Annotated in this window: 52 protein-coding genes, 1 other RNA gene and 6 pseudogenes (2 of these 59 only partly in view); 54 read left to right on the plus strand and 5 right to left on the minus strand. The window is 35.0% G+C overall.

The features are described 5' to 3' along the window. The 14 genes and pseudogenes from eno to ssrA all read left to right on the plus strand — a co-directional run. On the plus strand, window positions 1–1186 hold the 3' portion of the coding sequence (gene eno, locus LZ578_RS05560) for a phosphopyruvate hydratase (protein WP_235146303.1). It extends 110 nt beyond the left edge of the window; only the last 1186 of its 1296 coding nucleotides appear in the window; the start codon falls outside the window, past its left edge; the stop codon is at window positions 1184–1186. A 189-nt stretch (window positions 1187–1375) separates the two neighbouring features. Then, window positions 1376–2468 (plus strand): annotated as a pseudogene (gene serC / locus LZ578_RS05565) (3-phosphoserine/phosphohydroxythreonine transaminase). Then, a complete protein-coding gene (locus LZ578_RS05570; RefSeq protein ID WP_235146304.1) occupies window positions 2465–3658 on the plus strand; it encodes a 3-phosphoglycerate dehydrogenase family protein in 1194 nt (397 codons plus the stop codon). Before serC ends, LZ578_RS05570 begins: the two are co-directional and overlap by 4 nt. After that, complete coding sequence (locus LZ578_RS05575; protein ID WP_235146305.1) at window positions 3645–4916, plus strand: DUF1015 domain-containing protein; 1272 nt, start codon at window positions 3645–3647, stop codon at window positions 4914–4916. The genes LZ578_RS05570 and LZ578_RS05575 overlap by 14 nt, the downstream gene beginning before the upstream one ends. A gap of 75 nt (window positions 4917–4991) precedes the next feature. Next, window positions 4992–5225 carry a preprotein translocase subunit SecG gene (gene secG / locus LZ578_RS05580; protein ID WP_235146306.1) on the plus strand — a complete coding sequence of 78 codons (234 nt, stop codon included), beginning with the start codon at window positions 4992–4994 and terminating at the stop codon, window positions 5223–5225. 211 nt (window positions 5226–5436) lie between these two features. Next, window positions 5437–6195: a carboxylesterase gene (locus LZ578_RS05585; RefSeq protein ID WP_235146307.1), complete on the plus strand. Its 759-nt coding sequence runs from the start codon at window positions 5437–5439 to the stop codon at window positions 6193–6195. Between the two features lie 22 nt (window positions 6196–6217). Next, window positions 6218–8532 (plus strand): annotated as a pseudogene (gene rnr / locus LZ578_RS05590) (ribonuclease R). Window positions 8533–8556: 24 nt separating this feature from the next. Beyond that, window positions 8557–9014 (plus strand): annotated as a pseudogene (gene smpB / locus LZ578_RS05595) (SsrA-binding protein SmpB). A gap of 173 nt (window positions 9015–9187) precedes the next feature. Further along, a complete protein-coding gene (locus LZ578_RS05600; protein WP_235146308.1) occupies window positions 9188–11170 on the plus strand; it encodes a fructose-1,6-bisphosphatase in 1983 nt (660 codons plus the stop codon). 17 nt (window positions 11171–11187) lie between these two features. Continuing rightward, complete coding sequence (locus LZ578_RS05605) at window positions 11188–11919, plus strand: histidine phosphatase family protein (RefSeq protein WP_235146309.1); 732 nt, start codon at window positions 11188–11190, stop codon at window positions 11917–11919. A 110-nt stretch (window positions 11920–12029) separates the two neighbouring features. Continuing rightward, on the plus strand, window positions 12030–12770 hold the full coding sequence (locus LZ578_RS05610) for a metal ABC transporter ATP-binding protein (protein WP_235146310.1): 741 nt from the start codon (window positions 12030–12032) through the stop codon (window positions 12768–12770). After that, the gene (locus LZ578_RS05615) at window positions 12767–13627 is read left to right on the plus strand and encodes a metal ABC transporter permease (RefSeq protein ID WP_235146311.1); all 861 of its coding nucleotides are present in this window, start codon (window positions 12767–12769) and stop codon (window positions 13625–13627) included. Before LZ578_RS05610 ends, LZ578_RS05615 begins: the two co-directional genes overlap by 4 nt. Then, window positions 13611–14570: a metal ABC transporter substrate-binding protein gene (locus LZ578_RS05620; RefSeq protein WP_235146312.1), complete on the plus strand. Its 960-nt coding sequence runs from the start codon at window positions 13611–13613 to the stop codon at window positions 14568–14570. The genes LZ578_RS05615 and LZ578_RS05620 overlap by 17 nt, the downstream gene beginning before the upstream one ends. A 150-nt stretch (window positions 14571–14720) precedes the next feature. Continuing rightward, window positions 14721–15085, plus strand: a transfer-messenger RNA (tmRNA) gene (gene ssrA / locus LZ578_RS05625). Between the two features lie 76 nt (window positions 15086–15161). Here the strand turns inward: ssrA and LZ578_RS05630 are convergent. Next, a complete protein-coding gene (locus LZ578_RS05630; RefSeq protein WP_235146407.1) occupies window positions 15162–16178 on the minus strand; it encodes a zinc-binding alcohol dehydrogenase family protein in 1017 nt (338 codons plus the stop codon). Window positions 16179–16301: 123 nt separating this feature from the next. Then, a complete protein-coding gene (locus LZ578_RS05635; protein WP_235146313.1) occupies window positions 16302–17045 on the minus strand; it encodes a helix-turn-helix domain-containing protein in 744 nt (247 codons plus the stop codon). A 260-nt stretch (window positions 17046–17305) separates the two neighbouring features. Here LZ578_RS05635 and LZ578_RS05640 point away from each other — a divergent pair, with 260 nt between their 5' ends. The 9 genes from LZ578_RS05640 (at window position 17306) to LZ578_RS05680 (ending at window position 24684) form a co-directional block, all read left to right on the plus strand. Continuing rightward, window positions 17306–18277 (plus strand): serine/threonine protein phosphatase, encoded by a 972-nt coding sequence (locus LZ578_RS05640; RefSeq protein WP_235146314.1) that lies wholly within the window; start codon window positions 17306–17308, stop codon window positions 18275–18277. A gap of 45 nt (window positions 18278–18322) precedes the next feature. Further along, on the plus strand, window positions 18323–18814 hold the full coding sequence (locus LZ578_RS05645) for a hypothetical protein (RefSeq protein ID WP_235146315.1): 492 nt from the start codon (window positions 18323–18325) through the stop codon (window positions 18812–18814). 85 nt (window positions 18815–18899) lie between these two features. After that, window positions 18900–19418, plus strand: a complete 519-nt coding sequence (locus LZ578_RS05650) for a DUF2179 domain-containing protein (protein WP_235146316.1) — start codon at window positions 18900–18902, stop codon at window positions 19416–19418. 23 nt (window positions 19419–19441) lie between these two features. Further along, window positions 19442–20395: an aldo/keto reductase gene (locus tag LZ578_RS05655; RefSeq protein ID WP_235146317.1), complete on the plus strand. Its 954-nt coding sequence runs from the start codon at window positions 19442–19444 to the stop codon at window positions 20393–20395. 84 nt (window positions 20396–20479) lie between these two features. Continuing rightward, entirely contained in the window at window positions 20480–21511 is a 1032-nt protein-coding gene (locus LZ578_RS05660; protein ID WP_235146318.1) for a branched-chain amino acid aminotransferase, read from the plus strand. A 101-nt stretch (window positions 21512–21612) separates the two neighbouring features. Continuing rightward, the gene (locus tag LZ578_RS05665) at window positions 21613–22620 is read left to right on the plus strand and encodes a YihY/virulence factor BrkB family protein (RefSeq protein ID WP_235146319.1); all 1008 of its coding nucleotides are present in this window, start codon (window positions 21613–21615) and stop codon (window positions 22618–22620) included. 115 nt (window positions 22621–22735) lie between these two features. Next, complete coding sequence (locus LZ578_RS05670; RefSeq protein WP_235146320.1) at window positions 22736–23965, plus strand: FtsW/RodA/SpoVE family cell cycle protein; 1230 nt, start codon at window positions 22736–22738, stop codon at window positions 23963–23965. A 1-nt stretch (window position 23966) separates the two neighbouring features. Then, window positions 23967–24353: a Spx/MgsR family RNA polymerase-binding regulatory protein gene (locus LZ578_RS05675; RefSeq protein ID WP_235146321.1), complete on the plus strand. Its 387-nt coding sequence runs from the start codon at window positions 23967–23969 to the stop codon at window positions 24351–24353. Next, entirely contained in the window at window positions 24337–24684 is a 348-nt protein-coding gene (locus LZ578_RS05680; RefSeq protein ID WP_235146322.1) for a glycine cleavage system protein H, read from the plus strand. Before LZ578_RS05675 ends, LZ578_RS05680 begins: the two co-directional genes overlap by 17 nt. Before the next feature lie 45 nt (window positions 24685–24729). On the opposite strand, the gene LZ578_RS05685 is transcribed toward LZ578_RS05680, so the two are convergent. After that, window positions 24730–25461 (minus strand): gamma-glutamyl-gamma-aminobutyrate hydrolase family protein, encoded by a 732-nt coding sequence (locus tag LZ578_RS05685; protein WP_311198611.1) that lies wholly within the window; start codon window positions 25459–25461, stop codon window positions 24730–24732. Between the two features lie 201 nt (window positions 25462–25662). On the opposite strand from LZ578_RS05685, the gene sufC reads away from it, so the two are divergent. The 29 genes and pseudogenes from sufC to LZ578_RS05825 all read left to right on the plus strand — a co-directional run bounded on the left by sufC (window position 25663) and on the right by LZ578_RS05825 (window position 54636). Next, entirely contained in the window at window positions 25663–26433 is a 771-nt protein-coding gene (gene sufC, locus LZ578_RS05690) for a Fe-S cluster assembly ATPase SufC (RefSeq protein WP_235146323.1), read from the plus strand. Window positions 26434–26462: 29 nt separating this feature from the next. Next, window positions 26463–27758, plus strand: coding sequence for a Fe-S cluster assembly protein SufD (sufD, locus tag LZ578_RS05695; RefSeq protein ID WP_235146324.1), 1296 nt, complete (start codon window positions 26463–26465; stop codon window positions 27756–27758). Beyond that, complete coding sequence (locus LZ578_RS05700; RefSeq protein ID WP_235146325.1) at window positions 27758–28993, plus strand: cysteine desulfurase; 1236 nt, start codon at window positions 27758–27760, stop codon at window positions 28991–28993. Before sufD ends, LZ578_RS05700 begins: the two co-directional genes overlap by 1 nt. Then, complete coding sequence (sufU, locus tag LZ578_RS05705; RefSeq protein ID WP_235146326.1) at window positions 28980–29456, plus strand: Fe-S cluster assembly sulfur transfer protein SufU; 477 nt, start codon at window positions 28980–28982, stop codon at window positions 29454–29456. The genes LZ578_RS05700 and sufU overlap by 14 nt, the downstream gene beginning before the upstream one ends. Further along, window positions 29449–30843, plus strand: a complete 1395-nt coding sequence (gene sufB / locus LZ578_RS05710; protein ID WP_235146327.1) for a Fe-S cluster assembly protein SufB — start codon at window positions 29449–29451, stop codon at window positions 30841–30843. The genes sufU and sufB overlap by 8 nt, the downstream gene beginning before the upstream one ends. Window positions 30844–31406: 563 nt before the next feature. Next, complete coding sequence (locus LZ578_RS12480) at window positions 31407–31535, plus strand: hypothetical protein (protein ID WP_255763955.1); 129 nt, start codon at window positions 31407–31409, stop codon at window positions 31533–31535. 119 nt (window positions 31536–31654) lie between these two features. After that, window positions 31655–32077, plus strand: a pseudogene (locus tag LZ578_RS05715) (prolipoprotein diacylglyceryl transferase family protein); the annotation flags it as partial. Window positions 32078–32130: 53 nt separating this feature from the next. After that, the gene (locus LZ578_RS05720; RefSeq protein WP_235146328.1) at window positions 32131–32361 is read left to right on the plus strand and encodes an SHOCT domain-containing protein; all 231 of its coding nucleotides are present in this window, start codon (window positions 32131–32133) and stop codon (window positions 32359–32361) included. Window positions 32362–32528: 167 nt separating this feature from the next. After that, window positions 32529–32816, plus strand: a complete 288-nt coding sequence (locus tag LZ578_RS05725; RefSeq protein WP_235146329.1) for a NusG domain II-containing protein — start codon at window positions 32529–32531, stop codon at window positions 32814–32816. Between the two features lie 83 nt (window positions 32817–32899). Next, window positions 32900–34369 carry a multicopper oxidase family protein gene (locus tag LZ578_RS05730; protein WP_235146330.1) on the plus strand — a complete coding sequence of 490 codons (1470 nt, stop codon included), beginning with the start codon at window positions 32900–32902 and terminating at the stop codon, window positions 34367–34369. Window positions 34370–34720: 351 nt separating this feature from the next. After that, window positions 34721–34945 carry an SHOCT domain-containing protein gene (locus LZ578_RS05735; RefSeq protein ID WP_235146331.1) on the plus strand — a complete coding sequence of 75 codons (225 nt, stop codon included), beginning with the start codon at window positions 34721–34723 and terminating at the stop codon, window positions 34943–34945. A 33-nt stretch (window positions 34946–34978) separates the two neighbouring features. Continuing rightward, window positions 34979–35365 carry a DUF302 domain-containing protein gene (locus LZ578_RS05740; RefSeq protein WP_235146332.1) on the plus strand — a complete coding sequence of 129 codons (387 nt, stop codon included), beginning with the start codon at window positions 34979–34981 and terminating at the stop codon, window positions 35363–35365. Window positions 35366–35426: 61 nt separating this feature from the next. After that, window positions 35427–35873: a DUF305 domain-containing protein gene (locus LZ578_RS05745; protein ID WP_235146333.1), complete on the plus strand. Its 447-nt coding sequence runs from the start codon at window positions 35427–35429 to the stop codon at window positions 35871–35873. Window positions 35874–37136: 1263 nt separating this feature from the next. Next, window positions 37137–38237, plus strand: coding sequence for a polymer-forming cytoskeletal protein (locus LZ578_RS05750; RefSeq protein ID WP_235146334.1), 1101 nt, complete (start codon window positions 37137–37139; stop codon window positions 38235–38237). A 440-nt stretch (window positions 38238–38677) separates the two neighbouring features. After that, window positions 38678–39196, plus strand: a complete 519-nt coding sequence (locus LZ578_RS05755; RefSeq protein WP_235146335.1) for a YdeI/OmpD-associated family protein — start codon at window positions 38678–38680, stop codon at window positions 39194–39196. Window positions 39197–39260: 64 nt separating this feature from the next. Continuing rightward, a complete protein-coding gene (locus LZ578_RS05760; RefSeq protein ID WP_255763958.1) occupies window positions 39261–39926 on the plus strand; it encodes a potassium channel family protein in 666 nt (221 codons plus the stop codon). Window positions 39927–39998: 72 nt separating this feature from the next. Next, window positions 39999–40958, plus strand: coding sequence for an IS30 family transposase (locus tag LZ578_RS05765; RefSeq protein ID WP_235144342.1), 960 nt, complete (start codon window positions 39999–40001; stop codon window positions 40956–40958). A gap of 275 nt (window positions 40959–41233) precedes the next feature. Next, window positions 41234–42169: an ABC transporter ATP-binding protein gene (locus tag LZ578_RS05770; RefSeq protein ID WP_235146337.1), complete on the plus strand. Its 936-nt coding sequence runs from the start codon at window positions 41234–41236 to the stop codon at window positions 42167–42169. Continuing rightward, a complete protein-coding gene (locus LZ578_RS05775; RefSeq protein WP_235146338.1) occupies window positions 42162–42932 on the plus strand; it encodes an ABC transporter permease in 771 nt (256 codons plus the stop codon). The genes LZ578_RS05770 and LZ578_RS05775 overlap by 8 nt, the downstream gene beginning before the upstream one ends. Before the next feature lie 331 nt (window positions 42933–43263). Continuing rightward, a complete protein-coding gene (locus tag LZ578_RS05780) occupies window positions 43264–44691 on the plus strand; it encodes an NAD-dependent succinate-semialdehyde dehydrogenase (RefSeq protein ID WP_235146339.1) in 1428 nt (475 codons plus the stop codon). 155 nt (window positions 44692–44846) lie between these two features. After that, window positions 44847–45062 carry a hypothetical protein gene (locus tag LZ578_RS05785; RefSeq protein WP_235146340.1) on the plus strand — a complete coding sequence of 72 codons (216 nt, stop codon included), beginning with the start codon at window positions 44847–44849 and terminating at the stop codon, window positions 45060–45062. 117 nt (window positions 45063–45179) lie between these two features. Continuing rightward, window positions 45180–45809, plus strand: a complete 630-nt coding sequence (locus LZ578_RS05790) for a DUF2238 domain-containing protein (protein ID WP_235146341.1) — start codon at window positions 45180–45182, stop codon at window positions 45807–45809. A gap of 158 nt (window positions 45810–45967) precedes the next feature. Beyond that, window positions 45968–46937, plus strand: a pseudogene (locus LZ578_RS05795) (tRNA dihydrouridine synthase). A gap of 169 nt (window positions 46938–47106) precedes the next feature. After that, complete coding sequence (locus LZ578_RS05800) at window positions 47107–48435, plus strand: hypothetical protein (protein WP_235146342.1); 1329 nt, start codon at window positions 47107–47109, stop codon at window positions 48433–48435. Between the two features lie 322 nt (window positions 48436–48757). Next, a complete protein-coding gene (locus LZ578_RS05805; RefSeq protein WP_235146343.1) occupies window positions 48758–49030 on the plus strand; it encodes a hypothetical protein in 273 nt (90 codons plus the stop codon). Window positions 49031–49669: 639 nt separating this feature from the next. Continuing rightward, window positions 49670–51436, plus strand: a complete 1767-nt coding sequence (locus LZ578_RS05810) for an McrB family protein (protein ID WP_235146409.1) — start codon at window positions 49670–49672, stop codon at window positions 51434–51436. A 4-nt stretch (window positions 51437–51440) separates the two neighbouring features. Then, a complete protein-coding gene (locus tag LZ578_RS05815) occupies window positions 51441–52730 on the plus strand; it encodes an McrC family protein (protein ID WP_235146344.1) in 1290 nt (429 codons plus the stop codon). A 36-nt stretch (window positions 52731–52766) separates the two neighbouring features. Further along, window positions 52767–53116 (plus strand): annotated as a pseudogene (locus LZ578_RS05820) (DUF2200 domain-containing protein). Window positions 53117–53209: 93 nt separating this feature from the next. After that, window positions 53210–54636, plus strand: a protein-coding gene (locus tag LZ578_RS05825; RefSeq protein WP_235146345.1) for an IS3 family transposase whose coding sequence is annotated in 2 segments (ribosomal slippage) — window positions 53210–53687 and window positions 53687–54636 — 1428 coding nt in all. Because the reading frame shifts where the segments join, the coding sequence is not laid out codon by codon here. 96 nt (window positions 54637–54732) lie between these two features. Here LZ578_RS05825 and LZ578_RS05830 read toward each other — a convergent pair. Next, on the minus strand, window positions 54733–55644 hold the full coding sequence (locus LZ578_RS05830) for an AEC family transporter (protein ID WP_235146346.1): 912 nt from the start codon (window positions 55642–55644) through the stop codon (window positions 54733–54735). Window positions 55645–55778: 134 nt separating this feature from the next. Further along, window positions 55779–56618 (minus strand): DUF72 domain-containing protein, encoded by an 840-nt coding sequence (locus LZ578_RS05835; RefSeq protein WP_235146347.1) that lies wholly within the window; start codon window positions 56616–56618, stop codon window positions 55779–55781. 136 nt (window positions 56619–56754) lie between these two features. Between LZ578_RS05835 and LZ578_RS05840 the strand changes: the two genes are divergently transcribed. Both LZ578_RS05840 and LZ578_RS05845 read left to right on the plus strand, forming a co-directional pair. Further along, window positions 56755–57282 (plus strand): putative immunity protein, encoded by a 528-nt coding sequence (locus tag LZ578_RS05840; RefSeq protein ID WP_235146348.1) that lies wholly within the window; start codon window positions 56755–56757, stop codon window positions 57280–57282. 26 nt (window positions 57283–57308) lie between these two features. After that, a protein-coding gene (locus tag LZ578_RS05845; RefSeq protein ID WP_235146349.1) for a hypothetical protein crosses the window boundary here: on the plus strand, window positions 57309–57671 show its 5' portion. 84 nt of this gene lie beyond the right edge of the window; 363 of the gene's 447 nt are visible here — the first part of the coding sequence; the start codon lies at window positions 57309–57311; its stop codon lies beyond the right edge, outside the window.

Here is a 57671-nt window from a genome sequence, read left to right on the forward strand (position 1 = left end):
TCCATCTGGAGCATCTACTGGTGAGCACGAAGCAGTTGAATTACGTGATGGAGATAACGACCGTTACCTAGGAAAAGGTGTTTTGAAAGCTGTTGAGAACGTAAATGATGTAATTGCTGAAGCAATCATCGGTTTTGACGTAAGAGATCAACTAGCAATCGACCACACAATGATCGAACTAGACGGTACTCCTAACAAAGGAAAACTAGGTGCAAACGCAATCTTGGCAGTTTCCATTGCAGCAGCACATGCAGCAGCAGATTACTTGGATACTCCATTGTATCAATACTTAGGTGGATTCAATACTAAAGTATTGCCTACACCAATGATGAACATCATTAATGGCGGATCTCATGCTGATAACAGCGTAGACTTCCAAGAATTTATGATTATGCCTGTAGGAGCTCCTACATTCAAAGAAGCTTTACGTATGGGTGCAGAAGTTTTCCATAGCCTAGCTAAAGTATTAAAAGGCCGAGGATATTCTACAGCTGTTGGTGACGAAGGTGGATTCGCTCCAGACTTGAAATCCAACGAAGAAGCTCTTGAAGTTATTATTGAAGCAATCGAAAATGCTGGCTATAAAGCTGGAGAAGACGTACGTTTAGCAATGGACGTAGCTGCATCTGAGTTCTACGACAAAGAAAGCAACACATATGACCTAGCTTCTGAAGGACGTAAGTTAACTGCAGAAGAAATGGTTGAACTTTATGACGGATTCCTTTCTAAATACCCAATTATTTCCATCGAAGATGGATTGGATGAAAATGACTGGGACGGTTGGAAACATATGACTGACGTTCTTGGCAAAAAAGTTCAATTGGTTGGAGACGACTTGTTTGTAACAAACACAGACAAATTGAAACAAGGTATTGAAAACGGAATTGGTAACTCAATCTTAATCAAAGTTAACCAAATCGGTACATTAACAGAAACTTTTGATGCTATTGAAATGGCTAAAAAAGCTGGTTATACAGCAGTAGTTTCTCACCGTTCTGGTGAAACTGAAGATGCAACAATTGCAGATATTGCAGTTGCAACAAATGCTGGACAAATCAAAACAGGTTCATTGAGCCGTACAGACCGTGTTGCTAAATACAACCAATTGCTTCGTATTGAAGATCAATTAGGTGAATTGGCAGTATACCAAGGTTTAGACGCATTCTACAACCTAGATAACAAATAATTATTTCGATTAGCAGAGAGTTAGGACAAAAGTCCTAACTCTCTTTTTTTGATTTCATCAGAAAAGTTTTATAAAAAAATCACGTTCTTAAAAGATTTCCTTTCATTCAGGACAAAGTTTGTTATAATCATTATTAGAAATGGATGATAGAACCATTAAAAATAATGTAGTGTAAGAAGGAGTTAGTTTATGAGAAAGATATGGAATTTTTCCGCAGGGCCAGCAATCTTACCAGAACCTGTGCTCGAGCAAGTACAAAAAGATATGCTCTCTTATAAAAATAGTGGGATGTCAGTAATGGAACTAAGTCATCGATCTGCCTTATTTCAACAGATTACAGATGATGCAGAGCTTTTATTACGAGAATTAATGGATATTCCTGAATCCTATCGAATTTTTTTTACAAGGAGGGGCCAGTTCTCAGTTTGCAATGGTACCTATGAATCTATTGTCTGAAAAAGGGAAAGCTGGGTATGTAATTTCTGGCTCCTGGGGAAAGAAAGCTTATGAGGAAGCAAATAAATTATATGGAGAGCAAATAAAAATTCTTGCAGACTCTTCTGAAAATAACCATACGAATATACCGGATTTTCACTGTGATAAGGATGAATTTGATTATATTCATATCACAACAAATAACACAATCGAGGGGACTGCCTATCATCAGCTTCCTTCTTTGAACGGGACTCCCCTTGTTGCAGATATGTCTTCTAATATTCTGTCTGCAAACTATAATATTCGAGATTTTGATTTGGTTTATGCAGGTGCCCAAAAAAATATAGGTCCTGCTGGCTTAACGATTGTCATTGTCAAAGAAGATCGATTAAAAAATGAAAAGACAGCACCAACGATGCTGGATTATCGAACTCATATTCAAAATGCGTCCATGTATAATACACCACCTACTTTTGCAATTTATGTAGCAAAATTAACTTTTGAGTGGTTAAAAGAACAAGGCGGCGTGAATAAAATAGTGGAAACCAATCAAGAAAAAGCGCAATTACTCTATGATACGATTGATCAATCCGAACTATTTTCTTCACCAGTTGAAAAAGAATTCCGTTCTCTTACGAATATTCCTTTTGTAAGTGGAAATCAAGAATTAGATGCTACTTTTATAAAAGCAGCACAAGAAAAAGGATTTGTAAACTTAAAAGGACATCGCTCCGTCGGTGGAATGAGAGCCAGTTTGTATAATGCTTTTCCGATTGAAGGAGTACAAGCATTTGTTTCATTTATGAAAGAATTCGAGCAACAAAATAAAAGGACGTGGCAAATTTGATAGATATACAAACCTTTAATAGGATTGCACCAGAAGGACTAGAATTGTTAGATCAAGATCACTATACATTGAATGAAAATACAAACCCAGATGCAATTCTATTAAGAAGTAAAGATTTGCATCCAATATCTTTTAATGAAGAATTAGTAGCGATCTCTCGTGCAGGAGCTGGAGTGAATAATATTCCAATCGAAACTTGTTCAGAACAAGGCATTGTTGTGATGAATACGCCGGGTGCCAATGCGAATGCAGTGAAGGAGTTAGTAATCGCCGGTCTTCTCATGACTGCTCGTCCTATTTATCAAGGAATAAAGTGGTTAGAAAATCTTCAAGCAGAAGATTTAAGTGAAAAAGTAGAAGCTGAGAAAAAGAACTTTCGTGGTCATGAAATTGCTGGAAAAACATTAGGAGTAATTGGACTGGGAGCAATTGGTTCGTTAGTCGCTAATGATGCTTATCGTCTTCAAATGGATGTAATTGGCTATGATCCTTATGTCTCAGTAGAGACCGCATGGAGTATTTCAAGTCGAGTTAAAAAAGCAAACTCTCTACAAGAAGCACTTCAAGAATCTGATTATATTTCTCTACATGTTCCGGTAAATGGTAACACAAATGGTTTTGTTGACTTTGAATTTCTTACACAGATGAAAAAAGGAGCGGTTCTACTTAACTTTTCTCGCAATGAACTAGTAGTAAAGGAAGATATACTACGAGCCTTAGAAGAAGGATACCTCTCTGGGTATGTAACGGACTTTGCGACGAAAGAGTACCTGGAACATGAAAAAATCCTTGTATTTCCTCATTTGGGAGCATCTACGGAAGAAGCAGAAGTAAACTGTTCGATTATGGCTGTTAAAAATCTGAAATATTTCTTTGAAACAGGAAATATTGTGCATTCTGTTAACTTTCCATCTATTGAGATGCCTCTTCAACAAGGAACTCGAATTACCGTAATCAACCGTAATGTACCTAATATGGTAGGTCAAATGTCTGCAGCATTAGCTAAAAACTTTGTAAATATAGAAAACATTGTAAACCGAAGCCGTGGAAATTTTGCTTACACCATCATTGACGTTGCAGAAATAGATGATTCATTATTAGAAGCTATTATTGCAAGTGTCAGTGAAATAGAAGGTGTATTAAAAACACGAGTAATCAAAAGAAAGCAGGAGAACTATGGTAAAAATTAGACCTTTTAAAGCAATTAGACCCAATTCCTATGATGTTGATCAAGTTGCTAGTTTACCCTATGATGTAGTCAATGATAAGGAAGCTAGACTATTAGGAGAAGAGAACAAAAAGTCTTTTCTATATATTGATCGTGCAGAAATTGATTTGCCAAAAGGGATTGATCCTCATGATGAACAAGTCTATCAAAAAGCTCGAATGAATTTAGAAAAATTCCTCAGCAATGATTGGTTAGTTAAAGAACGAGAGCCCGCCTACTATTTATATCGTCTCAAAAGAAATGGACGTTCTCAATATGGGATTGTGATGACCATTGATATAGAAGAGTATTTTACGAATCAAGTGAAACGTCATGAATTTACAAGACCTGATAAAGAGTTAGATCGTATTCGACACAATGATGCGTGTGATGCTAATATGAGTCCCATATTCCTAACCTATCCAGATAGTGAAGAATTAAATCGTTTGATGATCGACTTTAAAGATAAAACATTACCAATCTATGCTTTTGACAGTTATTATGATGTAGAGCACTACGTTTGGAAAATTACAGATGATGAATTACTTACGCGAATTACGGAAATATTTGCAAACGATATTGACTCTCTTTATATTGCTGACGGGCATCATCGAATGGAATCTGCTGCAAAGGTTTCTAAAATGAGAAAAGAAACATACCCAAATGCTGACGCAGATGCTAATTTTAATTACTTTTTAGGTGTTGCCTTTCCTGAGTCCCAACTAGAAGTCCTTCCGTATAATCGTCTAGTTAAGGGAGAAATGACTAGTGGGAAGTGGGAAAAATTAAAAGAAGCTTTTGAAGTAGAGGAAGTTCCAGAAGAAACTTTTGAACCAACAGAAGCAGGAGTAGTTGGTATGTATGCAGATAAAAAATGGTTTAAGTTAACCATTAAAGAAACGATGGTCCCAGACGATATTGTTGGATCACTAGATGTTTCTTTTGTCCAAAATAACCTTCTTCAACCCTTATTTGGAATCGAAAATCCTCGTACAGATTCCCGAATTGAATTTGTTGGAGGGATTCACGCTACAGATGAGCTGATGGCACGAGCAAATGAAGAAGAGAATACAGTAGCTATTTCATTATATCCAACTTCTATAGCTGATTTAAAAGAAGTATCAGATGCGGGGGAAACGATGCCACCTAAATCAACTTGGTTTGAACCTAAATTATTAAGTGGATTATTCCTCCATCCCTTTGAAAGTACTCAGTATCAAATCGATAAAGAAGAAAAATAGCAATCAGTGGTCGTTGGTAAATTTAAATAAGGTATGCTATAATTAATAGTAGTATTTTTTAAGGGGGATCACTCATTGTACGAGATCTTATTAACATCACTTATTATTGTCTCTTTTTTATTGATTGCAGTAGTTTTAATGCAGCCATCTAAAACAAATGCCGCAAGCGCATTGAGCGGTGGGGCTGAACAGTTATTTGGAAAACAAAAAGCACGAGGCTTTGAAGCTGGTTTACGTCGAGTAACAGGTGTGTTGGGATTTGTCTTTATGGCATTAGCCGTAGCACTAACGTACTTGTCTTCACATTAAAATGAAATCCAGGCTGGGGCTCCTTGTCTCAGCTTTTTTCATTCATGAAAAAAATTATGTGACTTTTTCCCTCTGATGGAAAAGGTCCTTTTTTTCAATAAAATTCAAAAAACAGATAAAAAAAGAATAGAGAAAGATTTAGTGGTCTCTATTGGGGTTTTTGACTAAATTCAAGTACAATGAAACATATAAGTAGAAGAGGAGACTTTGCATGAAAGAATTACGATTACCAGAACCATTTCTATTCGAACGATCTAAAAGAGCAGTATTACTGTTGCATGCTTATACAGGAAGTGCAAATGATGTTCGCCCTTTAGGTAGGTTATTGGAAAGAAATGGCTATACGGTATATGCTCCTCAATTTAGTGGTCATGCAACACAAAATTTTGAAGATGTGATTGAAAAGGGAGGACCTGAAATTTGGCTACAAGATGTAGTAGATGCAACTACCTTTTTACGAAAGAAAGGCTATGAGGAGATTGCCGTTCTGGGTCTTTCACTAGGTGGAATCATGGCTACTCGTGCTGTTGAATTATACGACTATATCGCAGGAGGTTCGTTTAATTCTCCCATTTATGATATAGGAGAAAGTAATGTGCCGGCAGCTTTTTTAAACTATTTCCGAACCTTTAAAAAACGTCAAGGGTATGACCTAAAAGTTATTGAACAAGAAAGAGAAGCAATTAAACCAAAATTAAAAAAACAGTTAGACGAACTAACAAAGTTTTCTGAACAGATTCAAACAGATATTGCGAAAGTCGATATACCGTATTACATTGCTTCGTCGGGGAAAGATGAATTAATCAACCCATCGAACGGAAAAGTTCTACGAGATGCATTAATTAATGCCAAAGTAGACTATCATAGATTCCCTGAACTAACACACGTAATTACAATTGGAAGCAAGCGCGATCCATTTGAAGAGTCTGTATTAACGTTTTTAAATAAATTAAATTGGAAAGAAGGATAACCATTTGCGTAAAGTAAACCAAATGAAAGAAGAATTAGTAACATTCTTACAAAAAAACAGTGACAAAAGTTATTCCGTTAAACAAATGAGTAAAGCACTACAGTATGAAGAATCTAGTGACTTTAAACAATTTGTAAAAGCAATCGCAGAAACAGAAGAAGAAGGAAAGATCGCTCTTAATAAGAGTGGCCAGTTCCGTATTAAAATGAACAAAAGTACGATTACCGGAATATTCAGAGCGAATGATCGTGGATTCGGATTCGTTAACTATGATGAACACGAAGATGATATTTTTATTCCAAAAGGAAAAACGGGTAGTGCGATGGAAGGGGACACAGTTGAAGTAGCCATCGTTAATAAACCGGAGCCGTGGAATGACAAAGGAGCAGAAGGAAAAGTTCTAGAAGTACTGACTCGAAAAACTAGTAAAATTGTTGGAGAGTTCTTCCCATATGATGCAGTTCGTCGAGAGGAAACTGGATATTTAGGATATGTCATCCCACAAGATAACAAAATTAAGAGTATGGTTCTTTATATTCTGCCAGAAGGCGTACGACCGGTAGAAGGTAGTATTTGTTTAGTAGAAGTGGTTGAATACCCAACCAATGAAGATCCAGTCTCAATGAAAGGTCTCGTTACACAGGAGATTGGTCATAAAAATGCTCCTGGAGTAGATATCCTTTCTATATTATATAAATTTGGAATTCAACCGAGTTCCCAGAGGATACGTTGCAACAAGCAGAAGATATTTCCTTTGCAATTCCAGAAGAAGAAATTGCGAAACGAAAAGATTTACGCAATGAAAAAATCATCACGATTGATGGCGCAGATGCTAAAGATTTGGATGATGGAATTTCATTAAAAAAACTAGATAACGGAAACTTTAAATTAGGAGTTCACATCGCAGATGTATCCTATTATGTAACGGAAAACTCTGCCATTGACCGAGAAGCTTATGACCGTGGGACGAGTGTTTATTTAACGGATCGCGTTGTTCCAATGCTTCCACAGAAATTATCGAATGGCGTTTGTTCTCTTTTACCAAATGAAGAACGTTTAGCAATGACTTGTGAAATGGAGATAGATGAAAAAGGAAAAGTCGTTCACTATGATATTTATCCAAGTGTTATCATCAATAAACAACGGATGACTTATACAGATGTGAATTCAATTTTGACAGATAAAGACCGTAAAATACGTGATCAATATACTGACTTTTTAGATATGCTAGAAGATATGGGCAAACTACACAAAATTTTGGAAAAGAAACGTACGTCTAGAGGTTCAATAGACTTCGACAGTCAAGAATCCAAAATTGTTGTAGATGAAGAGGGGAATCCTCTTGATATTGTAGTGATGGACCGTGGAGTAGGCGAACGACTAATTGAGTCCTTCATGCTTTCTGCAAATGAAACGGTAGCAGCTCATTTTGATCGTAAAAAATTACCGTTCATTTATCGTGTCCATGAACAACCAGATCCATCTAAAATGTTGCGATTTATGGAATTTGTAACAACTTTTGGAATCATGGTAAAAGGTTCAAATGAAAATATTACACCAAAACAATTACAAAATGTAATGAAAGAAGCTAAAAACGAACCTTATCAGGCGGTTGTTTCTTCCGTGCTTTTACGGAGTATGAAACAAGCGAAATATGATATGGATCCACTGGGTCACTATGGCTTAGCAGCAGAAGATTATACCCATTTCACTTCTCCAATCCGTCGTTACCCGGATTTGATTGTTCACCGTTTGATTCGTGACTATCAATCTCCAGGCGACTTGGAAAAGAAAGAAGCTAAATGGGAAGCAACTCTACCTGACATTGCTGTTCAAAGTTCGAAAATGGAAAGACGAGCAGTGGATGCAGAACGGGAAACAGATTCCTTGAAGAAAACGGAATTCATGGTTGATAAAGTGGGTCAGAAATTTGAAGGAGTGATTAGCTCTGTTACAAAATTCGGATTATTTGTAGAATTACCGAATACGGTAGAGGGATTAATTCATATATCCAAAATGGGACAAGACTACTTTAACTTTATTGAAAGCCATATGGTCCTATTAGGAGAACGCACAGGAATCGTGTTCCGAATTGGACAAAAAATTAAAATTGAAGTAACCAAAGCGGATGTGGAGACTCGTGAAATTGACTTTGCTTTAGTAGAGGAAGAAGAATTCACTGTCTATGATAAAGAACTAAACAAAGGCAGAGGAAAGAATAAGAACAAACGAAATGGTAAACCAGATTCAAGAGGACCAGGTGGAAAAGGAAAGAAAAATACATCCAATAAACCATTCAAGAAAAAACCAGCTAGAAGTCCACGCAAGAAGAAATAATGAGGAAGAGATAGAGGGTGTACTATGCCAAAAGGTGATGGAAAAACGTTAGCTACGAACAGACAAGCTAGACATGACTATAGTATCTTAGATACGGTTGAAGCGGGTATTGTTTTAAAGGGTACAGAAATCAAATCCATTCGAAATGGTAAAGTGAATTTACGTGACGGGTATGCTACCGTTCGTGACGGAGAGATTTTTTACAAAATGTTCACATCAGTCCTTTCGAACAAGGAAACATCTTTAACCATGATCCGTTGAGAATGAGAAAATTATTATTACACAAAAAACAAATAGCTTCATTGATTGGTGAAGTAAAAACAACGGGTGTCACATTGGTTCCATTGAAAATTTATATAAAAAATGGAGTTGCTAAAGTACTAATTGGAGTTGCTAAAGGGAAGAAAACGTACGATAAGCGCGAGTCTCTAAAGCAAAAAGATATGAAACGTGAGATAGACCGAGCACTTAAAAATCGGTAAATAGTAAAAGAGACATACAGCATTCTTTTGAAAATGCTGTATGTCTTTGTATAGAAACCTTGTGAAGAAAAATCTTTCCCTGTATTTTTTAGTGTTTTAAGGCTAAGATAGTAGTAGTGATGTCTTTTTTCTCTTAATACATTTTTTTAACAAAAAAATATGGAGGTAGTCTCATGGTCGTTCAAAAAGATAAGTATTTAAAATTACTATCAAAAGAATATCCAACAGTAGCAGATACGATAACCGAGATCATCAACTTGGAAGCAATCATGAATTTACCAAAAGCAACGGAACATTTTATTAGTGATTTGCACGGAGAATACGATGCAGTTCAACATGTATTGAGAAACGGCTCTGGTAATATAAAAGAAAAAATCCGAGAAATCTTTCAAGGTAGATTGAGTACGCGTGAAATGAATCAGTTAGCTACCATTGTTTACTACCCAAAAGAGAAAATCGACTTAATTGTATCGGAATTAGAGTCTGAAGCAGAAATTGAAGAATTTTTCACTTTAACAACGTCTCGAATTACGGAATTGTGTGCTTTTGTTGTATCAAAATACACACGCTCCAAGGTACGGAAGTCTTTACCAAAGGATTATGCATATATTATAGAGGAATTACTTTTTAAAGATGCTATTATGACAAATAAAGAAGACTATTATGATAAAATTATTGATACGGTTATTTCTCTAAAACGAGGAAAAGAGCTTATTGCTGCTTTTGCTCATGTGATTCAACGACTGGTGGTTGATTATATTCATGTTGTCGGAGATATCTATGATCGAGGGCCTTATCCTGATAAAATTATTGATATGCTAATGGATGGTCATGAACTGGATATTCAGTGGGGAAATCATGATGTATTATGGATGGGGGCAGCTAGTGGTTCAGCAGCATGTATGGCAAACGTTATTCGTATCTGTGCACGTTATGATAACTTAGAAATTATTGAGGATGCATACGGAATTTCATTACGGCCATTAATGTTGTTTTCAGAAATGAATTATCCTGAAGAACGCTTTGAGCCTTTCATGCCCAAAATTGATCCAGATGAAGAAAAGAAAATTTATCCAGAAGAAGTTAGACAAATTGCAAAAATGAATCAAGCGATTTCTATTATTCAATTTAAATTAGAAGGAGAAATCATTCAACGACAACCTAAATTTGAAATGGATGACCGCTTATTGCTGGCGGGAATTAATCTTGAAGAGGGTACTGTAAAAGTAAATGGAAAAACCTATCCTTTAAACTGTACATATTTTCCCACGATTGATCCAGAAAATCCCTTCAAATTAACCGAAGAAGAAGAACAAGTTGTTGGGAAATTGCAAATTGGATTCCAAAACAGTGAAAGACTACACAAACATATGAAGTTTTTGTTTAGTAAAGGGAGTATGTATACCATTTACAATGATAATTTAGTTTATCATGGATGTGTCCCTTTAAATGAAGATGGAAGTTTCATGCAAATGGATATTGGTGGGAACAATTATTCTGGCCGTGCTCTTTTAGATAAATATGAAGATGTTTTAAGAAAAGGGTACATCCACCGTAAAAATAAAGAAAGAAATAAAAAATATTTAGATTACATTTGGTATTTATGGGAAGGGAAAGCATCTTCTCTTTTTGGAAAAGACAAAATGACAACGTTCGAACGTCTATATATTAGTAATAAAGAAACGCATCTTGAAAAGAAAAATCTCTATTATCATGAACGAGATAACATTGAAATGTCTTATAAAATTCTAGAGGAATTTGGTGTGGATCCTACTAAAGGACATATTATTAATGGGCATACTCCAGTAAAAGAAAGTAAAGGAGAAAACCCATTGAAAGCAGATGGAAAACTCATTGTGATTGATGGCGGCTTTTCAAAAGCATACCAGCCAACAACAGGCTTAGCTGGATATACATTGCTATATAATTCTTTTGGAATGCAACTGGTTTCTCATCAGCCGTTTACATCTGTAGAGAATGCGATGATTAATGAAATAGATATTGTATCAACCAGGAGAATTGTTGACAAAGAACTTGAACGGAAAACGGTTCGAGAAACGGATGTAGGACGACGATTGACTCGCCAAGTAAAGGATCTTCAGCAACTCTTAGAAGCATATCAAGAAGGAGAAATTGTTGAAAAAGTAAAAAAATAGAAAAATTGAGGTGGATTATGAGTAAAGGTGTTACATTTTATTTTATGCGTCATGGGGAAACCTATTTAAATCAATATAACCGAATGCAAGGATGGTCCGATGCTCCACTTACGAACCGTGGAAAGCGAGACGTAATTAGAAGTGGTGCAGGTATAGCTAATTTAAAATTTGATGCGGTATATTGTAGTGATTTAAGAAGGACATTTGAAACTGCTCAAATCATTTTAAATGAGAATCAACATAAAAATGACGAACCAGTAAAAGCTATGCCAGAATTTAGAGAGATCTTCTTTGGTTCTTTTGAAGGGTTGGATGCACCAGAAACATGGGATAATCTTGCCGAATTCTTAGGATATAAAAATGGTTTAGATTATTCAGAAACAAATTCAGTTGTAAAAGAATTAAACGGAATGCGTAAAATGGATCCTTATCATGAAGCAGAAGATTATTTAATGTTTTGGACTCGTGTAGAAAAGGGCTTAATTGAATTAATTAGTGAGCATAGAGATACAGGACGAAATATTTTGATTGTATCACATGGTCTCACCATTCGAAATATTATCCATGCACTTATTCCTGAATTTGAAATTGACCGTCATTTAGATAACGCTAGTATTTCTCAAGTTAGTTACTATGATGGCTTTTATCATCTGGAAAAGTTTAACAGTACAGAACACTTTGCACCTAATCGAGTAGAGGGGTATGAAGACTTACCTGAGTCTCACAAGATTATCCCAACAGATAAATAGGCAATAAAAAAACATTCTCTTAGTAGAATGTTTTTTTATTGAGTTTTTTTAGATTTTAGGGTATACTAAACAAGTAAATTAGGTGCGCCTAAAAAAGGAGAGTTGTATAGATGGATGGCATTATTGCGAAAGATATGAGTGTTTACTACCGAGATAAAAAAGCATTAGACAACATCTCAGTAGAAATACGTAAATCAAAAATTACGGGGATTGTTGGTCCCAACGGAGCAGGAAAATCGACATTTTTAAAAGCATTAATTAGATTAATTCCTTCTGAAAATAAAGGAGTTTCTATCTTTGGAAAAACTCTAAAAGAAATGCAAAGAAAAGTTGCGTACGTTGAACAAAGAAGCGCACTGGATCTAACCTTTCCAATAGATGTAAAAGGAACGGTTCTTTTAGGTACTTATCCCAAATTAAGTTTTTGGTCTCGTCCTGGAAAAAATGAAAAAGATGACGTGGAAGCAGCACTAAAAAAAGTGGAACTGTGGGATCTAAAAGACCGTCAAATCGATGAGTTATCTGGAGGCCAGTTACAACGAGTATTTATTGCTCGCGCCTTAGCTCAAGAAGCAGACTTAATTCTTTTAGATGAACCATTTGTTGGAATTGATATGACCAGTGAAAAAATGATTATTGAAATTTTGAAAGAATTACGTAATGAAGGAAAAACAATTATTATCGTTCATCATGACTTGCATAAAGTAGTGGAGTATTTTGATGATTTAATTGTGTTAGATGGGAAGATGGTAGGATACGGTACGGTTGAATCGACCTTTACCAAAGAAAATCTAGATGAGGCTTACGGTGAAATGTTTGGTTCTCTTGTCTTAGAGGGGGTTCAATCATGATTAGCCAATTTATAGAAGGTCTTCAAAATTATGGATTCTTACGTAATGCACTCTTTACATCTATGATGGTTGGGTTTATTGCCGGAGTAATCGGTGTATTCATCGTTTTAAGAGGAATGTCTTTGATGGGAGATGCCATTTCTCATGCGGTTCTTCCAGGAGTTGCTGTATCTTATATCATTGGTACTAATTATTTAATTGGAGCAACTACATTTGGAATACTTGCGGCATTATTGATTGGATTTGTATCGGATAAAAGTAAATTAAAAAATGACGCTGCAATTGGAATCGTATTTAGTACCTTCTTTGCAATGGGAGTTATCTTTATATCCTTTGCAAAAAGTTCAACGGACTTGTATCATATCCTATTTGGAAACGTACTAGCTGTAACTGATTCTGATATGGTCATAACTTCTATAGTAGGAGTTATCGTTATTTTATTTATTGGAATCTTTTATAAAGATTTAAAAGTTTCATCTTTTGATCCCACGTTTGCACAAGCATATGGTGTAAAAACAAAATTCTTACATTATGCTTTGATGTTTGCTTTAACGTTAGTAGCGGTGTCTAGTTTACAAACAGTAGGGACTATCTTAGTAATTGCCATGCTAATTACACCAGCTGCAACTGCCTTTCTACTTACAAATAAATTATCAGTAATGATCTTTATTTCAGCAGCATTAGGAGTCATTAGTGCCGTTGTAGGCCTGTTCTTTAGTTATAGCTATAACTTAGCGTCAGGAGCTACAATCGTTCTTACAGCAGCAGTATTCTTTGTTATTGCGTTTTTATTTTCACCAGTAAAAGGGATTTTAATGAATGGGAAGGGAGGGAATCTAAATGAAAAAAATTACTAAAGGGTTACTAGGATTAATTTTAACAATTGGTTTAGCAGCATGTGGTAATGGTGGAACGGATACCGACTCTTCTGGAGAAGTCGGGGATAACTCTGATAAAATTGGAGTAGTCGCAACAAATTCTATTTTGGCTGATATGATTTATAATATAACGGGAGATGCAGTTGACTTGCATAGTATTGTTCCTGTGGGCACGGATCCTCACGAATTTGAACCACTTCCAGTTGATATTGCCAAATCTACAGATGCTGATATCGTTTTTTATAATGGATTGAATCTAGAAACTGGCGGAAATGGTTGGTTTGTTAAATTGATGGAATCCTCTAAAAAAGTAGAGGGAGAAGATTACTTTGTAGCCTCAACTGGAGTAGAACCATTTTATTTAACAACTACAGGAGAAACTACAAATCAAGACCCTCATGCTTGGTTAGATATTCAAAACGGCATTACGTATGTCAAAAATATGACTGAAGTTTTGATTGAAAAAGATTCTAAAAATAAAGAATTATATACAAAAAATAGCGAAGATTATATTGAAAAACTAGAGGAATTGGATGCTCGTGCAAAATCACAATTTAATGATTTGCCAGAAGAAAAGAAATTATTAGTTACTTCTGAAGGAGCCTTTAAATACTTCTCACATGCGTATGGATTAGAAGGAGCCTTTATTTGGGAGATTAATACAGAAAACCAAGGGACTCCAGAACAAATGACCCAAATTATTGATAAAATAAATGCCACAGAAGTTCCGGTTCTATTTGTTGAAACAAGTGTGGATCCAAGAACTATGGAAAGAGTTTCCAAAGAAACTGGTATTGAAATATATTCTAAAATCTTCACGGATTCAGTTGCTAAAAAAGGTGAACCAGGAGATAGCTATTACGATATGCTAGAGTGGAACCTTGAGAAGATTCATGAAGGTTTAGAAACAGATCGAAAATAAATCAATAGGGAAGAAGACATCCGTTCGTGGATGTCTTCTTTTTTGGAAATAAGGTATTTCTACTCTAAAAAGTTCTATGAAACAGGTACCTTGAAATTTCTACAATAATCAGGTATACTATAGATGTTCGTAAGGACTTCCCTATTAAACGGGGACGTTACGGATTCGACAGGTATAGGTCGAGCTTTTGATGCGCTCCGTAGGTTACGTCTACGCAAAAACGTTACAGTTAAACTAACTGACAAAACAAACAATAATACTTTAGCTTTCGCTGCGTAAAAACAGCTAGCTAAGATCCTCTTGGCATCGCCCATGTGCTCAAGTAAGGGTCTCAAATGAAGTGGGCTACACTGTGACTTTCCACCTGGAGGAATCAGAAGAGATTAATCAGGTTAGCCGAACGTAATGCCCGTCAGGTGGCTAACGCAAGGCGAATGCAAATAGCCTGGATATGAGCGTAGATTCAGAAGTGCCGATATGCTTGGACGCGGGTTCGACTCCCGCCGTCTCCATGATCAAAAAAGTTTACCCCTTAGAAATGAATTTCTCATTTCTAAGGGGTATTTTTTATTTAAAAGTAATCAGTACTTTTTAGACAAATTTTTCTAAAACAATTTTGCCAATAGCTGAGCCAGATTCAAGCAATCGATGAGCTTCTTTGATATTTTTTGCATTAATAGGGGAAAGGCATTTGTTTAAGGTAGTTACAATCAAACCTTTATCAATATCAGTTGAAATTTTATTTAAAATATTATGTTGTTCCACCATATCTTTTGTTTGGAACATAGAACGAGTAAACATAAATTCCCATACAAAGGTTGCACTTTTATTTTTCAATAAAGATAAATCAATTGGTTCTTCTGTCTCTACAATCGAACATATCTTTCCTTGAGGAGCTATTGATTCTGCCATATTTTCCCAATGACTATCGGTAGCATGTAAGCACAGAATATAATCGATAGGACCAAAACCTAATTCCTTTAATTGTGGTAAAAAGGATTCATAGTGCGTAATAGTAGCATCTGCACCTAAATCCATCACCCATTTCTTTGTTTCCGGTCGAGAAGCAGTTCCTATTACGGTTAAACCAGCTTTCTTAGCTAACTGAGTAGCAATGGAACCTACTCCGCCTGCCGCACCAATAATCAGAATATTCTGATCTTTATTTTCGCTAGTTTCTAAACGAACGCCTAGACGATCAAAAAGACTTTCATAAGCTGTTAGAGTAGTTAATGGAAGAGCAGCAGCTTCTGGAAAGGATAAAGAAGTCGGTTTTTTCCCTACAATTCGTTCATCGATTAGATGGAACTCACTATTCGCTCCTTGCCGAGTAATATCTCCGGCATAATAAACTTCGTCCCCTGGTTGGAAGAGAGTACAATCAGGTCCTACTTTTTCAACCACACCAGAAGCATCCCATCCGAGGATTTTTGCAGTTTTTTCTTTTTCTCCTGATTCACGTACTTTATAATCAACAGGATTAACTCCAATAGCTTCTACTCGAATTAATAAATCATGTTTAGTAGCCACTGGTTTTTCAACCGTTAGATCTAACAAACTATCAGGTTGATCGAGAGATAGATGTTCATATAATCCTACAGCTTTCATTTTATCCAAATAAAACACACCCTCATTTTATAATTTTCTATCAATAAGCTCTTTATAACTTCATGATAACATACGTGTAATGATTCAAAAAAAGGCAATAAAAATAATGAATCAAAATATGAACTAGTATAACCGTCTTTTTTGATCTAATTTTTTTAAAAGGTTCTGGAAAAAAAGGGCATTGCGATCGTTAACTGCATTTACAAATTGTTCTTCGTTCAGAACAACTAGGTCAGAATAAAATGTTTCAGCTGCTTTTCTTCTGATGCGAACGACTCCTTTGGCTAATTCAGGATGAAATTGTTGAAGGGTGCCATCGAGAATGTATCCTTTATCTTTATCTGAAACAAGGATTACACTCGTTAAAACTAATCCACCATCTGCTTTTTCTTTACCAGCTACACCAATCTTAACAGTTTTCAAAAAATCGTTTGCACTAGAGTATCGGTGAGAAAGAGAGGAATGCTGAAAACGAAGACGCACTTGCCGATATGTTTCTTGTACCCAAATAGCTGCTTTTCCACGAAGAGCTTGACTGTACTCACCTCGTGGAATAACTTCTAAATACGTTCCGAATAATAAAAAAGGATTTCCACATTGAGTAAGAAAATCTACTTCTGAAATTTCTTTAGATAGATCTGGAACGGAAGAAGGAATGACCGTTTCTTCTTGAGCATCCCAAGTAGCATATCCTTCATAATCAATGTATTCTTCTAAATCTGATTGACGAACACGAAAATCACCAGTTGATCCTCTTGTTTTAATAGCAATCATTCGGCCATCTTTTATCATATTTCGAACAGTATTTGGATGTACTCCTAAAATATTAGAAACTTCTTTAGTAGTATATAACCGCTCTTTTTTCATTTTGTTTCTCCTTTTGTATTCAATTGTAATCATTTGTATCAATTATTATACTTATTCTAGCATAATACGCTAGAAATAGATAGTTGGACGGAACCGTAATGAGCGTATGGAATCTTCAAAAAACTGTATTCACATTCTTATCATTTGAATTCTTTTAAAATTATTCTGATATAACGTATAATGAATACAGGCTATAATTTTCTTCTTTCTTTAGTGACTACAATTTCGTTCAATGCTTTAAAAGTAGAGATGTTCAAATAATGAAGTCATACAGGAGTGAAGTAGATGTTTACAAAAAAAGGTTAACAGAAGCATATGAAACGGCCCGTGTAGAATACTTTGATGAAACAACCAAATATGTTTTTATTAGTGACCAGCATAGGGGAGATGGAAGTCTATCTGATGAATTTTCTCGGAACCGTAATATTTTCCAATATGCAATTGATTACTATTATAAAAATGGTTATACCTACGTTGAGGCTGGTGATGGAGATGAATTATGGGAGTATCAAGATTTTACTCATATAAAAAATGCTCATCCAGAAGTATTTTCAACGATTAGAAAATTTCATGAGGATGAACGTTATATCCGAATGTGGGGGAACCATGATATCTATCTGAAAAATCAATCCTATGTAGAAGATCATTACTATATAAATTATGATGAATATACGGATACCTTTTTTAATTTTCTAAAAGGTTTAAAACCAATTGAATCATTATTGTTAAAGAATAGAAATACGGGACAGGAAATTTTTACGGTACATGGACACCAAGGGGATGCACCGAATGATCAATTGTGGTTCTTTACCATGCTATCTTTAAAATATTTCTGGCGGTTCTTACATGCGTTTGGGATTCGAAACCCATCTAGCCCGGTTAAAAATATTAATCGACGACATAAGATTGAGAAAAATTTTTCTAAATGGATTGCAGAAAATAAAATGATGCTTATTTGTGGTCATACCCATCGATTTAAATACCCTCGAGAAAATGGGATGCCATATTTTAATATCGGTTGTTGTGTATATCCAACTATTATAACGGCTATAGAGTTAGAAGGAGAAAATATTCAATTAGTTCGATGGAAAATAAAAAGTGATAGTGAAGGGGTATTAAATATTGTCAGAGAGATTATGAGAGGACCAGATAACGTAGCTAAATTTGATATGAAGAATGAGAATCCATATATACCGGATTATATGAAAACTTTATCAACTAATGGTCATTAAAATCTGTATAATGAATATATATTCTAATAGAAAGAAGGTAATTAAATGAAAATAAATAAAAAATCACTTTCTCTTTTTGTAGCCTCCTCCTTATTGTTGGTTGCTTGTGGAACTACGGACTTGAACAGTGAGACAGAAAGTGTTTCTGAAACCACAACTAGTAGTATGATTAGCTCTAGTGTAAGTGAGAGTGTTCCTTCTTCGGTGGAGAGTGAAAGCAGTGAATCTAACTCAATTAGTGAAAGTAATTCTAGTGAAGTGGAATCTGAAGAAGAAACGGAATTAAATCACGACGAAGCTGCAATGATTGAAAGAGCAAAAGAAAAAATTACGGAATTAACTGGATATGTAGAAGGTGATGAATACTTGTATTTGATTGACGGAGTAGAAGGATCAATTGTGAGTATTAATGTGCGAGAGAATGGAGAAGAAGTTGCTAGTTCATCTGGATTTTATCAGTATGATGATCGTACAGATTCTCTCCAAGAAATGGATGTTTTAACTGGAGAATATGAAGATTTCCCAGCAAATGAATAAATAAAAAAATGGTATATCCGTTTCTGTCAGATTGATTCTATCAATTCTGACTGGTAAACGGATATAATCTTTTAGAGGTGTAAAAATGGATGTTGTTTTACTATTAAAAATTTTTATTATAAATTTTAGTTATATTACCTTAAATACCATTCGTTTTATGTTAACAATGAAAGGGTATCGTCTCATTGCGCCTATGCTAAGTGTAATAGAAATTGTTATTTACGTAACCGGTCTTTCTATGGTTATGAACAGTCTAGATAATCCGTTAAATTTAGCAGCCTATGCTTTGGGGTACGGAATTGGTGTTGGGGTAGGAATCAAGATTGAAGACTGGCTTGCTTTAGGATATACGATGATGACCGTGATGACTTCTAATCCTGAAAGCGATATGCCTGATAAACTACGTGATGCAGGTTATGGTGTAACCATGATGAATGCAAGAGGTAGAGATGGTGAACGATTAATGTTAAACGTGTTGGCAGCTCGTAAAGATGAAAGAGACTTGTTGAATAAAGTAATGGAAATTGATGAGAAAGCATTCATTGTTTCTACAGACCCGAAATATATTCAAGGTGGCTTCTGGTCTAAAAGGCTTCGTCGCTAAAGTAAACAATTAGGAGGATAAAAATGACTAAAAAAGTTACGTTAGGAAAAACTGGTTTAGAAATAAATCCAATTGGTTTAGGCGCAAATAAAATTATGGAAGCAAATCCCGAAACAAACACAGAATATGGTGGAGATATTCTTCTTGCTGGAATTGAAGCAGGGATGGATTTCATAGATACCGCATTTATTTATGGTCGGGGTACTTCTGAAAGCATTATCGGAGAGACGTTTAAAAAACACAACTTACGCGATAAAGTAGTCATTGCTACAAAAGGAGCTCATGAAGTCACTCCTGATGGAGTAAAAATTAATAACCGCCCTGAGTTTATGAGACAAGAAGTGGAATCAAGTCTTCGTCGTCTTCAAACCGATTATATTGATTTATATTATGTACACTTTCCAGATGAAGATACACCAAAAGCAGAAGTGATAGGCGCTTTGACTCGTTTGAAAGAAGAAGGGAAAATTCGTTCCATTGGTGTTTCCAATTTTTCTTTACAACAAATTAAAGAAGGGAATATGGATGGTGGAATTGATGTGGTACAAGATGAGTACAACCTTATTAATCGTACTGCAGAAATAGAAGTCTTTCCTTATTTTAAAGAACAGGAAATTGCCTTTATTCCTTATTTCCCTTTAGCGTCAGGATTATTAGCTGGAGCCTATTCTTTGGATCATAAATTGACAGAGAACCAATTAAATAAAGAACATTTCCAAGAAGAAAATTTTAAAAATATTTTAAGTCGAGTTGACCAAATTCGTTCGCTTGCTGAAAAGCATCATACAGGACTACAAAATATTGTTCTTGCTTATTATTTGATGCAAGAACAAGTAACTGCTCTTATTCCAGGAGCACGTAACAAAAAACAAATGCTAGAAAATCTAAAAACCAATCAAGTTCGATTAGATCAAAAAGATATTCAACTCATTGAAACAGCTTTTCCAATCGGTTTTGATTTCCGCAATAGCAAATAAAAGCTTTACCTAAAAATCAAAACTCTGGTATTGGGTACAAAACAATATCAGAGTTTGTTTTATCAAAATTGAGGAGGACAACAAATGAGTGCAGAAAAAAGAGAGATTGACTGGGAAAATCTAGGATATGGCTATATAAAAACAGATTATCGTTATATTTCTTATTGGAAAGATGGAGCTTGGGATGAGGGGACTCTGACTGAAGATAATCAACTACATATTAGTGAAGGGTCAACCGCTCTTCATTATGGACAATCTTGTTTTGAGGGAATGAAAGCATACCGTACGAAAGACGGCAGGATCAATCTATTTCGTCCCGATCAAAATGCAAAGCGAATGCAGAAAAGTTGTGAAAGAATCATGATGCCTGCTTTTCCGGAAGAACAATTTTTAGAAGCAATACAAGCAGTTGTAAAGGCTAATGAATCATGGGTTCCTCCTTACGGTTCGGGTAGTACTTTGTATTTACGGCCCTTTGTGATTGGTGTAGGAGATAATCTTGGAATTAAACCGGCAACAGAATACATTTTCTCTGTTTTTGCAGTTCCAGTTGGTTTGTATTTTAAAGGTGGCTTAACTCCTTCAAACTTTATCATTTCTGACTATGACCGTGCGGCTCCCCAAGGAACCGGCGCTGCAAAAGTAGGTGGAAACTATGCTGCAAGTATCCTTCCAGGACAAGATGCACGGAAACGTAATTTTAGTGATGCGATTTACTTAGATCCAGCTACTCATACAAAAATTGAAGAAGTAGGAAGTGCAAACTTCTTTGGAGTTACTAAGGACGGAACGTTTGTAACACCTTACTCACCATCTATTTTACCAAGTATTACTAAATACTCTCTCTTGTATTTAGCGGAACATTATCTAGGAATGAAGGCCGAAGAACGAGATGTTTATGTAGATAACTTAGATGAATTTAGTGAAGCGGGTGCCTGCGGAACTGCTGCAGTTATTTCCCCAATTGGTGGGATTCAAACTAAAGATGGATTCCATGCCTTCCATTCAGAAACTGAAGTTGGACCGGTTACTCAAAAATTATATGATTTACTAACCGGTATCCAATTTGGTGATGTAGAAGGACCGGAAGGCTGGATTAGGAAAGTTGAAATTTAAAATAATGATTATTTAAACAAAGAAACTCTTATTATTTTGTTCTCTTCTCTAGCTTTGATATGATGAACTAAATAATAGTGAAAGTTTGGAGAGTGAACAAAGTGGTTGCAACAACAAAAAGTAATTCAAAGTTTGATATCAAGACGTTTGCCAATAAAGCTATGGGTCATTTTAAAAGAGCGGAGATGGGACCGCAATCTGCCCAACTCGCTTACTATATCTTGTTAGCTTTATTTCCTATCTTATTGGTACTTGGAAATGTGATTCCTTTACTGCCAATCGCAACGGATCAAGTTTTGGAATACGTGGAATTAGGAGTTCCAGCAGAAGTTAGTGAAGTCTTGCTACCTATTTTGAAAGGGTATCTAGAAGGAGGAAGTGGAGGAGCGATTTCAATCGGGCTTATTATTTCTATTTGGCCCGCATCCAAAGCTTTTAATGTTTTCCAAAGAGTACTGAATCAAGTGTATGATACAAAGGTTAGAAAAAACTTTATTATCGCACGAGTGTTTTCCTTTTTAACTGCCATTCTATTGATTAGTTTGATGGGTGTCGTTGCCTTTATCTTTGTATTTGGAAAAGAAATACTTCAACTATTACAGAATTTTTTCCCAATTAACTTAGCAATTGTAAATACCTTTGAGTCATTACGTTGGGTTGTTGCTTTTGGAATCCTTATTTTAATTATGGCCTTTGTGTATTATTTTGTTCCGAATGTGAAATGGTCCTTTAAATTTGCTCTACCTGGAGCAATTTTCTCTACGGTTGGTTTCTTATTAATCTCTCAATTGTTCTCTCTTTACATTAGTTTTGCAGGGAAACAAGCAATCGGAAGTGGAGCTATCGGGGTATTTATTGTTTTGATGATTTGGCTTTATTTGTTAGGAAACGTCTTTATTTTAGGGGGCGTAATTAATGTGGTTTTTTATGATTATAAACATGAAGATCTGATTGTTATCGATGAAAGAAAGACCTATCTATCCGTATTGTATTCGTCGGATGCAAAAAAATATATCGCTAACAACCAAATTTTGAGAAAATCACTCGTCAAGCAAAATGATAAAATCAAAGAACACTATTTACCGGGGCAATTTGATTTAAAAGAATAAAGAATGAATATTTAAGATGGGGATGGAGGTTTTCAGCATTCTCATCTTTTTTTCTTGCTTATTTTCTATATAATGGTGTAATGAAAGTACCGGTGTATTTAGAAAGGGTTGAAACATGAGAAATCAACAAATGACATCAAAGTCAAATGCATCAAAAATTGACTACGGAATTATTTTATCCATTATTATTTTGGCATTAATAAGTATTGTCACTATTTTTTCTACCACATACTTAATGAGTTCTACGCCAACCCTTACTCCGACCATTATGCAGATATTATGGTACGGAATTGGAACAGTTGCTGCCATCGTCATGATGTTTTTTGATTCAGAGCAATTATGGAAACTGGCTCCCATTGCTTACGGACTAGGAGTACTATTATTAGTGTTGGTTTTAATTTTTTATGATCGAGATCAATATATCCAGTGGGGCGCAAAGAGTTGGTTTTCAATTGGTCCCTTTACATTCCAACCATCTGAAGTAGTTAAAATATCGATCATTATGATGTTAGGAAGAGTAATTACGGCACACAATATTTCTGTGGTAGAAAGAACGATTAAGTCAGATTGGTTTTTACTTCTCAAAATTGCTTTATGGAGTTTACCTTTACTAGTCCTAATCATGGCACAAAATGATTTAGGAACGACATTAGTATTTTTAGCAATTATTATTGGAATGACCTTACTTTCAGGGGTTTCATGGAAAATTATTACTCCTGTTTTTGGAACGCTAGCTATTTTCGGTAGTATCCTCATTTATCTTGTTATATACAATCGAGACGTATTGGTTTACTTAGGATTTAAACAATATCAATTCGCTCGAATCGATACGTGGTTGAATCCTTTTGCCGATAGTCGTGGAGATGCCTATCAATTGGTTCAAAGTATGAAAGCCATTGGATCCGGAAAATTGTTTGGAAAGGGATTAGGTATATCAGAAGTTTACGTACCAGTACGTGAAAGTGATATGGTTTTCTCAACAATCGGTGAAAATTTTGGGTTTATTGGTGGATGTTTCCTACTATTTGTTTACTTCTTACTCATTTATCAAATGATTCGCGTTTGTTTTGATACTAAAAATGAATTTTATACCTATATGACTACAGGTGTCATTATGATGATTTTGTTCCACGTATTAGAAAATATTGGAATGACTATTGGACTCTTGCCGATCACTGGAATTCCTTTGCCATTTATTTCTCAAGGTGGTTCGGCTTTATTAGGAAATATGCTTTCGATTGGATTAGTGATGAGTATGAGGTTCCATTATAAGAGTTACCTATCTGCCAAAGAGGATAATCCAAATGGAAGAGTAAGTAGAAACAAACAAAAAGGAGAGCGATAAAATGTTAAAATTTTTAGGACACCCCAAATGTACAACGTGTAAGAAAGCTGAAAAATGGTTGCAAGAAAATGAAATTGAATATACCTGGGAAGATATTCGAGAAAACCTACCCGAACGAGAAATGTTAATTCATTTATTAGAGGATGAAGTTCTAACACCACGTCGCTTGTTTAACACAAGCGGAAATCTATACAAAGAACATCAGTTAAAAGATCGTTTGGATGACTTATCTACAGAAGAGAAAGTGGATATGCTTCGTGAAGACGGTATGCTTATTCGTCGTCCGTTTATTACGGATGGAGAACAAGTAACGGTCGGCTTTGATGAAGACAACTTAGAGGAAGTTTGGGGAGGAAAGGACGTTCAAAAAGATGACAAAAAAATATAGTGAGAATGGTTTTTGGATCAAAAAAGAAGAAGATACCTATATAGTTGGATTATCTGAAAAAGGTCAAGATGATTTGGGTGAAGTGATTTTTATTGATTTACCTGAAATCGGAGCCATTTCACCAGATGACGTGTTAATAGGAGTCGAAGCTGCTAAAGCGGTAACCGAGTTAACTTCTCCATTGAATGGAATAATTACCGAAATTCATGATGAATTGGATGATGAGCCTGGATTACTAAACAGTACGAGTGATGATGATACCTGGATAATAAAACTAAATCAAGTCCATGAAGACCAGCTAGCTGCGTTCTCAGATAAATCTGGATTATAAGAAAAAAGGAGATAAAATGGATTTTTATCCATTTTATCTCCTTTTTTATTTTTTACTTCTTTTTACTAAGTCTTCAAAGAATATTCTACCAGTTTTACTATCATGCAGCATAGTCTCTGGATGCCATTGAAGTGCAAGGATATCCATGTCTGGATTACTAGATTCTAATGCTTCAATAATACCATCAGAAGTTTTCGCAACAATGTGCAAGCCATCTCCAACAACTTTAACGGCTTGATGGTGAAAGCTATTTACAAAAGCTTCTTCTCCAAGAATAGTAGATAAGTAACTATTTTTTTCCACTTGAATTTTATGAATAGGAAAGTTAAAAACTGTTTTTTGAACATGCTGGATTAAGTTATCTCCGTATTCAGATTCTAAATCTTGATAAAGAGTACCTCCAAAATAAACATTTAAAATTTGCATTCCACGGCAAACTCCTAAAATAGGAATCCCTTTTTTGATAGCTGCATCGATGAGAGCTAAATCAAATGAGTCACGCTGAGGGAACGTTGCTTGTAGATTTCTATGTGGCTCTGTATGGTATCGAGCGGGATCAACATCGTGTCCGCCGGTTAATAATAAACCATCAATTAAATGAACGTAGTTTTTTGCGTTCTCTTCATTTCCTACAGGAAGGATGAGAGGAGAAGCACCTGCCTCTTGCAGTCCCTCCACAAAATTTTGTGGAGTGTACGCTACTGAGTTTCCTTCAAAAGTTGAAACGGTTTGTAGTAATTGATTTCCTGATATTCCAATAATTGGATTTATGATGATCGCCTCCTATTTTTCTAGTGATTTACCATTATCTCATAAATTCCCCTTTTTGTAGATAAAAACATTTTGAAGGATAGCAGTGTACGTCTCGTATCATTGCGATTCATTCTCAATTGGTTTAGAATGTTTATAGATAAAGAATAAAATCAGTAAGGAAATACCTTACAAAACATAGATTGAAAGATGAGAGGGAAGACAAAAATGTCCACAATTGAAATTATAGATTTGCATGTATCAATAGAAGAGAAAGAAATTCTAAAAGGTGTAAACTTAGTCATCCATTCAGGTGAGATTCACGCAATTATGGGACCAAATGGAACAGGGAAATCTACACTATCGCAAGCCATCATGGGTCATCCAAGTTATACAGTCACACAAGGACAAATTTTGCTAGACGGAGAAGATGTTACTGAAATGGCAGTCGACGAACGAGCAAGAGCAGGTTTGTTTTTAGCCATGCAATATCCTAGTGAAATTACGGGCGTAACGAATGCAGAATTTATGCGCGCAGCTATCAATTCTCGTTTAGATGACGATCACAAAATGTCTGTTATGAACTTTATTAGAAAACTTGATAAAAATATGGAAGTACTCAATATGCCAGAGGAAATGGCTGAACGTTACTTAAATGAAGGCTTTTCCGGTGGTGAAAAGAAACGCAACGAAATTTTACAACTAATGATGATTGAACCTAAATTCGCTATTCTGGATGAGATTGACAGTGGATTAGATATTGATGCCCTTCAAGTTGTTTCTACAGGATTGAATTCAATGAGAAGTGATGATTTTGGAGTATTGATCATTACTCACTACCAACGTCTACTGAATTATATCGAACCTACCTTTGTTCATATCATGATGGACGGAGCCATCGTAAAATCAGGAGATGCCAGTCTTTCAAAACGATTAGAAGCTGAAGGCTACCGTGGAATCCGTGATGAGTTGGGTCTAGACATTGAAATTGATGAATAAAGAAGATAGAAAGGTAGGAGCAAACTGATATGACAGATAAAATAGAAAGCGACATCCAGTCACAATTGGAACAATTCTCTGCGTTCCGTGAAGAACCAAGTTGGATGCACGATCGAAGAATGGAAATGGCTGAATTATATCAGGAATTGCCATTCCCTACAGTAGAAAAAGTAAACTTTCATAGATGGCCGATGATGGATCAAGTGATTGATGCAACATACGGTGAGGAGTTGGTGAATAGCCAGCAATATCAGTATGGTCATGCGGACAATGGAAAAATCGTTCAATACGGAAAAGAAACCATTATGGAACAACTTCCACAGGAACTGATTGACCAAGGAGTGATCTTCACCGATTTATTTACCGCGATGAATGACTATCCAGAACTAGTAGAAGAACATTTTATGAATCAGGCCGTTCAATCGGATGAAAATAATTTAACGGCTTATCATACTGCTTTTTTAAATAGTGGTGTATTTATTTATATTCCCAAAAACGTTGAAGTAAAACAGCCCCTAGAAGCCTTATTTATTCAAAACAGTCATGTGAAAGAAGCGCTAAATAAACATGTCCTATTTGTGGCAGATACGAATAGCTCTGTTTCTTATGTAGAAAAATTAGAAACAGAAGGCAGTGAAAAAAATTCAGCAGCCATCATCGTAGAAGTGATTACCAAACCAGGCGCAAAAGTGAAATTTTCTGCTGTAGATCATTTAGGAGAACAAACTCACGCATATATTAATCGCCGTGGTTATTTGGACCGAGATAGCTCGATTGATTGGGCGATTGGTGTCATGAATAATGGAAATGTCATTTGTGATTTTGATAGTGACCTAATGGGCGAAGGCTCTCATAGTGAAATTAAAGCCGTAGCCGTTTCAACAGGTCGTCAAGTCCAAGGACTAGATACGCGTGTAACAAACTACGGCAAACATAGTGTGGGGCATATTTTACAACATGGTGTTATTTTAGACCGTGCTACCTTAACTTTTAATGGAATTGGCCATATTATAAAAGGAGCAAAAGGCGCAGATGCTCAACAAGAAAGTCGTATTTTGATGTTGTCTGACTTTGCTAGGGGAGATGCAAACCCAATTCTTTTAATTGAAGAAAATGAAGTGACTGCCGGTCATGCGGCCAGTGTGGGACGAGTCGATCCAGAGCAAATGTTCTATTTACTTAGCCGTGGAATTGAACAAGAAGATGCTGAACGTTTAGTGATTCGTGGATTTTTAGGAACCGTGATTGCGGCTATTCCAGTGAAAGAAATTCGAGATGAATTAATTGATATGATTGATAAGAAATTGACAAGGGATGATCAGTAATGTTTGAGGTCGCAAAAGTGAAGAAAGACTTTCCTATTTTATTTCAAGAAGTAAATGATGAGCCTTTGATTTATTTAGATAATGCGGCAACCACTCAAAAACCAAAACAAGTGCTGGATGCAATTCACCACTACTATGTAACCGATAACGCCAATGTTCATCGAGGAGTTCACACACTAGCTGAACGAGCAACTCGTTCGTACGAAGAGGCCCGAGAGACCGTTCGGAATTTTATTCAAGCAGACTCCCTAGAAGAAGTACTCTTTACGAGAGGAACCACTACTTCTTTGAATCTAGTTGCTCAAAGTTTAAGTGAACAGGTAATAGAAGAGGGCGATGAAATTTATATCTCTCCTGTTGAACACCATTCCAATATTGTTCCGTGGCAACAAATAGCCAAACGAAAAGGAGCGGTCTTACGTTATTTACCTCTCCTAGAAAATGGTGTCATTGATGTAGCTGCTTCAAGAGAAATGCTAACGGACCGTGCGAAAATTATGGCGGTGTGTCATGCTTCAAATGTATTAGGAACGGTTAATCCAATTAAAGAGTTAGCCCAGTTGATTCATGAAAAAGGGGGCTACCTCGTCGTTGACGGTGCCCAAAGTGTTCCCCATATGCGAGTACATGTAAAAGAACTGGATGCTGATTTTTATGCATTCAGTGGACATAAAATGTTAGGCCCAACAGGGATTGGCGTTTTATATGGAAAAAAAGAACGATTAGAACAAATGGAACCCATTGAGTTTGGTGGAGAAATGATTGACTTTGTTTATGATCAAGACTCTACTTGGAAAGAGCTGCCTTGGAAATTTGAGGCGGGTACACCGAATATTTCAGGTGCAATTGGGTTGGCTGCTGCTATTGATTATTTAGAAACAGTAGGAATGGATGCCATCCAACAACACGAGCATGATCTAATCGCTCATGTGTTTCCTCAACTACAAGAAATAGACGGTCTAACCATTTATGGTCCCAAAGATTCCAATCAACGAACAGGAATGATCACTTTTAATATTGATGGAGTTCATCCTCATGATGTAGCGACTGGATTTGATATGGAAGGTATTGCCGTACGGGCAGGTCATCACTGTGCACAACCTTTGATGCGGTACTTAGATGTTCAATCTACGGTACGGGCAAGTTTTTATTTATATAACACACTAGAAGAAGCTGACCAATTTGTCGATTCGCTCAAGAAGGTAAAGGAGTTTTTTACAAATGGCATTATCTAAACTGCAAAATTTATACCGTCAAGTAATCTTGGATCATTCTTCCCACCCACGTAACTTTGGTGAATTAGAACATGCCAATGGAACTTTGGAGTTGAACAATCCAACGTGTGGTGATGTCATTAAGCTTCACGTTTATATTCAAGACGGAATTATCGAGCAGGCAAAATTTTCTGGTCACGGCTGTAGCATTAGTACAGCTAGCGCCAGTATGATGACCGAAGTTATTATCGGTAAAACGATGCAAGAAGCAAAGAAACGTATTGAAGAATTTTTATTACTCGTTCAAGCCAAAATAGATCCTGATGAAACGGATTTAAATGATGCGGTTATTTTAGAAGGTGTTTCTAAATTTCCAGCTCGTATTAAATGCGCAACTCTAGCTTGGAAGGCATTGGAACGAATTATTTTAACAGAAGAAGCTACACTAAATGAAACCAAAAAGGAGGAGAACGATCATGAGTGATGTACCTATAGTAAATGATTATAAGTTTGGATTCCACGATGATGCAGAAATTCTCTACTCCACAGGAAAAGGACTTAATGAAAAAATTGTTCGCGAAATTTCCCATGAGAAAGACGAGCCGGAATGGATGCTGGACTATCGATTGAAAGCGTTGGAAGCCTACAGGAAAAAACCTCTTCCTGATTGGGGACCAGATTTATCTGCATTGGATTTTGATGACATCACCTATTACCAACGAGCTACTAATAAAATTGCTCGTTCGTGGGATGATGTTCCACAAGAGATGAAAGACACCTTTGAAAGAATTGGAATCCCCGAAGCAGAGCGGGCTTATTTAGCTGGTGCATCGGTTCAATATGAATCTGAAGCGGTGTATCACAATATGAAAGAAGAATTCGCTAAATTAGGAATCGTCTTTACTGATACCGATACGGCTTTGAAAGAATATCCAGAAATCTTTAAAGAGCACTTTGGAACGATTGTGCCACCTAGCGATAACTTTGAAGCAGCCTTGAATTCAGCCGTTTGGTCAGGTGGAACGTTTATCTATGTTCCAAAAGGCGTAAGATGTGACGTTCCTCTCCAAACGTATTTCCGTATGAATAATGAAGGGTCTGGACAGTTTGAACGGACTTTGATTGTAGTAGATGAAGGAGCAAGTGTTCATTATGTAGAAGGCTGTACGGCACCAACCTATTCGACTGCTAGCTTACATGCAGCGATTGTAGAAATTGTTGTCAAAAAAGACGCGTATTGCCGCTACACGACCATTCAAAACTGGTCTGATAATGTATATAACTTAGTAACCAAACGTGCACATGCCTATGAAAATGCGACGATGGAGTGGATTGACGGGAACTTGGGTGCTCATACGACTATGAAATATCCAAGTGTCTTCCTAAATGGACGTGGGGCAAGAGGAACGATGCTTTCGGTAGCTTTCGCCGGAAAAGGACAATACCAAGATACCGGTGCAAAAATGATTCATAATGCACCGAATACATCTTCCTCGATTGTTTCTAAATCCATCGCCAAAGATGGTGGAGCCGTAAACTATCGTGGACAAGTACGCTTCGGAAAAAAATCAGCAGGATCGATTTCCCATATCGAATGTGACACGATTATTATGGATGACTTGTCTTCATCGGACACGATTCCTTATAATGAAATCCATAATGGTAATGTCTCCCTAGAGCACGAAGCAAAAGTATCTAAAATATCAGAAGAACAACTCTACTACCTGATGAGTCGAGGGCTTACAGAAGAACAAGCCACCGAAATGATTGTCATGGGCTTTGTCGAACCGTTTACCAAAGAACTGCCAATGGAATATGCGGTAGAGCTTAATCGGTTGATTGCTTATGAAATGGAAGGCAGTGTGGGATAATGAAATAATAGACTTAGAAATGTTGATTTATCAATGTTTTTAGGTCTGTTTTTTTACGTAAAAGTAAAGGAGATGGTATAACTACATTAATAGATAAAAATACACAAAATATGAAACATAGTGTATTCAAAATTATTTTAGATAAAATTATTATATGGTTAGTCCCAAGAATACTCGATTATTTTTGGTAATTCATTCATCTAATTAATATAGAGTATTTTTTTAATGTTTGATATTAAAAGTGGTAATGAATAATTAAAATATGTACAAATAAATTATATAGTAAATATAAATAGAAAGAGGAGATATTATTATGTCAAAAAAAATAATAAAAAAGATGGAGATGTTATAGGGATTTAGTAATTTCATAATGTCTCCATAATTCATTGTTATAATTATAACAAGAGGAGGAAAAGTAATCTATTCGGTAAATGTTATGGAAATAATGAACAATTTGAATCTAATAAACTATATTATGAATAATCGAGAAATTACTGTTCAGTAAAAAAGAATAAAAAATACTGGCAGAAGTAAAGTAAAAGAGAGAAGATGAGGTTATAAAAATGACAGGCGAGATTATTCCAGAAAGTTTCTTTGAGGAGAGTGTCATACTGATTGACAAGTTCGCCTCTTCAGAGGAACCTCCTTCTAATAGACTGACAGGTGGAGAATGGAAACATATGTGGATTTAGTTTACCAGTCACTGACGTTATAGTTTTATTGGATCCCGGAACTATACGATTACGATGGATAAAAATTATATATGGATACTGGAAATGCAGCATGGGATTTAATTAGTTTTGCACAAGGCGGAACCTTTATTAATCAAGAAGCTCACGGTGTAAAAGTAACTCGTGAGGTTCTAGAGAACTTATATCTTCCTGATTTTATCATTAATCAGATGCAAATAAATGGCGTATACTACCATCCCACGTTTCTATACGAGTCTTTATGGAGTCTCTTCGGATTTGGATTGATTCTCTTTTTAAGAAGCCGTAAGGGTTTGTTATGGCAAGTGGAAGTGGCACTGAGTTATGTAATTTGGTATTCATTAGGACGGTTTTTCATAGAAGGCATGCGGACCGACAGCTTGAGGATAGGAGAATTCTTACGAGTTTCTCAAGGTCTATCTTTAATTTTGTATGTCAGTGCTATTGGGATTTGGATATATCGAAGAAATGATTATCCACCTAAACCATACTATTTGGAAATTAGAAAATTTGATAGAGAATGATCAGGAAGATTAGCAGAAAAAAGTAGAATTTCAAACAGAAGGGAGTGTTTACTATGTGGAGATTTTCTCAAGGAGGCATGGGTAGTATGGGCGGTATGATGTTGATGGGGTTATTTTGGCTCATCATTTTTATTGTAATTGTGTATCTAGTTATAAAAGTACTTTCTAATAAAACGGGGAGTTCCATAAGGGAAGAAACCCCGCTAGATATCCTTCAAAAAGAATTTGCGAAGGGGAACATCACAGAAGAAGAGTACTTAAGTAGAAAGAAATATATAGAGTAAATGAGAGGAATCTTGAGGCTCATAGAGGAGGTAGAATTCAATCAAAATATACCTAAGAATGGTAAAGCCTTTTGATTTTATTATCGTTTCTTTTCTGATTGTTCTATCGTTTTTACCATCACTGGTCTTTGCTTCCCATACTATTCATAGCGATAGGAGCAAACGGTATGCGGTCATTTCCAATCAATGGGGAGGAAGTGGATCGCTTTCTTCTGACCGGGAATGATGAACATAAATTAATTACGTATTATCCAGCACCCGGGATCTATAATATTATTGAAATTGATGGAGAAAGTATTCGTGATAAAGAAGACAATAGCCCTCAACAAATTGCAGTAAGAACAGGATGGATCCAATCTACTGGACAAACTAGTTTCAACATTCCCCATCGATTTCTTATTGAAATCGTTTCAGAGAATCGAGAAGAGTCAGGCATTGATATCCTGGTAAAATAACGAAAGAGTTGATTAACAGAGAACCTAATATAAACAGCATAATAAAATGTTCAAAAAATTGAGTCTTGAAAATAGGTGAAGATATGAAAAAAAATAATAAATGGTATCTTACTATAATGTTATCTGCAATAGTATTAATAGTTTATGTGGGCTACTTTATTATAGGTAGAGAAGGAGATTCCCGCAATGGTATTGCAAATATAGAAGTACCATTAAACAATACAATTAATGAAAAAGAAAACAGCAGTAAGTTGCCCATTCCACCTCTCTTGGAGGATAAGAATCCCGAAAGTGGAAAAGCAGAATTTGATTTGAACGTACAATATGGAGAAATGGAGTTTTTTGAAGGTCAAAAAGCAGATACTTTGGGTTATAACGGAGACTATTTAGGTCCTATTATAAAGGTTAGTAAAGGTGATGAAGTAAAAATAAATGTAAAAAATACACTGGATGAATTCACTACCGTACATTGGCATGGTTTAGAAGTACCAGCTGAGATGGATGGGGGGCCACACCAAGGAATAGAACCACGCTCAACTTGGAATCCCAATTTTACAATCAACCAACCGGCCGCGACACTATGGTACCATCCCCATTTACTAGATAAAACGGGTGAACAAGTCTATAAAGGACTTGCCGGACTCTTCTATATTGAAGACGAAAATTCAAAAGAATTAAACATCCCCAAAGATCATGGCATCAATGATATTCCATTGATCGTACAGGATAAGCGGTTTACGAAAGAGGGAAATATACCTTATGAATTAAACATGAGAGATACTATGGATGGCTTCTTTGGGAACACCGTTTTGATTAATGGAGCAATCAGTCCTGAATTAGATGTTAAAAATGAACTGGTTAGATTAAGGATTTTAAATGGATCCAATGCTAGAGATTATGATTTCAACTTTAGCGATAATGCTAGCTTTTATCAAATTGCTTCTGATGGGGGATTCTTAAAAGAAAGTGTAGAAATGACTAATGTAAAACTCGCACCAGCTGAAAGAGCTGAAATACTCGTTGATTTTTCTGAGTATAAAGTGGGAGATCAAGTAACATTTAGAGATACCGAGAATAATCTGATGACGATAAATATAGTGGAAGATAGTACTAAAAAGATAGAAGTACCTAGTGAGCTAGTAGAAATACCAACATACAATAGAGATGATATCGTTCGTTCAAGAGAATTTGTTATGAGTGGGATGGGTCCAATGGTAGCGATTAATGGCAAGCAAATGGATATGGATAGAATAGATGAAGAAGTAAAGATAAATGAATTAGAAGAGTGGGTGGTATCTAACCAGTCATCTGGAGGGATGATGTCTTCCTCACCTCATCCTTTCCATGTACACGGTGTACAATTTCAGATCGTGGAAAGAAACAGAGAGGTACCCCCATTGAATGAACAAGGCTGGAAAGATACCGTAATGGTCAAAAATAATGAAGAAGTAAAATTATTAGTAAATTTTAAAGAGAAAGGTCTTTTTATGTACCATTGTCATATTTTAGAACATGAAGATTCAGGAATGATGGGGCAATTTATAGTTGACTAACCCTCATTGAAAATAATTTATAATCCAAATAGTTGGCTAAAATGTAGTGAGGAATATCTTTTATAAATTAGTCTACCTGTTTTTCAGACTCAAATCTCTTCCCAATAAGTTTCGTTATCCTTTTATCAGGTCACCTTTATTAAATAGATGTGTGGAATTTGAACATTCAGATTCTTTTAAAGTAGCTATTCATTGTTATGTTCCTATCAGTTGTCTACTTTCATATAAAAGCGTTAATAAAATAGTGCCATTTGTTAAAAGGGGTTCTTGTCTTATTAAGAACCATTTAACTGTACACACAAAAAAGAAACCGTTACCATTGAAGTAACCTACACTAGAGAGGAGCAGATCATGCATACCCGATTTGATTATATAGATTCTAATATGTTCTTAATTTGGTTGATACCGGTAGCAGTCTTATTAGTGATTGGATTTTCAATCTACATGATAAATAAAAATAATAATGAAAATAGAACTAGTACAGAATCTGTATTTGATATCCTAGACAAAAGGTACGCAAATGGAGAAATTGATGAAGTAGAGTATCTTCGGAAGAAGAAAGCATTAAAAAGATAATAATAAGGTACTTACAAAATAGGAGATGAAGAAATGAATATTGTTTATGAGAGAAGAACCGATAAAAGTTTACATGAAGCGATTCAATCTTTAGAAGAGAGTTTAAAAGAAGCTAGTTTTGGCGTATTATGGCAATTAAACTTCAAAGACAAGCTTGCTGAAAAGGGATTAGAATTAAAGGATGATTTTATCGTTCTAGAGGTGTGTAATCCCAAACAAGCAAAAGATGTATTGGAAAAAAATATTCATGTAGGATATGTGTTACCGTGTAAAATGGTGGTGAGAACTGAAGATAGGAAGACCTACGTGGGAATGACAAGCCCTGAAAAACTTATTGGCTTGTTTGATGAATCAGAATTAAAAGACATTGCTATGGAAGTGGAAGCTTCTTTAAAAAAAGCTATTGCAGCCTCAATCTAGTCATCTTTGATTGAAGCCTATAACTAGAAAAGATAGGAAAAAAGAAAGAGGAGGAAGAAAGATGAATAAAAGTTATGCAAAATTTTTGGGAATGATTGTTACATCTGGCATACTCATGTATGGAGTGATGTACCTGAATACCTACGAGATAGATCATGTATATTTTAGTGAAATGCGTTTGTACATGACCCTATTATCAACAAGTGTTATGGCTATTGTCATGCTTTTGTTTATGCTACAAATGCTTAAAAATAAAAAAGTGAATATTTCTATTGTATTAGTAAGTATTTTAGTGTTTACAGGTTCATTCTTTTTGATGCGGAACCAAACAACGATAGATGAAGTAGATTACATGCAAGCAATGATTCCCCATCACTCTATCGCTATACTAGCAAGTGAAAGAGCAAAAATTAAAGATCCTAGAGTGAAGAAACTTGCGGAGGATATAATCAAAGCTCAAGAAAAAGAAATCAAAGAAATGAAAGAACTGATTGAGGAACTTAAATAGATTATCTTTGATAATCTATTTAACGATAGGATTTTTCAAATGAAGCTAGATATGAGCTTTTCCAGTATATAGCTCTAATTACACAAGGATTTCTAAAAAAATATTTTTTACAATTAAACATAGTAAAGTTAAATAGGTGCTACGAAAGGGAATGAAATTAATGGTCCAACGCACGATTTCAATATCCTTTCTTTTTCTCACTTTAGGGTCATGACGATTTTGGAAAGAGATTCCATGAACGTAATTACGGAACTTTTGTGGTATAAACCCCAATCAAATTACCTTAGATATGCTCGAATTCCTATTTTTCTTGTACTGTCTGTAATATAGTCTAAGGCTGTATAGCTTTATTTCAAGTAATTGGCCACTTTATAAATGGTTTGACGAAAATAATTTATGACTCGGAGATTTCTAATATTTTAGTGGTAGGGGCACTTTATGATACCTATTTAGCCGTGGAAGATGAGTGTGGATCATTCGTAATTACTCCTTTATTTCTCTGATAGGAAATAAAGGAGTGTATCGCGGATGATTTTTTTATTTAGATTAATTTGATAAACCATATATAAATTAATAAAGTTGCTTTGTATCAAAAACAAAAGAATTAGATAAATTAATTGTGCTAGTCAAATATAAAGCACGGAAATCTGACAAAATTATCGGAAGAAGGATAGGTTCCTTTATAAGTAGCTCCATTTGTTTACTGATCAAGTGATTATTTTCATCATTTATATTAGCTGTTACGTAAACATCCCGTGTTCTATACCGCCACGATTTTATATTTAAAAGGAGAAAGTAGAATTCACTTTGTTCATTAATCATGCAAATATAAAGTTATCCTTACGATATCTCCAGCACTTTTCACTACTATGTCTTTAATTTCCTTATTGATAGATATAAACTTATCTTCATCTTTACTTGGAGCTAAATTTTAGTGGAGAAGGTAACTATTTTGATCGTTAAAATTAAAAACTATGTTTGTCTTAGGTCTAACTTTTGAGGAACACTATATTTTACGTTATGTTTTTTGAGTAAGAATTAAAAATATTAATAAAATACCTCTGATAAGGATAAGAAGGATACAACCTTCACTTACTAGCCCATGATGTGCTAATCGATTGATGGTATAATGAAATTGAGAAGCATTATAAAAAAGTAAACAAACTTCATTCAATCATAGATTACTAGGTCATTCTCATCATGCTTATGGTTTCTTAAGAAGAGGTGATTTTTATGTCAACGTTCAAGCGGAGTAAAAAGGTTATGGCGATTATTTTGGCTGTATTCCTGGGTTTTCTTCTATCATTTTCATTTGGAAAAGCCGTAGCAAAAAATCAAGATGGAGATTATGTAGTTGTAGAGTCAGGTCAAGTTTTAGAAAATGTTAGCTTTTTTTCAGGAAATAACATACGTATAGATGGTGATATAAATGCTACTACGATCCTAACAGGAGGAAATGTGGAAGTAAATGGAACCATCGATGGCGATTTATTTGTGGCAGGTCAAGTAGTTACGATAAATGGTACAGTGAACGGAAGTATATTTATAGCTTCACAAAATATCACGATAAATGGGGTAGTTGAGAATAGTATTTATCTGGCTGGATCAATCGTAAGAGTAAATTCAAAAACTGCTGGTAGTGCTTTTTTAGCTGGTGAAAGCATCTATCTTGAAAAAGAGGCAGTTATTGGAAAAGATATTTATGCTGGTGGGTCTACTGTTTATCTGGATGGGATTGTTAATGGTGATTTTTTCAGCTCTAGTGACTCTCTCTCTATCACTGGTAACATCAGTGGAGATTTGAATTATAGAAGTAAAAAAGAAGCTACTATATCAAATAAATCCAAGATAGCAGGAGAAACGAATTGGAGAAAGCCTCAGCCAAGATCTGCTGAGCAAACCATGTATATTCCACTTTGGGTAAGAATTACCTTTAGTGTCGTATCTTCTTTAATCGTATGGTTCTTTATTAGGCTCATCAGACCAGATTTTTGGATGAATATAGCGGAAAAAATTATGGTTAATCCTCTCAAAGCACTAGGGACGGGGGCAGTGGTCGTGTTATTGACTCCTATCATTTCCTTCCTTCTAATGATTACAATGATTGGAGCACCACTTAGTATGATTCTGTTCTCTCTTTACTCCATGTCGCTTTATATTTCTAAAATTATTCTTTCCCTATTTATAGGTCAATGGATTCAAATAAAACTTAACTGGAATCACATACAGCTATTTTGGTTATTCTTGTTGAGTTTGATTATCCTATCTGTTGTAGGGATCATTCCTATCGTTGGTTGGGTCTTTAGTTTTACAATTGTGTCTTTTGGTCTTGGTTCTCTTTACTTATCCGTAAGAGCAACATAAGGATTAATAAATGTTATGTTTTTTTAATAGAAAACCCAATAAGTGCTTTTTATGAGGTATTTATTGGGTTTTTGTATCTAGTTTTATAATAGAAGAATAAAGCAGTCACAAATTCCTTACTGCTATGAGTCTTTCTAGGACCTTCTATATTTTTACCTCACCAGAAATCTAAATTTATTAAGTTTGCGATCAAGTTTAATAGACTACGCCCATTGATATAGTCCCATTTACATATAAGGAATCCCTGGATATATAACGTCACACGATTATAAAACTAGACACTTTATTAAAACTGTCTAATAAAGTGTTACTAATCTAAAGCTGTGATAAATTAAGGTCAACAATATATGATTCTATGTTATTCCATGTATAATAAGTGTAAAGCTAACCAATTTTTAAACAAAAAAATCTTATTAAAAGATGAGAAAAGGGTGATGAACATGACACTAATATTTGACTCTAAATTATTAAAAATTGAATCCTTTCTATTAATAAAAGTTCCACTAGATATAAGTAAAGAACTTTCTTCTAGAGGTCTTGTGATGGTTAAAGGAACGATTAATGATGTTGATTTCAAAAAAACGCTAGAGCCAGACGGCAAAGGTAGTCATTGGCTAGAAGTAGATCCATTGTTATATGAAAAAATAGGCGTAGAAATTGGTGAAACTATATCGCTAAGAATCGAACAAACAAATGAATGGATAGAGCCAAAAGTTCCGGAGGATATGATTCATGCAATCGCTCAGGCAGATGTAGAAGACCAATGGCGTTCGATTACAGTTAGATCAAGATGGGAATGGATTCGCTGGGTCCGTTCAACTAAAAATATAAATACAAGAAATAAAAGAATAGAAGTAGCTTGTTCAAAACTACAAAAGGGTGATAAAAATCCCTGCTGTTTCGACGCGTCACGTTGTACGGTAACCGAAGTCTCCAAATCAGGTGTACTAGTAGATTAAAATTTATTTTAGTAATGATCATTAACTATATAGAAAGTAAATACAGGAGTTGATCCCTATAGAATTGTATAAAAAGAAGATTTCATTTATCTATGAAATCATAATTATTTTATTAGCATTCGTAGCAGTGACAATAACGATTTTAGATTTAAATAATCAAATCATTTTAGAGCCTGACTCTTATCTATATTGGATAGATTTAAGTGTTTTAATGGTCTTCATCATGGACTATTTGGTTAGGTTGATCCTTTCTACAAATAAAAAACAATTTTTTAAAAACAATATTTTTGATTTAATTGCCATTATTCCTTTCAGTTCTATGTTCAGGATATTTAGAGCATTCCGAATTTTGAAAATTACAAAAGTATTTAAAATGGCAAAGCTAGTGAAAGGTTTTGCTTTGCTAGGTAAAATAAAAAGAAAGTTAAATTTATTTATTCATACAAATGGTTTTATTTATACGATTTATATTTCAACTAGTACGATCCTTTTAGGTACAGTAGCTATTTATTTTCTTGAATTTAAGCAACTTGGAAGAACATTTGGAGACTCACTCTGGTGGAGTTTTGTAACAGCAACGACTGTTGGTTATGGTGATATAACACCCGAAAGCGTATCTGGAAGATTAATTGCGGTCATCCTCATGATTGTTGGTATAGGATTTGTAGGTATGTTAACGGGAACAATTGCGACATACTTTTTAAATACGCCGATTGTAAAATTAAGCTAGACAAATAAAAGAGCCATTCGTGGTACACTCAAAATGTAATTCCGTCTAAAGAATACATAGGAGTGATCACGAATGACCTACACCCATCTTACCACGGATGAATTAGTGATGATAGAGTCTTACTACCACCAAAATATCAAAGTTTCCGAAATAGCTGCGTATCTAAAACGATCTCGAACACCTATTTACAATGTCATCCATTTTTTGAAAGAAGGCCACACGGCCTTGGAATACTACCAACAATACAAGAGAAACAAGAAGCGTTGCGGACGGCGTAAAATCGTATTGCCAGCGGAACAACAGACCTACATCAAGGAAAAAATTGCACAAGGCTGGACTCCTGATATCATCAAGGGTCGGGAAGAGATGCCGATTGATTGCTCCATGCGGACTCTTTATCGTCGCTTCAAAGAAAAGGTGTTTGATGAAACCACCTTGCCCATGAAGGGAAAGAGAAAACCGAACGGTCATCAAGAACGTCGCGGAAAACAGGCCTTCAAGCGGAATATTGCTGAAAGGAAGGTTGATTACCCGACATTCAAGGAAGAATTCGGCCACATCGAAGGCGATACGATTGTCGGTGCCCACCACAAGAGTGCCGTTATCACCTTAGTGGAACGTCTATCGAAAGTCATCATCACTTTGAAGCCCGAGGGGCGGAAGGCGAACGATATCGAGAAAACGATGAACCAATGGTTTGAATCGATCCCTAGGCATTTATTCAAATCAATCACCTTTGATTGCGGGAAAGAATTCTCCAATTGGAAAGCTTTAAGCAATCAACAGGACATTGCAATCTATTTCGCCGATCCCGGAACGCCTTCACAGCGTGCCTTAAATGAAAACTCCAACGGCTTGTTGCGAAGAGATGGGTTGCCAAAAGAAATGGATTTCAATCAAGTGGACCAAGCCTTCGTCTCTTCCGTTGCGAACAAGCGAAACAATATTCCACGAAAATCTTTAGCATACCGGACGCCACTGGAGGTATTTTTGAGTTACCTAGATGAATCTATTTTGTCTAGCTTAAATTGACAAATCAAAATATGAAAAAAACACCTATTAATGACATTGGAAATAAGACAATCATTGATCTTTCAGATTTAGAAACCAATAAAATAGAACAAATTTTAGACTATGTTGAATATATACGAAATAAGTAATTGAAGGATAGTAAAAATAATTATGGAGTTTATCGACGTCATAACCTTTTATAAGTCTTCTATAAAGTAGGAATAGAACCTCTTGTTCCTACACATTCATACATGATAGAATTAGAAATCAAAACTAGTAAGGAGATATTTATAGAGATGACAGATGCACTGGAGATAAAAGATTTAAAAAAAGTATATGCAACAGGCGTAGAAGCACTGCGTGGAATTGATTTAGTAGTAGAAGAAGGTGACTTTTACGCACTTTTGGGTCCAAATGGGGCCGGGAAATCTACCATTATTGGAATTATCACCTCCCTTGTTAATAAAACATCTGGAAACGTAAAAGTTTTTGGCTATGATCTGGATACAGATTTAGAACGAGCCAAGCAACAAATCGGACTTGTTCCTCAAGAGTTTAACTTCAATCCATTTGAGACAGTACAACAAATCGTAGTCAATCAAGCTGGGTATTATGGTGTTTCCCGTAAAGATGCTATAGAACGTAGTGAAAAGTATTTAAAGCAATCGAGTTTATGGGAAAAACGAAACGTTCGTGCCAGAATGCTTTCCGGTGGTATGAAGCGCAGATTGATGATCGCTCGAGCATTGATGCATGAACCGAAGTTACTCATTCTAGACGAGCCGACAGCGGGTGTAGATATAGAACTAAGACGTGAAATGTGGATATTCTTAAGAGAATTGAATGAAAGTGGAACAACGATTATTTTAACCACTCACTATTTAGAAGAAGCAGAAATGCTTTGCCGAAATATTGGAATTATTCAATCAGGTGAATTAATTGAGAATACAAGTATGAAATCACTTCTATCAAAGCTTCAACACGAAACGTTCCTTTTTGACTTAGATGATTATGATGAAAAGCCAGAGATAATAGGCTATCAAAGTTCTTTGGAAGATGATCAAACACTTGCTGTAGAGGTTGAGAGAAATCAAGGCGTAAATGAAATCTTTAATCAGCTGAGTAATCAAGGAATTAAGGTCTTATCTATGCGTAATAAATCGAATCGTTTAGAAGAATTATTTTTGAAAATTACAGAAGAAAAACATCAATTGGAGGAAGAAAATGCTTAGTGTTTATTTTACAGCTTTAAAAAGTTTAGCAGTGAAGGAAACAAATCGTTATTTACGAATTTGGGTTCAAACGTTAGTACCACCCGTTATTACTACTTCTTTGTATTTCGTTATATTTGGGAAAATGATCGGGGGCCGTATTGGAGATATGGGTGGATTCTCCTATATGGAATTTATTGTACCTGGATTAATTATGATGTCAGTCATCACTAGCTCTTATGCGAATGTATCTTCTTCCTTTTTTTCTCAAAAGTTTCAAAAAAATATTGAGGAATTATTGGTTGCCCCAGTACCCGCACACATTATTATTTGGGGATTTGTTATGGGAGGACTTGGTAGAAGTATCCTTGTAGGAACGCTTGTTACCATCATTTCGCTATTTTTTGTTCCACTTCATGTTTATTCTTGGTTTATTGTAATGATCACCTTATTCATGACGTCGATTTTATTTTCCTTAGCTGGATTAATAAATGGTGTGTTTGCACAATCATATGACGATGTTTCCATCGTACCAACATTTGTTTTACAACCTTTGACGTATCTAGGTGGCGTATTTTATGCTATTTCCATGTTGCCTCCATTTTGGCAAAATGTTTCTAAAATTAATCCAATTGTTTATATGGTTTCAGGGTTCCGATATGGATTTTTAGGAACCACAGATGTTCCAATCATGTGGTCTATGATTATTATTGTTCTATTTATCATTGTTCTCTATTCTGTTTGTTATTATTTAGTGAATAGAGGAATCGGCTTAAGAAGTTAACTGAATATCAAAACCATAAAATAAAACAGGTAGTCGTTCGTTAGCCAAGAACTGCTGCCTGTTTTATTATCATTTTAGTTTACTTCTTTTTAATAAGAAAATGCTTCAATCATATCTTTTTTAAATGTCCAACATTAGTGATAGGATAAATAGAGAGGATACTAAAAAAATGAAATTCCTTTTAGTTCTTGTTTCTCTTCGTTTTTACTGAGAAGGACGGTGATACCAAAAACGTTTAAACGATTTATTGTAGGAAAAGATGTATTCGACGAATCAAGAAATGTATCTCATAGTTTCTATTGAACAAAAAACTTGAGGAGGCTTTTTAAGAATGGCTTATCAAACAATTAATCCCTATACAAACGAAATGGTAAAAGAGTACAAAGATGCGACTGACCAACAACTAGAAGAAACATTGCAAAGAGGTCATGAATTATATAAAACATTTAAAAAACAAGAAATGAAAGAACGAGCAAAAATTTTACATCAAGTTGCTGCTACAATCAGAGAAAAGTCAGATGAACTGGCACGGACGTGTACAACGGAAATGGGTAAATTACTAAATGAATCAAAAGGTGAAGTAGAATTGTGTGCGGTCATTGCGGATTGGTTTGCAGATCACGCAGAAGAAATGCTACAACCCGATCAGATTGAAACACAAGCACACGGTCAAGCAGAAGTTCATTATCAAGCAACAGGTATGATCATGATGGTCGAACCATGGAATTTCCCTTACTACCAAATGATGCGAGTGTTTGCTCCAAACTTTATGGTAGGAAATCCTATGGTATTGAAGCATGCATCCAACACACCTTCTTCTGCACAACTATTAGCAGATGTGATTGTGGAAGCGGGAGCACCGGAAGGATCGTTGACAAATCTGTTTCTAGATTACGATCAAGTATCAAAAGCGATTGCGGATCCTCGTGTTCAAGGGGTAGCGTTGACTGGTTCTGAAAAAAGTGGAGCCATTGTCGCAAAAACAGCAGGCGAGCATTTGAAGAAAGTAACCTTAGAACTGGGTGGAATGGATCCCTTTATTGTATTAGATGATGCGAATATGGATGAAGTTTGTGACATTGCGTGGCGTTCGCGTCTGTACAATGCCGGACAAGAGTGTACGTCATCCAAACGATTTATCGTGATGGAAAAGGTATATGATGAGTTTGTCGAGAGTTTGAAAGAGAATTTTAGTAAAGTAAAACCAGGCGACCCATTAGATCCTGAAACAACCTTAGCACCAATGAATTCGAAAAAGGCAAAAGAACAATTGCAAGAACAAGTAGAGGAAGCAATTAAAGCTGGTGCTACTGTTGAGTACGGAAATGAGCCCATTGACTTACCAGGACAATTCTTTATGCCAACGATTTTGACTGGTATAGACAAAGATAATCCAGTTCATACAACTGAGTTATTTGGCCCAGTTGCGGTCGTGTATAAAGTAGCTTCTGAAGAAGAAGCCATTGAATTAGCAAATGATTCTCCATATGGATTGGGAGGAATTGTCTTTGCTGGTGACAAGGAACACGGTGCAGAACTAGCCAAACAAATCGAAACGGGTATGGTTTTCGTTAATAGCTTCCGCTATTCTCTACCAGAAATCCCATTTGGGGGAGTAAAACATTCTGGTTTTGGAAGAGAAATGAGTAGTATGGGCTTGAAAGCTTTTGTAAACGAAAAGTTAATTCTGAAAGCAGATCACCCGGATACCGATAACCTTTCTAGTGGATTGGTTGCCTCACAAACTTTAAAAAAATAAATTTATAGTACCTAAAGAAGATGGACTCGATAAGTAATCGAGCTCATCTTTTTTTATTTTTTTACAATAGTAGTGATGATTGTAAAACGAGATAAATTTTTCTTGCAATTCGTTTATAGTATAATGATCTTATCAAGAGAATAGAGGGGGAGTATATGGAAATACTAGATCAAACTTTCGATATGAAGGGACCTGTTTTATTATTTGAATTCATTTTCTTACTGGGAGGAATTATTCTAGTCATTAGTGGGATAAAAATAAGAAAACAAAGTAGGAGTTCCGCTATCCTGATGATTGTTTTAGGTATAGTCCTTATACTTATTTCGTTATATTTATTATTGATGACTCTTATTTTCGGATATAATTCATAGTTCTAATTTTTTTATACATGTATACATATAATTTTTGCAGTAGTCATTGAAGTGATCTATCTTCAGAACGCTATTCAAAGGTGATTAGAACGAGTTACAAGAAAAGGAGCAAGGCGAATGAATAAGAAGGATATCCAACCCAATAAACTTCAGATTTCTTTATTATGTTTGTCCATATTGTCACTTATTTTATCAGCCATCCAGCCTTTAAGTCCATTTGCTTGGATCGGCCAAGCCATTTCAGCTGTTCTATTAGTGGGAGTACTAGTGGTGACCTATCAAAAATTTCAATTTAGTAATTTTGCGTATATTATGGTATTTTTACATGTATTAATTTTACTGTATGGAGCCCATTATACGTACGCACAAAATCCTTTGTTCAATTATTTAAGGGAAGTTTTTGGCTGGCAACGCAATTATTACGATCGTGTTGGTCATTTTGTTCAAGGATTTGTACCCGCATTTTTACTAAAGGAATTATATCTGAAAGGTGGATATGTGAAAAAGGGCGGAATGTTCTTTTTTATCGTAATTATTTCTTGCTTGGGATTAAGTGCAGGATATGAAATAAGTGAGTTTTTAATTATTAAAATACTAAATGTACCCGCAGAATCCGTGATGGGAATGCAAGGTGATTTTTTTGACAGCCATTGGGATATGTTATGGGCATTGATTGGCGCAATGACCTCTATTTTTATTTTTGGTCGTTTCCATGATAAGCAGATGGAGAAAAAGTGGGGAGAGTAAACGTGCTGGAACTGAAAATGGAGTATTTATTCTTTCTTACTCGCTAAAAATATGATAGTATAAACGTCGACTGATTTATCAAAAAATAAAATTTAAATTATAAATAATAAAAGCAGATTTTTTCTGCTTTTTTAATAGTCATAGGAAAGGATTTTAAAATGAAAGATAATTTTTGGCAAGAGTTGCCACGACCGTTTTTTGTACTAGCACCAATGGAAGATGTAACCGATGTAGTCTTCCGCCATGTGGTAGCAAAGGCCGCAAGACCTGATGTATTTTTTTACCGAATTTACGAATAGTGAAAGTTATTGTCATCCTGATGGCATAGAAAGTGTTCGTGGACGGTTAACGTTTACAGCAGACGAACAGCCCATGGTGGCTCATATTTGGGGAGACAAACCTGAATTCTTTAAAGAGATGAGCATCGGTATGGCTGAGATGGGATACCGTGGAATTGATTTGAATATGGGATGTCCTGCACCAAATGTGTTTAAACACGGAAGAGGGTCCGGTCTGATCCTTCGCAGAGAAGTTGCGGCTGATTTGATACAAGCTTCCAAAGCTGGAGGCTTACCCGTTAGTGTCAAAACAAGATTAGGTCACGCAAAGGTTGAAGAATGGACTGCTTGGATTACTCATTTACTGGAACAAGATATTGCGAATCTAACGATTCATCTCCGTACGAAAGTAGAGATGAGCCAAGTAGACGCTCACTGGGAATTGATTCCGGAGATCAAGAAACTACGTGATGAAATTGCCCCAAATACGTTACTAACGATTAATGGAGATATTCCTAACTATCAAACAGGAATGGAACTCGTTGAAAAATATGGCGTAGATGGAGTTATGATTGGTCGAGGAATCTTCCATAATCCTTTTGCTTTTGAAAAAGAAGCAAAAGAACATCGTCCAAAAGAATTACTAGATTTATTTAGATACCATCTAGATTTATTCGATCAGTATTCAGAAAAAGAACCAAAAAACTTTAGACCCTTGCGTCGCTTCTTCAAAATTTATGTACGTGAATCCTGAGGAGCCAGTGACTTGAGACTGCAATTGATGGATACGGAGAATACCAATGAAGTACGGGACTTGTTGGATGAGTTTGAAGAAAAATATCTCTCCTAGAAATAAAATTACTCAATAAAAGGATTAGCCAAAGTAATCATAAGATCTCATTGGTTAATTCTTTTATTGTACCAATATTTATATATAATTATATTATTACAAAAATATGTTTAAATATATGAAACATGTTATAATATATTTGAAAATTGATTTAAAAGGAGATGGAATAATGAATCAATCATTCTTATTTACTAGTATAGTAATTACTCTTCTTATTATCTTTTTATTCTTTTACATAAATTGGAGAAATAGAAGGAAAAATGATAGTTCTAAAGAATTAGATGAGTTAAATAAAGATTTTTCAAAATATAGATCTTCTTTACTTACTACTATACAATCCGAGGCTCAAAGTCAGATTGTTCCAGTAATACATTTACCAACTAATTTTGTAGTAAAAGAGAGTTCATTACATGAAATAGCTAATCTAAATTTATTGGAAAAACTTTCTTCTTTAAGTCCAGCAATTGTAAACGCTATAGGGAAAACGAAGACTGTAACAACCACTACAACCTCAAAAGTTGAGGGAAATTTCTATAAAGTCATTTTGGAAAAGGGTGGAGAATTAGTAAATGTAAAAGATAACAAAAAATTATTTCGTGGCTATGCACTTGGAAAAAAGGGCATTTCCGAACAAGCTAAACTACAAAAGATTGATCCAAAATTTATTACAAAAACTACTGAAAGTACTGCAATGACAGTAACAGCAACAGCAAATATTATGAATATTGCCTCACTTATTGTTGGTCAGTATTATATGTCTGAAGTAAACGCAGAACTCGAGAAAATTGAAAAATCTATTAGTGATATTAGAGACTTTCAAAAGCTTGGATTTAAGAGTAGAATTCGCTCGCTAATTGCTAATGTCGGTGACATGTCTATTTTTATTGAAGAAATATTTGAAGATGACACTATTAGAAATAATAAGTTAATTCATTTACAATATTTAAAAGAACAAACTACTCAATTATTAGAACAAGTCAATCTTACTATTGAAGAGCTAATAAACAAGAGCACAGAAGGAAATTTTAAAAAATATATTGAAAATGTAAATGAATTTGAAAGCTTGCTATCTTTTCAAGAAATATTATTGAAAATTATGCAAGAAATTGGACGTTTAGAATATATTTTTGGAAAAGGGAAAATATCAAGAGAAAACAGTTTCTCGTTGTTTAATAAATATAAGGAGCTATCAGTATTAGTGAATAATGAGCTAGCTAGCTGGCAAAACAATCAAATTATTGAACAAAAAATTTCTTTAGAAGAATTTAAATTTAGAAAACAAGGAATTGGTGGTACTGTTACAAGTGTTACTGGCTTGATTAAGGATGAGTGGCGTTATTCAAAATTAGATGAGATTTTAGTTGGAAAAGTTACGAAGCAATTATCTTTAGTAAACACAGAAAAAATAAATGTTGAAGAAGTAAATCTTTATGAAGAAGACACTCAACTTTTAATTAGAAATGGAAAGACGTATTTATGGTTACCAGAAAAAAATTAAACTATTTAATTTATTAGTAGGATAATTGTTTGACTAACTTAAAATACCTTACTAATTTAGAAGATAAAATTTACGTAGTTTACATAATAAAAAGACTGGGACATTTGTTTCTGTCTTTTTTATTATGATTATAGGAATCCGTTTAATCAACCATTATATAGAATGACAATTTAGCTTATACTAAGGGATATACTCATTTCAATTAAGAATTAAAAAGGGTAAAACAAATGGCAAGTAACAATTCAAAAACTCTCTATCAAGCTTTATGGAATAGCGCCGATAATTTGTGTTCCAAGATGGATGCGAGTGAATAAAAGAATATATGGTAGGTATTATCTTTTACAAATGTCTTTTTGATACCATTCTTTATCACGCCGCTGATTTATTAGAAGAAGTAACCAATCTTTCTGAAGTACAAGAGGTATATACTTTAGCTTACCAAGATTTAGAAATCAAAAATGACTTGATTAGTGAATTAAAATACGATTCTGCTTATATCTTAGAACCAGAATTAACCTTTACAGCTTTATTGGATTCTATTTATAAAGGAAAATTCCAATTTTTTTATAGACCTGACACCTATGCTGTAGTATGACTTGATTCAAGCTATTGTTCCAAGTGAAAAAGATGAATATGAATTAGTTATCAAAGAAGATGTTAAAGCTACAGCGGAGGTTAATCACTACATTGATGACTTAAACAAAAATAGTTAGAAACTTGGTCATTTAATACGTGAATTATGGGATAATATCCCTGAGAACTACTGGGACAAAAATATCTCTAATACATTAGAAGAAATCTTGAATGACATCTTTTTGGGTGTCATTCAAGATTTCTCTGAAAAATGGTATGTAGAAGAACAATTAGCTTTTGTTGTGACCAATTAGAATCCTAAACTAAAATGACAATATGGTGAGTGTGAACTATGAGAAACCTCTGACTATCAAACGCATAAAGAAACAGTAGAAAAACCTATCTCTAAGTTAAGATACTGGAAGACCGTACGGAATGAATTTGAAGAAGTAATGGAGAAGAAAATCTCACCTTTGCAACATCTATAGTTACATGTTAAAAAGAATATAAAAAATCTTGAATAAGGACTGATGAATTACTCTCTAGAGTATATTTCATGGGCTCTTATTTTCAACTATTAATTTCTTTCGTTTGGTATACTACTAATGAGATAATTATTCTTTTTAAACTAATTGAAAAGGAGAATGAAAAATTGATTAATATGGCATATACATTACGATTAAAAACCAACCAACCACTAACAACCAGCTATAATGAATTAAGACAAAAACGATTACTTTCTATTACAATCAATGAAGAAAAATTCACTGCTAAGAATCGTAAAAAAATGATGTGGAAAGAATTAGTAAAAACAGTAGCTCATTATTTCTGGAAAGAAATCCAACAATCTCCAGTCATTCAACTCTCAGATATTTTTCCTCATGACAATAGTGAGGAAAGATTGCATCATACAATTGCGTTTTATTCTTCTGAAGAAGAAGTAAGAGAAATTTTAAAAGAGCGTCGAGCTAGTAAAAAATTAAATCCAACAAAAATTACTTATGAAGGAGCTACTCTCTATTTTGCATCATTTGCCGGTTGGGACGCAGTGATGTTGGCACAAGGAATTCTCAATAAGTTTGGAAAAGACAACGATTCGATTGCGCTTGAGTTAACTAAAAAACCTAAAGATATAATAGATGATATTAATGGCGATGATCCCCCATTAATAAATGAAATAACAGGTCAAAACCGAATTTTATACGGACCTCCAGGAACAGGGAAATCCTATTCTATTAATTCATACAAGTCAGAATTAATTGGAGGACAATCAACGAGTAAGAAAGACTATCAATTTACAGGATTGACTTGGAAAGAAGCAGTTTATCTTGCTTTTTTTGAAAAGAATAATCAATCTCTAACAATAAAAGAAATTGACCAAACAGAAGTTATTCGAGCATATGCAAAAACAAAATCAAATAAGACAACACATGGAACTATTTCTAGAACAATCACTGAAAATGCTACAGAATCTTCTACAAATACAACTTCCAGAAAAGGAACAGATTTATTTGAAAAAAGTGGACCAAATTGGAAACTAACAACTGATGGGATGATAGAAGCTGAAGAAGTAATTAATAGCCAATATAAACATGACAATCAAGAAGATTATTTCTTTGAAATGATTGCCTTTCATCAATCTTTTAGTTATGAAGATTTTATTGAAGGGATTCGTGCTGAAACAGTGGATGGTCAAATTCAATATGAAATTAAAAAAGGGGTTTTTCTACGTTTTTGTGAGAAAGCAGTTGAAGATCCAGATAATAATTATTTATTTGTAATCGACGAAATAAATCGTGGAAATATTAGTAAAATTTTTGGAGAGTTAATTCTGTTAATTGAACCTTCTAAGCGTTTAGGTGCTAAAGATGAGCAAAGTGTTACGCTGCCTTATTCTGGTGATGTTTTTGGAATACCTCAAAATATTTTCCTGCTAGGAACAATGAATACGGCAGATCGTTCAATTGCTTTTATGGACACAGCTTTGCGTCGTAGATTTGATTTTGTAGAAGTGATGCCGGATTCAGCACTCCTTTCTGATATCGTTGGCGAAATTGATGAAGTAGATGTTGGAGAGGTTCTTCAATCAATGAATAAACGTATTGAATATTTACTTGATCGGGATCATCTATTAGGACATGCCTTCTTTATTGAAAATGAAACACTAGAAGATTTGCAAAATACATTTGAAATGAAAATTATTCCTCTACTACAAGAATATTTTTATGATGATTATCAAAAAATAAAAGCTGTCTTAAATGACATTCATGATGTTTATATCACTCCAAAGCAAGAAAATTACCACTCTTTATTTGATAGTCGTTTTAATCATTTGATTATGAATGGTGATAGTGAACAATTAAAAATGAAAAACTCTGTTGATTTAGAAGACTTTAAAGCTTTCTGGAGAAGTATTATCAAGGGGTGATTGGATGAGGAATCGGAATATTACCGTTAAAGAATATGATCGCATATATATCAATCAAGTTTACTGTGGAGTTTCTATAACTAAAAGAGACATTGAAGAACTTAGGGAAGCGATTGATGAACAGAATACTCTGCAAACAGAAGATACTCCTTTGGGAAATTTTTTAAAGCCAATTAGAGGCGGAGTTCAAGTAAATAACTATGTCGGTGTATTGCAGACAAAGTCGGGGTTAGCAATTGAAATTCTACCTAAAATATACAGTAAAGAACATCATTCTACAGAAGAAATCCAGAATTTATTTTGGAAAATGATAACAACGGTTAAAGATATCGACGGGAAAGTATTTCAAATGTCTCATTTAGATGTAAAGAAAGCAAATTTACTAGAAATTTTTATTTCGATGTTTCTGATAGAAATAGATATCGTTATAAAAAAAGGATTAAAATCTTCTTATATAACTGTTCAAGAAAATAAAGCATATTTAAAAGGTAAATTACTAATGAAGCAACAAGTGCAATGTAACATGGTAAATGCTTCTAAATTTTATAGTGAGTTTGATGAATTTTTGTTAGACTCACCTGAAAATATCATTCTACGGAAGTGCATGGAATTTATTTTGAAAGTTACCCAGGACAGAAATAATTATAAATATGCACGAGAGCTCTTTGTACATTTTGATAATATAAGCCCTACGTCCCAAGTAGATTTACTTTTCAAAAAAGTCCATTTAGGCAGGAGTCACCTTTATTATAAAAAAGTTTTAGCTTGGAGTGAAATTTTTTTAAAAGGATATTCGTTTACTACGTTTACAGGAAGTTCTCTTGCTTTTGCTATTTTGTTCCCAATGGAAAAAGTGTTTGAATCTTATATTGTAGAATTAATTAAAAGTTCATTGCCTGAAATGAACACAAGTTTTCAAGAACAAAGTCTAACATTGTTTGACCAAAATCAAGGCGGTCAAAATACTTATCGTTTGCGTCCTGATATAGTAGCTCGTTCTAAAAATCATCAAGTTGTGATTGGTGATACAAAATGGAAAGTACTTACTGCAAAGGGGCCTGTTCAAAGTGATCTCTATCAAATGTATGCATACTTCACTCGCTATTCACAAAGTGGAGAAGACATCAAGAAGGTCATTCTTATTTATCCCTACAGTGATGCTTACCAAGAAGGAACGTTCTCTAGTTACAAAGAAGATGAACTGACAGCAAGAATTGAAGTTCGTTATATAAATTTATTTAATCCAAACCTGAAACAAGTTATTCGAGAAATGTTTTTAGATAATCATTTATAATTTAAAAAATAAAAAATATGGAAAGGAAGTTCCTTCATGACCAAACATAAATTATACACGATGAGTTTTGCGAGAGTTTATCCTCTCTATATTGACAAAGTACAACGAAAAGGTCGGACTTAAGAAGAAGTAGATGAAGTTATTCAGTGGTTAACAGGATAAGATGAAGAAGGTTTAAAAATACAATTAGAAAAAGAAACCGATTGTGAAACGTTTTTTTAGAAGCACCTGCTATGAATCCATCTAGAACCTTCATTAAAGGGGTCATCTGTGGCATTCGAGTAGAAGAGATAGAGGAACCAATCATGAGGGAAATTCGCTATTTGGATAAATTGATAGATGAGTTAGCCAAAGGAAAAAAGATAGAAAAGATTTTAAGAAAATAATACTGTATTTATTTAGTACACAAAAAGAACTGTCTCCTGTGAGCCGACCCCCGAAAGTTAGACCTTAAAAATCTATCTTTTGGGGGTATTTTTATGGCTAAATATAGTTACGAGTTGAAATTAAAAATCGTTGAAGATTATATGAATGGCAAAGGGGGATATTATTACCTCGCCAATAAATATGGTGTTACGTCTGATTCAACTGTTAAAAAATGGGTGAATAGCTATAAAGCAATGGGAAAGGATAGTTTAAAACGTAGTCGTCAAAATAAGAGTTATTCTGTTCAATTCAAGGTAAATGCGGTAGAGTTATATTTAACTACAGAAATGTCCTATCAGAATCTCGCTATAGAACTTGAAATTAATAATCCCAGTCTCTTGGCAAGATGGGTTCAAGTCTTTCATAGCGAAGGTATGGAAGGCCTTTCTAAAGCGAAAGGAAGACCGCCTAAAATGACTCCAGATCAACATTCTAAAGACCAAGAGTCTCGTGAGACCAACGGGTTTCAAGAACCCCATATTGAAGAGTTGAAAAAACAAGTCCATCGTTTAGAAATAGAGAACGCCTTTTTAAAAGAACTCAGGAGGTTGCGGAGCGAGGAATCGCACAAAGCAACGAACAAATCTCAAGAGTCATTCACACCCTCCGAGGACGATTCAAATTAAAAGACATTCTTGAGGTCGTAAAATTTCCTAAATCAACGTATATGTACTGGCAAAAACGTTTTGATCGAGAAGACCCAGATAAAGAAATCAAAGAAGTGATGATGACTATAAGAAAGCAGCACGCTGATTATGGGTACCGACGTATGAAAAAAGAGTTACTTAAGTATGGTGTTGAAATCAATCATAAAAAGCTTCAACGACTCATGGTTGAACTTGATATCCGCGTTAAATCTTATTCTCGAAAATCACGAAAATACAGTTCTTATAAAGGTAACGTCGGAGTTCTAGCTCCTAATCGTATAAATAGACGGTTTAACTCCTCTATCCCTTATCAAAAAATCACTACGGACACGACGGAGTTTAAATATTATGAGAAAGACGAATCAGGTCGTTTGCAAATTAAAAAGTTATACCTCGATCCATTTATGGATTTATTTAATCGCGAGATCATTAGTTTTAAAGTGACTAAACAACCCAATGGCGAAAGCATTATAGCAGCTTTAAATGACGCTATCCAGGCTTCGAGAACGTGTAAATATAGACGAACGTTCCATTCAGATCAGGGCTGGGCGTATCAAATGAAGGCCTATGGTGTAGAATTAGAAGACAACAACATTTTCCAAAGTATGTCCCGTAAGGGAAACTGCTTCGATAACAGTCCAATGGAGAACTTCTTTAGTATATTGAAACAGGAAATGTATCATGGACGTATTTATAAAAGTTACGGGGAATTAAAGAAAGCAATAGTGATCTTCATTAATTATTACAATAACGATCGAATGAAGGAGAAACTTAATTGGTTAAGTCCAATTGAATACCGATTATCATCACCTTCTTTAAAACAAAGCGCATAAAAAACAGAGTAGAATAATCTACTCTGCAAAAAAGTCTAACTTTTTGGGGTCACTATACCTGTGAAAAAACAGGAAAGCAGTTCTTTTTTTAGTTGGTTACATGATGAAAGCAAGTGCTGCAGTCATAAGAATGAGGGAGATAATGATACTAGCAGACGATAAAAACCCAGATAGAGCTTCTTTGTTGCCATAAACGACCATATTAATCGTAGAAACGGTAGCGATAGGAGCAAGTACTAAAAGGACGAGCGATAATCGAACCAATTCCGGTAGAGGCAATAAAAAGTAAGCAATGAATGCAAGAATGATTCCGGTTGTGTATCTGGTAAAAAGAAGTTGGGCTACTTTTTTCAAATCACTACGGGAAATGGTAAACTCTAGATAGAGCCCAATCATAAACATCGATAAAAAAGCATTGCTACTGGCAAATAATTGAACAATAGAAAGAACGTTTACTGGAATCGTAACATTCAGAATCGCTAACAGGATCATGATGATGTAGGTAGTAAAACTTGGTGAACGGAATAGCTGAAGAATGACTTTTTTGATTTCTTTTTTCTCATGTTTTTCGCCAACGATTTGATCCGTTAGCATGGGTGTTCCACCAAAAAGCATCAGCGCATTTCCAGTATCAAAACTTCCAATGAAAGGAATCGCTTGTGGAAAGAACCCTTGTACAAATGGAATCGTGAAATTTCCGATATTATATCCCGTTTGACTGAAAATCATTAAGGCTTGATCTGTCGATTTTCTTTTCCTCCAAATAAACCCTCCCACAATAATTCCAATCACATTGGTTAACAATCCTAATGAAATCAAAAAAAGCAAGGTACTATTTATTTCTACAGAATCAAACCCGATGATGATGGTTGCCGGTAACGTTATATTTAAAATGATTTTAGAAAGGGTCTGTCCATCTTTTGCTTCTAATATTTTTTTCGTTTTAAAGAAATAGGCAACTAAAATAACAAGTAAAAAGCTAAGTGCTTGTGTCAGTACGACCCCCACGAATGATTTCACTCCTTTTATTTTCTACAAATACCATATAGCCCAAGTATACACAATAAAATGATGGTCTACAGGAATCGTTTATCTCAATAAGCCTTTTTATTAATTTCACATTTTAAAAGGAGAGAACAGATTTACAAAAACAAATCTAGTTGTTGTGGAGCTAATCCTTCAAATTCAATTCCTAGCATTTTCTGAAGAGTTTTCGCATTTTTTGCGGCATGACCTCCTGAGTTATTATTGAAGATAACGGTAACTTCTTTAGAATCTTTTTCTAAATCGCGGGCTGCCTGCATGATTTCCTTTAGGTCTTCATCACTATAATCATACAAGGTTCGAAAGGTTCTCCAATCCTTTGTATCGTCACCTAACCAGCCTTCATAGTTTCGACCGTGTAAACGAATAAAGGTTTTGTCTGGATTAGTTGCGACGGGTGTAAAGGGGACGGAGTTATTGGGTGTTTGTGGTTGATCCACTACAACATGAATAAAATTCATTTCTTTTAAAAATGCTAGCGTTCCTGATTTAAACTCTTCGCTGTACCAACTCTGATTACGAAATTCGATGGCAATTGGAAGGTCAGCCATCCATCTGCGCACTTTCCTTAAATATTCTACATGCCCTTTTCTACAAGAGAACGTCGGTGGAAATTGAAAAAGAAATGCTTTTATTTTTCCACTTTTCATCATAGGAGAGAAAGTTGCCTTATAAATTTTAAATAAGTCTTCCAGCGATCTGGTTTCTTCGATTTGACCTTTGTGTTTTGTGAGTGGGGCGTATGCTTTAGGTATAAACTGAAAGGTTTCGGGCGTGTTTTTAATCCATTGGGTAATATTTTTTTCAGGAGGAATGGCATAGAAACTCGAATCCAATTCCACTACTGGCAAATGACTAGCATAATCAATAAGTTTTCTTTTTGGATCCGGACAAATAAGAGGATGATCAGACCATCCTGTAAGACCAATCTCAATCATACTATTCCTCCTTTAAGGAAGTTGTTTTCTCTATCATATAATTTCAAGTATTCCTATGCAATGATTTGGATTTTACCCTATTAGTATGGGAAGATGAATGTAGAAGGAACACTAATTTTTACGAGGAGTATCTACTATGAAAATAGAAGAGTATGCATGGAATGAGCATGAACAGAAATTAAAGAGAAAACAAATAGGATTTCGACCAAGTTCACCTAAAATTAAAATAGTAGACGATATACACCTTAGAAATCTGATAGAAGAGAGGATTGAATCGTTACCCCAAAAGGAAGTAGCTAAGTGGGCTCTAAAACTATCCTTAGAGTATTTAGTTTTTTTAGATGAACATTTGAAAGATGATCCACGAATTAATCTAGGGATAAAAACTTTGGAAGAACGAATAGAAGGAAATATACGTGCATATGACCTAAGGCAGGTAGGGTTTTTAGTTAATCAATTGGCAAAAGAGTCTAAAACAGATAAGAGCAAATATTCTGCTCGGACATTCGCACAAGCGATTGCTACTGGTCATATGAGAGGGCATGCGATGGTATGCAGTGACTATGCAATAAAAGTAACGAATGGATTAACAGATAATTCTTTGGAAATGGCGACAAAAGAAAGAGAAAGACAGTTGGAAATGTTTTCTAAATGGTTGAAATAGCTTTATAGAAATAAAGGAGGACACGTATGTCAGTCGGAATGGTACTCGAAGGTGGCGAATTTAGTGAAGTATCTGAATTCCTCGCCGAAATAACTTTTTATTTTGTAGACAATCATCTTGTTTTTTCTTCTGTCACACCTGGATATTTTAGTGCTGATTTAACGAGTGCTCCAGAAATGGACAGGGTTACTAACCTTTATACAGTAAATGAATTAGAAGAATTGAATCCAGAAGTGTTCACGGTGTCAGAAGTGCTTTTTGAAGGAGAGCCTTTACGACAAGTCATGGTAGCTGCACAACCTTTACCTGAAGAAACAGATCATGTATTAAATGCTTTTTATTTCTTTGTGGTGGAGGAAGACATTAAGAACTTTGCCTATCTATCTTTC

Source organism: Jeotgalibaca sp. MA1X17-3 (assembly GCF_021513155.1).
Classification (GTDB): domain Bacteria; phylum Bacillota; class Bacilli; order Lactobacillales; family Aerococcaceae; genus Jeotgalibaca.

Bases quoted from the DNA above. Each gene is read 5' to 3' on its own strand.
- LZ578_RS05770 (WP_235146337.1), top strand. From the start codon at position 41,234: ATGACAGATGCACTGGAGATAAAAGATTTAAAAAAAGTATATGCAACA.
- LZ578_RS05840 (WP_235146348.1), top strand. From the start codon at position 56,755: ATGAAAATAGAAGAGTATGCATGGAATGAGCATGAACAGAAATTAAAG.
- LZ578_RS05670 (WP_235146320.1), top strand. From the start codon at position 22,736: ATGAGAAATCAACAAATGACATCAAAGTCAAATGCATCAAAAATTGAC.
- LZ578_RS05745 (WP_235146333.1), top strand. From the start codon at position 35,427: ATGAATAAAAGTTATGCAAAATTTTTGGGAATGATTGTTACATCTGGC.
- LZ578_RS05675 (WP_235146321.1), top strand. From the start codon at position 23,967: ATGTTAAAATTTTTAGGACACCCCAAATGTACAACGTGTAAGAAAGCT.
- LZ578_RS05655 (WP_235146317.1), top strand. From the start codon at position 19,442: ATGACTAAAAAAGTTACGTTAGGAAAAACTGGTTTAGAAATAAATCCA.
- sufU (WP_235146326.1), top strand. From the start codon at position 28,980: ATGGCATTATCTAAACTGCAAAATTTATACCGTCAAGTAATCTTGGAT.
- LZ578_RS05610 (WP_235146310.1), top strand. From the start codon at position 12,030: ATGGATGGCATTATTGCGAAAGATATGAGTGTTTACTACCGAGATAAA.
- LZ578_RS05700 (WP_235146325.1), top strand. From the start codon at position 27,758: ATGTTTGAGGTCGCAAAAGTGAAGAAAGACTTTCCTATTTTATTTCAA.
- LZ578_RS05640 (WP_235146314.1), top strand. From the start codon at position 17,306: ATGAAGTCATACAGGAGTGAAGTAGATGTTTACAAAAAAAGGTTAACA.
- sufD (WP_235146324.1), top strand. From the start codon at position 26,463: ATGACAGATAAAATAGAAAGCGACATCCAGTCACAATTGGAACAATTC.
- LZ578_RS05775 (WP_235146338.1), top strand. From the start codon at position 42,162: ATGCTTAGTGTTTATTTTACAGCTTTAAAAAGTTTAGCAGTGAAGGAA.
- LZ578_RS05780 (WP_235146339.1), top strand. From the start codon at position 43,264: ATGGCTTATCAAACAATTAATCCCTATACAAACGAAATGGTAAAAGAG.
- LZ578_RS05720 (WP_235146328.1), top strand. From the start codon at position 32,131: ATGTGGAGATTTTCTCAAGGAGGCATGGGTAGTATGGGCGGTATGATG.
- LZ578_RS05575 (WP_235146305.1), top strand. From the start codon at position 3,645: ATGGTAAAAATTAGACCTTTTAAAGCAATTAGACCCAATTCCTATGAT.
- LZ578_RS05755 (WP_235146335.1), top strand. From the start codon at position 38,678: ATGACACTAATATTTGACTCTAAATTATTAAAAATTGAATCCTTTCTA.
- LZ578_RS05750 (WP_235146334.1), top strand. From the start codon at position 37,137: ATGGCGATTATTTTGGCTGTATTCCTGGGTTTTCTTCTATCATTTTCA.
- LZ578_RS05790 (WP_235146341.1), top strand. From the start codon at position 45,180: ATGAATAAGAAGGATATCCAACCCAATAAACTTCAGATTTCTTTATTA.
- LZ578_RS05835 (WP_235146347.1), bottom strand. From the start codon at position 56,618: ATGATTGAGATTGGTCTTACAGGATGGTCTGATCATCCTCTTATTTGT.
- sufC (WP_235146323.1), top strand. From the start codon at position 25,663: ATGTCCACAATTGAAATTATAGATTTGCATGTATCAATAGAAGAGAAA.
- LZ578_RS05785 (WP_235146340.1), top strand. From the start codon at position 44,847: ATGGAAATACTAGATCAAACTTTCGATATGAAGGGACCTGTTTTATTA.
- LZ578_RS05650 (WP_235146316.1), top strand. From the start codon at position 18,900: ATGGATGTTGTTTTACTATTAAAAATTTTTATTATAAATTTTAGTTAT.
- LZ578_RS05645 (WP_235146315.1), top strand. From the start codon at position 18,323: ATGAAAATAAATAAAAAATCACTTTCTCTTTTTGTAGCCTCCTCCTTA.
- LZ578_RS05725 (WP_235146329.1), top strand. From the start codon at position 32,529: ATGCGGTCATTTCCAATCAATGGGGAGGAAGTGGATCGCTTTCTTCTG.
- LZ578_RS05730 (WP_235146330.1), top strand. From the start codon at position 32,900: ATGAAAAAAAATAATAAATGGTATCTTACTATAATGTTATCTGCAATA.
- LZ578_RS12480 (WP_255763955.1), top strand. From the start codon at position 31,407: ATGACAGGCGAGATTATTCCAGAAAGTTTCTTTGAGGAGAGTGTCATA.
- LZ578_RS05635 (WP_235146313.1), bottom strand. From the start codon at position 17,045: ATGAAAAAAGAGCGGTTATATACTACTAAAGAAGTTTCTAATATTTTA.
- LZ578_RS05605 (WP_235146309.1), top strand. From the start codon at position 11,188: ATGAGTAAAGGTGTTACATTTTATTTTATGCGTCATGGGGAAACCTAT.
- LZ578_RS05735 (WP_235146331.1), top strand. From the start codon at position 34,721: ATGCATACCCGATTTGATTATATAGATTCTAATATGTTCTTAATTTGG.
- LZ578_RS05815 (WP_235146344.1), top strand. From the start codon at position 51,441: ATGAGGAATCGGAATATTACCGTTAAAGAATATGATCGCATATATATC.
- LZ578_RS05585 (WP_235146307.1), top strand. From the start codon at position 5,437: ATGAAAGAATTACGATTACCAGAACCATTTCTATTCGAACGATCTAAA.
- LZ578_RS05810 (WP_235146409.1), top strand. From the start codon at position 49,670: ATGGCATATACATTACGATTAAAAACCAACCAACCACTAACAACCAGC.
- LZ578_RS05620 (WP_235146312.1), top strand. From the start codon at position 13,611: ATGAAAAAAATTACTAAAGGGTTACTAGGATTAATTTTAACAATTGGT.
- LZ578_RS05615 (WP_235146311.1), top strand. From the start codon at position 12,767: ATGATTAGCCAATTTATAGAAGGTCTTCAAAATTATGGATTCTTACGT.
- LZ578_RS05800 (WP_235146342.1), top strand. From the start codon at position 47,107: ATGAATCAATCATTCTTATTTACTAGTATAGTAATTACTCTTCTTATT.
- LZ578_RS05765 (WP_235144342.1), top strand. From the start codon at position 39,999: ATGACCTACACCCATCTTACCACGGATGAATTAGTGATGATAGAGTCT.
- sufB (WP_235146327.1), top strand. From the start codon at position 29,449: ATGAGTGATGTACCTATAGTAAATGATTATAAGTTTGGATTCCACGAT.
- LZ578_RS05600 (WP_235146308.1), top strand. From the start codon at position 9,188: ATGGTCGTTCAAAAAGATAAGTATTTAAAATTACTATCAAAAGAATAT.
- LZ578_RS05630 (WP_235146407.1), bottom strand. From the start codon at position 16,178: ATGAAAGCTGTAGGATTATATGAACATCTATCTCTCGATCAACCTGAT.
- LZ578_RS05680 (WP_235146322.1), top strand. From the start codon at position 24,337: ATGACAAAAAAATATAGTGAGAATGGTTTTTGGATCAAAAAAGAAGAA.
- LZ578_RS05805 (WP_235146343.1), top strand. From the start codon at position 48,758: ATGGTAGGTATTATCTTTTACAAATGTCTTTTTGATACCATTCTTTAT.
- LZ578_RS05660 (WP_235146318.1), top strand. From the start codon at position 20,480: ATGAGTGCAGAAAAAAGAGAGATTGACTGGGAAAATCTAGGATATGGC.
- LZ578_RS05740 (WP_235146332.1), top strand. From the start codon at position 34,979: ATGAATATTGTTTATGAGAGAAGAACCGATAAAAGTTTACATGAAGCG.